At 38.7% G+C, this 57,671-nt stretch carries 70 protein-coding genes, 1 rRNA gene and 2 other annotated features (1 of these 73 running past the window's edge); of the genes, 69 read left to right on the top strand and 2 right to left on the bottom strand.

Annotated elements, in window-relative coordinates; translation table 11 throughout:
- The 66 genes from clpC to FCI53_RS16490 form a co-directional block, all read left to right on the top strand.
- On the top strand, window positions 1-1,167 hold the 3' end of the coding sequence (gene clpC, locus FCI53_RS16815; protein WP_138420204.1) for an ATP-dependent protease ATP-binding subunit ClpC. 1,269 nt of this gene lie to the left of the window's left edge; the window shows 1,167 of its 2,436 coding nt (coding positions 1,270-2,436); its start codon lies off the left edge, out of view; it ends in the stop codon at window positions 1,165-1,167.
- Window positions 1,168-1,471: 304 nt separating this feature from the next.
- Window positions 1,472-2,851, top strand: coding sequence for a DNA repair protein RadA (radA, locus tag FCI53_RS16810; RefSeq protein WP_138420203.1), 1,380 nt, complete (start codon window positions 1,472-1,474; stop codon window positions 2,849-2,851).
- Window positions 2,852-3,925, top strand: a complete 1,074-nt coding sequence (gene disA / locus FCI53_RS16805; protein ID WP_138420202.1) for a DNA integrity scanning diadenylate cyclase DisA — start codon at window positions 2,852-2,854, stop codon at window positions 3,923-3,925. It abuts the gene before it with no gap.
- A 165-nt stretch (window positions 3,926-4,090) separates the two neighbouring features.
- The gene (locus FCI53_RS16800) at window positions 4,091-5,185 is read left to right on the top strand and encodes a PIN/TRAM domain-containing protein (protein WP_138420201.1); all 1,095 of its coding nucleotides are present in this window, start codon (window positions 4,091-4,093) and stop codon (window positions 5,183-5,185) included.
- Between the two features lie 146 nt (window positions 5,186-5,331).
- Window positions 5,332-6,009, top strand: a complete 678-nt coding sequence (ispD, locus tag FCI53_RS16795) for a 2-C-methyl-D-erythritol 4-phosphate cytidylyltransferase (protein ID WP_138420211.1) — start codon at window positions 5,332-5,334, stop codon at window positions 6,007-6,009.
- Between the two features lie 610 nt (window positions 6,010-6,619).
- Entirely contained in the window at window positions 6,620-7,108 is a 489-nt protein-coding gene (ispF, locus tag FCI53_RS16790) for a 2-C-methyl-D-erythritol 2,4-cyclodiphosphate synthase (RefSeq protein ID WP_138420200.1), read from the top strand.
- Window positions 7,109-7,161: 53 nt separating this feature from the next.
- On the top strand, window positions 7,162-8,625 hold the full coding sequence (gene gltX, locus FCI53_RS16785) for a glutamate--tRNA ligase (RefSeq protein WP_138420199.1): 1,464 nt from the start codon (window positions 7,162-7,164) through the stop codon (window positions 8,623-8,625).
- Window positions 8,626-8,673: 48 nt separating this feature from the next.
- Window positions 8,674-8,889 (top strand) — a binding site (T-box leader).
- Between the two features lie 125 nt (window positions 8,890-9,014).
- Window positions 9,015-9,674: a serine O-acetyltransferase gene (gene cysE / locus FCI53_RS16780; RefSeq protein WP_138420198.1), complete on the top strand. Its 660-nt coding sequence runs from the start codon at window positions 9,015-9,017 to the stop codon at window positions 9,672-9,674.
- Window positions 9,664-11,064: a cysteine--tRNA ligase gene (cysS, locus tag FCI53_RS16775; RefSeq protein ID WP_138420197.1), complete on the top strand. Its 1,401-nt coding sequence runs from the start codon at window positions 9,664-9,666 to the stop codon at window positions 11,062-11,064. Before cysE ends, cysS begins: the two co-directional genes overlap by 11 nt.
- 3 nt (window positions 11,065-11,067) lie before the next feature.
- Window positions 11,068-11,478 carry a Mini-ribonuclease 3 gene (locus tag FCI53_RS16770; RefSeq protein ID WP_138420196.1) on the top strand — a complete coding sequence of 137 codons (411 nt, stop codon included), beginning with the start codon at window positions 11,068-11,070 and terminating at the stop codon, window positions 11,476-11,478.
- On the top strand, window positions 11,471-12,214 hold the full coding sequence (rlmB, locus tag FCI53_RS16765; RefSeq protein ID WP_138420195.1) for a 23S rRNA (guanosine(2251)-2'-O)-methyltransferase RlmB: 744 nt from the start codon (window positions 11,471-11,473) through the stop codon (window positions 12,212-12,214). The genes FCI53_RS16770 and rlmB overlap by 8 nt, the downstream gene beginning before the upstream one ends.
- A gap of 2 nt (window positions 12,215-12,216) precedes the next feature.
- A complete protein-coding gene (locus tag FCI53_RS16760; protein WP_138420194.1) occupies window positions 12,217-12,726 on the top strand; it encodes an NYN domain-containing protein in 510 nt (169 codons plus the stop codon).
- A gap of 91 nt (window positions 12,727-12,817) precedes the next feature.
- Window positions 12,818-13,465, top strand: a complete 648-nt coding sequence (sigH, locus tag FCI53_RS16755) for an RNA polymerase sporulation sigma factor SigH (protein WP_138420210.1) — start codon at window positions 12,818-12,820, stop codon at window positions 13,463-13,465.
- 91 nt (window positions 13,466-13,556) lie between these two features.
- Complete coding sequence (gene rpmG, locus FCI53_RS16750; protein ID WP_138420193.1) at window positions 13,557-13,706, top strand: 50S ribosomal protein L33; 150 nt, start codon at window positions 13,557-13,559, stop codon at window positions 13,704-13,706.
- A gap of 39 nt (window positions 13,707-13,745) precedes the next feature.
- Window positions 13,746-13,925 carry a preprotein translocase subunit SecE gene (gene secE, locus FCI53_RS16745; protein WP_138420192.1) on the top strand — a complete coding sequence of 60 codons (180 nt, stop codon included), beginning with the start codon at window positions 13,746-13,748 and terminating at the stop codon, window positions 13,923-13,925.
- A 203-nt stretch (window positions 13,926-14,128) separates the two neighbouring features.
- Entirely contained in the window at window positions 14,129-14,662 is a 534-nt protein-coding gene (gene nusG / locus FCI53_RS16740; protein ID WP_138420209.1) for a transcription termination/antitermination protein NusG, read from the top strand.
- Window positions 14,663-14,907: 245 nt separating this feature from the next.
- Window positions 14,908-15,333 carry a 50S ribosomal protein L11 gene (gene rplK / locus FCI53_RS16735; protein WP_138420191.1) on the top strand — a complete coding sequence of 142 codons (426 nt, stop codon included), beginning with the start codon at window positions 14,908-14,910 and terminating at the stop codon, window positions 15,331-15,333.
- Between the two features lie 165 nt (window positions 15,334-15,498).
- Entirely contained in the window at window positions 15,499-16,197 is a 699-nt protein-coding gene (gene rplA / locus FCI53_RS16730) for a 50S ribosomal protein L1 (protein ID WP_138420190.1), read from the top strand.
- 82 nt (window positions 16,198-16,279) lie between these two features.
- Window positions 16,280-16,431: a sequence feature (ribosomal protein L10 leader region), on the top strand.
- Window positions 16,432-16,471: 40 nt separating this feature from the next.
- Entirely contained in the window at window positions 16,472-16,972 is a 501-nt protein-coding gene (gene rplJ, locus FCI53_RS16725) for a 50S ribosomal protein L10 (RefSeq protein WP_138420189.1), read from the top strand.
- A 96-nt stretch (window positions 16,973-17,068) separates the two neighbouring features.
- Window positions 17,069-17,431 carry a 50S ribosomal protein L7/L12 gene (gene rplL / locus FCI53_RS16720; RefSeq protein ID WP_138420188.1) on the top strand — a complete coding sequence of 121 codons (363 nt, stop codon included), beginning with the start codon at window positions 17,069-17,071 and terminating at the stop codon, window positions 17,429-17,431.
- 99 nt (window positions 17,432-17,530) lie between these two features.
- Entirely contained in the window at window positions 17,531-18,133 is a 603-nt protein-coding gene (locus FCI53_RS16715; RefSeq protein WP_138420187.1) for a class I SAM-dependent methyltransferase, read from the top strand.
- 419 nt (window positions 18,134-18,552) lie between these two features.
- The gene (gene rpoB, locus FCI53_RS16710; protein ID WP_138420186.1) at window positions 18,553-22,089 is read left to right on the top strand and encodes a DNA-directed RNA polymerase subunit beta; all 3,537 of its coding nucleotides are present in this window, start codon (window positions 18,553-18,555) and stop codon (window positions 22,087-22,089) included.
- A gap of 62 nt (window positions 22,090-22,151) precedes the next feature.
- Complete coding sequence (gene rpoC, locus FCI53_RS16705; protein ID WP_138420185.1) at window positions 22,152-25,766, top strand: DNA-directed RNA polymerase subunit beta'; 3,615 nt, start codon at window positions 22,152-22,154, stop codon at window positions 25,764-25,766.
- 137 nt (window positions 25,767-25,903) lie between these two features.
- The gene (locus FCI53_RS16700) at window positions 25,904-26,155 is read left to right on the top strand and encodes a 50S ribosomal protein L7ae-like protein (protein WP_138420184.1); all 252 of its coding nucleotides are present in this window, start codon (window positions 25,904-25,906) and stop codon (window positions 26,153-26,155) included.
- Window positions 26,156-26,367: 212 nt separating this feature from the next.
- Complete coding sequence (gene rpsL / locus FCI53_RS16695; RefSeq protein ID WP_138420183.1) at window positions 26,368-26,784, top strand: 30S ribosomal protein S12; 417 nt, start codon at window positions 26,368-26,370, stop codon at window positions 26,782-26,784.
- A gap of 42 nt (window positions 26,785-26,826) precedes the next feature.
- The gene (gene rpsG / locus FCI53_RS16690) at window positions 26,827-27,297 is read left to right on the top strand and encodes a 30S ribosomal protein S7 (RefSeq protein WP_138420182.1); all 471 of its coding nucleotides are present in this window, start codon (window positions 26,827-26,829) and stop codon (window positions 27,295-27,297) included.
- Window positions 27,298-27,577: 280 nt separating this feature from the next.
- On the top strand, window positions 27,578-29,656 hold the full coding sequence (gene fusA / locus FCI53_RS16685; RefSeq protein WP_138420181.1) for an elongation factor G: 2,079 nt from the start codon (window positions 27,578-27,580) through the stop codon (window positions 29,654-29,656).
- Window positions 29,657-29,783: 127 nt separating this feature from the next.
- On the top strand, window positions 29,784-30,974 hold the full coding sequence (gene tuf, locus FCI53_RS16680) for an elongation factor Tu (protein WP_138420180.1): 1,191 nt from the start codon (window positions 29,784-29,786) through the stop codon (window positions 30,972-30,974).
- Between the two features lie 544 nt (window positions 30,975-31,518).
- Window positions 31,519-31,827 (top strand): 30S ribosomal protein S10, encoded by a 309-nt coding sequence (rpsJ, locus tag FCI53_RS16675; protein WP_138420179.1) that lies wholly within the window; start codon window positions 31,519-31,521, stop codon window positions 31,825-31,827.
- A gap of 28 nt (window positions 31,828-31,855) precedes the next feature.
- Window positions 31,856-32,485, top strand: coding sequence for a 50S ribosomal protein L3 (gene rplC, locus FCI53_RS16670; protein ID WP_138420178.1), 630 nt, complete (start codon window positions 31,856-31,858; stop codon window positions 32,483-32,485).
- Window positions 32,486-32,510: 25 nt separating this feature from the next.
- Window positions 32,511-33,134 carry a 50S ribosomal protein L4 gene (gene rplD, locus FCI53_RS16665; protein WP_138420177.1) on the top strand — a complete coding sequence of 208 codons (624 nt, stop codon included), beginning with the start codon at window positions 32,511-32,513 and terminating at the stop codon, window positions 33,132-33,134.
- Complete coding sequence (gene rplW, locus FCI53_RS16660) at window positions 33,134-33,424, top strand: 50S ribosomal protein L23 (RefSeq protein ID WP_138420176.1); 291 nt, start codon at window positions 33,134-33,136, stop codon at window positions 33,422-33,424. Before rplD ends, rplW begins: the two co-directional genes overlap by 1 nt.
- A gap of 29 nt (window positions 33,425-33,453) precedes the next feature.
- Complete coding sequence (rplB, locus tag FCI53_RS16655; RefSeq protein ID WP_138420175.1) at window positions 33,454-34,284, top strand: 50S ribosomal protein L2; 831 nt, start codon at window positions 33,454-33,456, stop codon at window positions 34,282-34,284.
- Between the two features lie 55 nt (window positions 34,285-34,339).
- Window positions 34,340-34,618, top strand: a complete 279-nt coding sequence (rpsS, locus tag FCI53_RS16650) for a 30S ribosomal protein S19 (protein WP_138420174.1) — start codon at window positions 34,340-34,342, stop codon at window positions 34,616-34,618.
- A 19-nt stretch (window positions 34,619-34,637) separates the two neighbouring features.
- Window positions 34,638-34,979, top strand: coding sequence for a 50S ribosomal protein L22 (rplV, locus tag FCI53_RS16645; RefSeq protein ID WP_138420173.1), 342 nt, complete (start codon window positions 34,638-34,640; stop codon window positions 34,977-34,979).
- Window positions 34,980-34,982: 3 nt separating this feature from the next.
- Window positions 34,983-35,624: a 30S ribosomal protein S3 gene (gene rpsC / locus FCI53_RS16640; RefSeq protein ID WP_138420172.1), complete on the top strand. Its 642-nt coding sequence runs from the start codon at window positions 34,983-34,985 to the stop codon at window positions 35,622-35,624.
- Between the two features lie 18 nt (window positions 35,625-35,642).
- Window positions 35,643-36,077 carry a 50S ribosomal protein L16 gene (rplP, locus tag FCI53_RS16635; protein ID WP_138420171.1) on the top strand — a complete coding sequence of 145 codons (435 nt, stop codon included), beginning with the start codon at window positions 35,643-35,645 and terminating at the stop codon, window positions 36,075-36,077.
- Complete coding sequence (gene rpmC, locus FCI53_RS16630; protein ID WP_138420170.1) at window positions 36,067-36,267, top strand: 50S ribosomal protein L29; 201 nt, start codon at window positions 36,067-36,069, stop codon at window positions 36,265-36,267. Before rplP ends, rpmC begins: the two co-directional genes overlap by 11 nt.
- Window positions 36,268-36,292: 25 nt before the next feature.
- Window positions 36,293-36,556: a 30S ribosomal protein S17 gene (gene rpsQ / locus FCI53_RS16625; RefSeq protein ID WP_138420169.1), complete on the top strand. Its 264-nt coding sequence runs from the start codon at window positions 36,293-36,295 to the stop codon at window positions 36,554-36,556.
- Between the two features lie 42 nt (window positions 36,557-36,598).
- A complete protein-coding gene (gene rplN / locus FCI53_RS16620; protein ID WP_138420168.1) occupies window positions 36,599-36,967 on the top strand; it encodes a 50S ribosomal protein L14 in 369 nt (122 codons plus the stop codon).
- A 40-nt stretch (window positions 36,968-37,007) separates the two neighbouring features.
- On the top strand, window positions 37,008-37,319 hold the full coding sequence (gene rplX, locus FCI53_RS16615; RefSeq protein WP_138420167.1) for a 50S ribosomal protein L24: 312 nt from the start codon (window positions 37,008-37,010) through the stop codon (window positions 37,317-37,319).
- Between the two features lie 27 nt (window positions 37,320-37,346).
- Entirely contained in the window at window positions 37,347-37,886 is a 540-nt protein-coding gene (gene rplE, locus FCI53_RS16610; RefSeq protein WP_138420166.1) for a 50S ribosomal protein L5, read from the top strand.
- Between the two features lie 30 nt (window positions 37,887-37,916).
- Entirely contained in the window at window positions 37,917-38,102 is a 186-nt protein-coding gene (locus tag FCI53_RS16605; protein ID WP_138420165.1) for a type Z 30S ribosomal protein S14, read from the top strand.
- Window positions 38,103-38,131: 29 nt separating this feature from the next.
- Complete coding sequence (rpsH, locus tag FCI53_RS16600) at window positions 38,132-38,530, top strand: 30S ribosomal protein S8 (RefSeq protein WP_138420164.1); 399 nt, start codon at window positions 38,132-38,134, stop codon at window positions 38,528-38,530.
- A gap of 28 nt (window positions 38,531-38,558) precedes the next feature.
- A complete protein-coding gene (gene rplF, locus FCI53_RS16595; RefSeq protein ID WP_138420163.1) occupies window positions 38,559-39,095 on the top strand; it encodes a 50S ribosomal protein L6 in 537 nt (178 codons plus the stop codon).
- Between the two features lie 53 nt (window positions 39,096-39,148).
- On the top strand, window positions 39,149-39,511 hold the full coding sequence (gene rplR, locus FCI53_RS16590; protein ID WP_138420162.1) for a 50S ribosomal protein L18: 363 nt from the start codon (window positions 39,149-39,151) through the stop codon (window positions 39,509-39,511).
- A 21-nt stretch (window positions 39,512-39,532) separates the two neighbouring features.
- On the top strand, window positions 39,533-40,036 hold the full coding sequence (gene rpsE, locus FCI53_RS16585) for a 30S ribosomal protein S5 (RefSeq protein WP_138420161.1): 504 nt from the start codon (window positions 39,533-39,535) through the stop codon (window positions 40,034-40,036).
- Window positions 40,037-40,048: 12 nt separating this feature from the next.
- On the top strand, window positions 40,049-40,231 hold the full coding sequence (rpmD, locus tag FCI53_RS16580) for a 50S ribosomal protein L30 (protein ID WP_138420160.1): 183 nt from the start codon (window positions 40,049-40,051) through the stop codon (window positions 40,229-40,231).
- 30 nt (window positions 40,232-40,261) lie between these two features.
- Window positions 40,262-40,699, top strand: a complete 438-nt coding sequence (gene rplO / locus FCI53_RS16575; protein ID WP_138420159.1) for a 50S ribosomal protein L15 — start codon at window positions 40,262-40,264, stop codon at window positions 40,697-40,699.
- Window positions 40,699-41,994 (top strand): preprotein translocase subunit SecY, encoded by a 1,296-nt coding sequence (gene secY / locus FCI53_RS16570; RefSeq protein ID WP_138420158.1) that lies wholly within the window; start codon window positions 40,699-40,701, stop codon window positions 41,992-41,994. The genes rplO and secY overlap by 1 nt, the downstream gene beginning before the upstream one ends.
- Before the next feature lie 29 nt (window positions 41,995-42,023).
- Window positions 42,024-42,674, top strand: a complete 651-nt coding sequence (locus FCI53_RS16565; RefSeq protein WP_138420157.1) for an adenylate kinase — start codon at window positions 42,024-42,026, stop codon at window positions 42,672-42,674.
- 489 nt (window positions 42,675-43,163) lie between these two features.
- Window positions 43,164-43,499: a KOW domain-containing RNA-binding protein gene (locus FCI53_RS16560; RefSeq protein ID WP_138420156.1), complete on the top strand. Its 336-nt coding sequence runs from the start codon at window positions 43,164-43,166 to the stop codon at window positions 43,497-43,499.
- Window positions 43,477-43,695 carry a translation initiation factor IF-1 gene (gene infA / locus FCI53_RS16555; protein WP_018934234.1) on the top strand — a complete coding sequence of 73 codons (219 nt, stop codon included), beginning with the start codon at window positions 43,477-43,479 and terminating at the stop codon, window positions 43,693-43,695. Before FCI53_RS16560 ends, infA begins: the two co-directional genes overlap by 23 nt.
- A gap of 32 nt (window positions 43,696-43,727) precedes the next feature.
- Window positions 43,728-43,841 (top strand): 50S ribosomal protein L36, encoded by a 114-nt coding sequence (gene rpmJ, locus FCI53_RS16550; RefSeq protein ID WP_003156543.1) that lies wholly within the window; start codon window positions 43,728-43,730, stop codon window positions 43,839-43,841.
- 24 nt (window positions 43,842-43,865) lie between these two features.
- A complete protein-coding gene (gene rpsM / locus FCI53_RS16545; RefSeq protein ID WP_138420155.1) occupies window positions 43,866-44,231 on the top strand; it encodes a 30S ribosomal protein S13 in 366 nt (121 codons plus the stop codon).
- A gap of 22 nt (window positions 44,232-44,253) precedes the next feature.
- The gene (rpsK, locus tag FCI53_RS16540; protein ID WP_138420154.1) at window positions 44,254-44,643 is read left to right on the top strand and encodes a 30S ribosomal protein S11; all 390 of its coding nucleotides are present in this window, start codon (window positions 44,254-44,256) and stop codon (window positions 44,641-44,643) included.
- A 226-nt stretch (window positions 44,644-44,869) separates the two neighbouring features.
- Complete coding sequence (locus FCI53_RS16535) at window positions 44,870-45,814, top strand: DNA-directed RNA polymerase subunit alpha (RefSeq protein ID WP_138420153.1); 945 nt, start codon at window positions 44,870-44,872, stop codon at window positions 45,812-45,814.
- A 41-nt stretch (window positions 45,815-45,855) separates the two neighbouring features.
- A complete protein-coding gene (gene rplQ, locus FCI53_RS16530) occupies window positions 45,856-46,209 on the top strand; it encodes a 50S ribosomal protein L17 (protein WP_138420152.1) in 354 nt (117 codons plus the stop codon).
- Between the two features lie 988 nt (window positions 46,210-47,197).
- Window positions 47,198-48,034 (top strand): energy-coupling factor ABC transporter ATP-binding protein, encoded by an 837-nt coding sequence (locus FCI53_RS16525; protein WP_138420151.1) that lies wholly within the window; start codon window positions 47,198-47,200, stop codon window positions 48,032-48,034.
- The gene (locus FCI53_RS16520) at window positions 48,010-48,879 is read left to right on the top strand and encodes an energy-coupling factor ABC transporter ATP-binding protein (RefSeq protein WP_138420150.1); all 870 of its coding nucleotides are present in this window, start codon (window positions 48,010-48,012) and stop codon (window positions 48,877-48,879) included. The genes FCI53_RS16525 and FCI53_RS16520 overlap by 25 nt, the downstream gene beginning before the upstream one ends.
- Complete coding sequence (locus FCI53_RS16515; RefSeq protein ID WP_138420149.1) at window positions 48,872-49,669, top strand: energy-coupling factor transporter transmembrane component T family protein; 798 nt, start codon at window positions 48,872-48,874, stop codon at window positions 49,667-49,669. Before FCI53_RS16520 ends, FCI53_RS16515 begins: the two co-directional genes overlap by 8 nt.
- A 16-nt stretch (window positions 49,670-49,685) precedes the next feature.
- The gene (truA, locus tag FCI53_RS16510) at window positions 49,686-50,438 is read left to right on the top strand and encodes a tRNA pseudouridine(38-40) synthase TruA (protein WP_138420148.1); all 753 of its coding nucleotides are present in this window, start codon (window positions 49,686-49,688) and stop codon (window positions 50,436-50,438) included.
- Between the two features lie 244 nt (window positions 50,439-50,682).
- Entirely contained in the window at window positions 50,683-51,120 is a 438-nt protein-coding gene (gene rplM / locus FCI53_RS16505; protein WP_138420147.1) for a 50S ribosomal protein L13, read from the top strand.
- Between the two features lie 20 nt (window positions 51,121-51,140).
- Window positions 51,141-51,533 (top strand): 30S ribosomal protein S9, encoded by a 393-nt coding sequence (rpsI, locus tag FCI53_RS16500; protein WP_138420146.1) that lies wholly within the window; start codon window positions 51,141-51,143, stop codon window positions 51,531-51,533.
- 651 nt (window positions 51,534-52,184) lie between these two features.
- Entirely contained in the window at window positions 52,185-52,904 is a 720-nt protein-coding gene (cwlD, locus tag FCI53_RS16495) for an N-acetylmuramoyl-L-alanine amidase CwlD (protein WP_138420145.1), read from the top strand.
- Between the two features lie 219 nt (window positions 52,905-53,123).
- Window positions 53,124-54,176: an Mrp/NBP35 family ATP-binding protein gene (locus FCI53_RS16490; RefSeq protein WP_138420144.1), complete on the top strand. Its 1,053-nt coding sequence runs from the start codon at window positions 53,124-53,126 to the stop codon at window positions 54,174-54,176.
- Window positions 54,177-54,385: 209 nt separating this feature from the next.
- Here the strand turns inward: FCI53_RS16490 and gerD are convergent, their stop codons facing one another.
- Entirely contained in the window at window positions 54,386-55,048 is a 663-nt protein-coding gene (gene gerD, locus FCI53_RS16485; protein ID WP_138420143.1) for a spore germination lipoprotein GerD, read from the bottom strand.
- Between the two features lie 159 nt (window positions 55,049-55,207).
- Between gerD and FCI53_RS16480 the strand changes: the two genes are divergently transcribed.
- Window positions 55,208-55,798 carry a KinB-signaling pathway activation protein gene (locus FCI53_RS16480; protein WP_138420142.1) on the top strand — a complete coding sequence of 197 codons (591 nt, stop codon included), beginning with the start codon at window positions 55,208-55,210 and terminating at the stop codon, window positions 55,796-55,798.
- A gap of 61 nt (window positions 55,799-55,859) precedes the next feature.
- Here FCI53_RS16480 and pdaB read toward each other — a convergent pair whose 3' ends face one another.
- Window positions 55,860-56,621, bottom strand: a complete 762-nt coding sequence (pdaB, locus tag FCI53_RS16475) for a polysaccharide deacetylase family sporulation protein PdaB (RefSeq protein ID WP_138420141.1) — start codon at window positions 56,619-56,621, stop codon at window positions 55,860-55,862.
- A gap of 136 nt (window positions 56,622-56,757) precedes the next feature.
- On the opposite strand from pdaB, the gene FCI53_RS16470 reads away from it, so the two are divergent.
- Both FCI53_RS16470 and FCI53_RS16465 read left to right on the top strand, forming a co-directional pair.
- Entirely contained in the window at window positions 56,758-56,979 is a 222-nt protein-coding gene (locus FCI53_RS16470) for a hypothetical protein (protein WP_138420140.1), read from the top strand.
- Between the two features lie 330 nt (window positions 56,980-57,309).
- Window positions 57,310-57,671, top strand: a 16S ribosomal RNA gene (locus FCI53_RS16465); the annotation flags it as partial.

The raw sequence follows: 57,671 nt of genomic DNA, 5'->3' as shown, positions 1-57,671 counted from the left end.
CTGGAAGAAGTAAGAAAAGAAAAAGATGCAGCTGTTCAAAGTCAAGAATTTGAAAAGGCAGCATCGTTAAGAGATAGTGAACAACGTCTTCGTGAAGAATTAGAAAAAACAAAAGATGAGTGGAAAGAAAAGCAAGGGCAAGAGAGTTCTGAGGTAACGGTTGAAGACATAGCTAGTATTGTCTCAACTTGGACCGGTGTACCAGTTTCTAAATTGACCAAAGACGAAAGTGATCGACTATTAAACATGGAATCTGTTTTACATGATCGAGTTATTGGTCAAGATGAAGCAGTTAAAGCTGTTTCGAAAGCGATCCGTCGTGCAAGAGCTGGGTTAAAAGACCCTAAACGTCCAATTGGTTCCTTTATTTTCTTAGGACCTACAGGTGTAGGGAAAACAGAACTTGCTCGTGCACTGGCTGATGCAATGTTTGGTGACGAGGATGCGATGATTCGAATTGATATGTCAGAGTACATGGAAAAACACGCCACGTCCCGTCTAGTTGGTTCACCTCCAGGGTATGTCGGATATGAAGAAGGTGGGCAGCTTACAGAGAAGGTTCGTAGAAAACCATATTCTGTTGTGTTACTTGATGAGGTTGAAAAGGCCCATCCAGAAGTATTTAATATTCTACTTCAAGTACTAGAAGATGGCCGATTAACCGATTCGAAAGGTCGTGTAGTCGACTTTAGAAACACGGTATTGATTATGACTTCCAACGTCGGTGCTAGCGAATTAAAACGTAATAAGTATGTTGGATTTAATTTAGATGATGAAGAAAGTGATCACAAAGAAATGCGATCCAAAGTACTTAATGAATTGAAAAAAGCATTCCGACCAGAATTTTTAAACCGAATTGATGAGACAATTGTATTCCATTCACTAGAGAAAAGACACATGAAAGAAATTGTTACACTCATGGTGAAACAATTACAAAAACGTTTAATTGAACAAGAAATTGATGTCGACTTGTCAGATAAAGCAATTGAGAAAATTGCGAATGAAGGGTTTGATCCGGAGTATGGTGCTAGACCATTACGCCGTTCAATCCAAAAAAATGTTGAAGATCTATTGTCTGAAGAGTTGTTGAAAGAGACCATTCAAAAAGGACAAAAGGTCAATATCGATATTGACAAAGACGAAAACTTCACAGTATCCACTAAGTAAGGTTCTTAAAAATCGGAAGGTCTCGCCTTCCGATTTTTTTTTATGCTATTGGAAAATAGTTTATACAAAATTTTTCACATGATGAAGTGGAAACCTATAGTGAGTTTTCCCTCACCTGATGATAATGTTTGTTTTATCATTAACCAGTTGTTTGTACTTTTGTTTTAATTTCCTATATGATAAAAACAAACCATCTGTTATGAATCTTGTATATAGATGGATTAAACTTTATTTAATTTTTTTGATAGAAAATTGTAACTTGTACGTTATCTGTTTCGTATAAAATATAGTTAGGAGCATGGTAGTGGCTAAACGAAAAACAAAGTATGTTTGTCAAGAATGTGGATATGAATCACCAAAGTGGATGGGGAAATGTCCGGGTTGTGGTAGTTGGAATTCATTAGTTGAAGAAATTGTTGCATCACAACAGTCTTCAAGGCATACAATAGTATCACCTGTACATAATACCAAATCGAAACCTGAAAGTATCAAATCAATTGAATCCCAAGAAGAACCAAGAATAACAACAAAGATGACTGAGTTTGATCGAGTGTTAGGTGGAGGAGTTGTGCCAGGATCATTAGTACTGATCGGTGGCGACCCTGGAATTGGAAAATCAACACTTTTGTTACAAGTATCAAATCAATTGGCTGAGAAAAAGCTAAAAGTTTTATATATATCTGGTGAAGAATCAACAAGGCAAACAAAACTCCGAGCTGATCGCCTCGGTGTTACATCGAATAACTTATATGTATTAGCTGAAACGAATTTATTAGATATAGCGAATCAAATTGAACAATTAAATCCATCATTTGTTGTGATTGATTCGATCCAAACAATTTTTAGGGAAGAAGTATCTAGTGCTCCTGGTAGTGTCTCACAAGTGCGCGAATGTACAAGTGAACTGATGCGTATCGCCAAACAAAACAATATCCCTATCTTTATTGTTGGTCATGTAACGAAGGAAGGAGCAATTGCAGGACCACGTTTACTGGAACATATGGTGGATGCTGTATTATATTTTGAAGGAGAGAGGCACCATACATTTCGAATAGTACGTGGAGTCAAGAATAGATTCGGCAGCACCAATGAGATGGGTATTTTTGAGATGAAAGAAGAAGGGCTACGTGAAGTATTTAATCCCTCGGAAATATTTTTAGAAGAGCGGTCACAAGGAGCAGCGGGATCGACAGTTGTAGCTTCAATGGAGGGAAGCAGACCGGTATTAGTAGAAATACAGTCTTTAATTTCCCCAACAAGTTATGGAAACCCACGGAGAATGGCAACGGGTATTGACCATAATCGAGTTCCTCTGTTAATGGCGGTTTTAGAGAAAAGAGTAGGTTTGCTCTTGCAAAACCAGGATGCTTATGTAAAGGTTGCAGGAGGTGTGAAGCTAGACGAACCTGCGATTGACTTGGCAATTGCGATTAGTATTGCATCTAGTTTTAGGGACCAGCCTTCAAAACCTGAAGATGTGTTAATTGGGGAAGTTGGACTTACTGGTGAAATAAGAAGAGTATCTAGAATAGATCAAAGAGTGCAAGAAGCGGCCAAATTAGGCTTTAAGAGAGCGATCATTCCAAACAAAAACCTGGATGGTTGGACAGTGCCAGATAATATTGAAATTGTTGGTGTGGACACCGTTCATGAGGCTTTAAAGACTACATTAGGAGGAAGTTAAATGGAATGGCAGGACAAGAAAAAAGCTGTCATTGGTGAGATGTTAAAGTTTGTAGCACCGGGGACACCAATACGAGCAGGAATTGATAACGTACTTCGTGCTAAAACAGGCGGACTAATTGTTGTGGGGAACAATGAGAAAATGAAGGATATTGTAGATGGTGGGTTTGCCATTCATTCCCCCTTTTCCCCTGCTAGTTTATACGAGCTGGCTAAAATGGATGGAGCTATTATACTAAACAAAGAAGGTACTAATATATTATTTGCTAATGTTCAGTTGATGCCAGAGCCAGAAATTATGTCGAAAGAAACTGGCATGCGTCACCGTACAGCAGAACGAGTGGCAAAGCAAACCGGTAATTTGGTCATTGCAATTTCGGAAAGACGAAACGTTATAACGCTTTATAAAGGTAATATTCGCTATGCACTGAAAGAAATTGGAGTTATTTTAACGAAGGCAAATCAAGCCATGCAAACACTAGAAAAGTATAAAATTGTTTTAGATCAAGGATTAACCAATTTAGGTGCGTTAGAATTTGAGGAGTTAGTAACGCTTCAAGAAGTGATACAGGTCATTCATCGAATCGAGATGGTATTAAGAATTAAGGCAGAGATCCTTAGTTATGTGAATGAATTAGGGACAGAGGGGCGTTTAATTCAACTCCAATTAAATGAGTTGGTAGCAAACATTGAAGAGGAGGCAATCCTTTTAATTAGAGATTATCAAGTAGATGAACGACAGGATGAGAAAGCGATATTAAAGAGAATACAAGATGCTTCACGTGATGAATTAATGGATGATCTAAAGATTATGAAGTTACTCGGTTATTCCATTAATGCCAAAATGGATGAAGCAATTTGCCCTAGAGGCTATCGTTTATTGAATAAAATTCCTCGTCTTCCAATTGTCATTATTGATTACCTTGTGGAGGAATTTGAAATATTAAACGAAATTGTCAAAGCCTCTACACAGGAACTTGTAAAGGTGAATGGAGTGGGGGAAGTAAGAGCAGAAAAGATTAAAGATGGGCTTAATCGAATTCAGGAACTCGTTTTAATAGATCGCCATATTTAATTTAAATCATAATATTAATTGACTATGTATTTTAACTGTGATAGAATTTATTGTTTATATTATTGACTGTTCATATTGCCTGTGTTATTTTATATTAATAAGATTTTATAATAAAGGATTAATATTTGTAAAATTGGAAATACTGACGAATAGGAGGTGAACGTGGTGCTAAAAAGAATTGTGCAATTATTTATTGTTATTGCAGGTGGTACCGCAGGGTATTTATATATACCTGATTTAGTAGGATTAATGAATATTTCTAGCTCAGCATGGTTGAAGTCACCGTATATAGGTTTAATATTAGGGGCAATTATTTTATTTCTAATTACATTTTGGTTTGTTGACTATGTCGTTCATTTTATTCAGTGGTTGGAAGAGGTATTGATTAAAGCACCAGTTGCTGACCTTTTATTTGGCAGTTTGGGGATTATTGTTGGATTGGTGATCGCCTATATTATTAATCAGCCAATCCAAGAGGTCGATATTCAAGTTGTGTCACAGGTGGTTCCGATTTTCCTTACTGTCCTTCTAGGTTATTTAGGTTTTCAAGTTGGATTTAAACGGCGAGATGAATTTCTAGGCTTACTTACCCTAGCTAGAAAGGAAAAGAAAAAGTCGATGGAGCCTGAAGAAGAAAAGAATGTTGACACTCCGAAAGTAAAAATATTAGATACAAGTGTTATTATTGATGGTAGAATTGCAGATATATGTCAAACGAACTTTTTAGAAGGAACAATCATCATCCCTCAATTTGTATTAGAAGAGTTGCAACATATTGCGGATTCATCAGATGTTTTAAAACGTAATCGAGGTCGACGTGGGCTTGATGTTTTAAATCGGATGCAAAAAGACTTGCCTGTCAATGTAGAAATATATGAAGGTGACTTTGAAGAAATCGCAGAAGTAGATAGTAAGTTAGTCAAGCTAGCAAAAGTGATTAATGGTATTGTTGTGACAAATGATTTTAACTTGAATAAAGTGTGTGAATTTCAAAATGTGCAGGTTTTGAATATTAACGACTTGGCTAACGCAGTAAAACCTGTTGTATTACCGGGTGAGGAATTAACTGTTCATGTCATTAAGGATGGTAAAGAGCAAAACCAAGGTGTGGCTTATCTGGATGATGGTACCATGATTGTTGTCGAAGAAGGTAAAGACTATATTGGTAAAACGATTGAAGTCCTCATAACTAGTGTATTACAAACGTCAGCGGGTCGAATGATCTTTGCAAAACCAAAATTACTTGAAAAAGCATTGTAAAAAAGGTATAACATATATGGTGACAAAAGTGATAACGTACTGTTATCGCTTTTGTTTTATCTAATTATAATAAGGTAAGTTTAAATAGGGATTATGATGGACAAGCCCTATTTAATATAACATACTCATAGGATTGATAAATTATGATAACTTATAATGCAATCGTATTGGCAGCGGGGTTAGGTAAGCGGATGGGGGCAGGGGAAAATAAGCAGTTTATTACGATTAAGAATAAAGCCTTGATCTTACATACACTTGATGTTTTTGATCGTGATAGCTGGTGCCATTCAATAGTTCTTGTAGTTAACCCTAAAGAAAGACAAAAGATGAAGGATTTAGTTGAAAGATATTCTTATAACACACCTGTCCAAATGGTTAATGGTGGTAAGGAAAGACAGGAAAGTGTGTATGCCGGTCTGAAATACTTACATGGATTAGATGAGCGTATCGTTTTTATTCATGATGGTGCCCGTCCGTTTGTAAGTGAAGCAAACTTACATGAACTGGCTGAAGTGACTAATCGTAAACATGCAGCATTGCTAGCGGTTCCGGTGACCGACACAATTAAACAAAAGCACGGTACACAATTAACTACGTTAGACCGAAAAACACTATGGGCTGCACAAACTCCGCAAGCATTTCGCTTTGACGCTATTTTAGAAGCACATCGACTAGCGGTGGAAGAGCAATTCATAGGAACGGATGATGCATCACTGATAGAGCGAACAGGAGCGGAGGTCGATATTGTACCAGGTAGTTATCAAAATATCAAATTAACAACACCAGAAGACCTAGAACGAGCCCAAGCTTTTTTACAGGATTGAATTAGATAGAATACCTTTTGTGAGTTTTGTTACCTATAAACCTTCGTAGTTGAAGGAAAATCCGACGTAACTGACTTCCTTACATCCTTAATAAAGTGAGTGCTAAATTACCGCTCCGGAAATACACTACGCTTTCCTGTGGGGGGCTGGTGAGCCTCCTCATTCGTACCTCACTGCGGGGTCTCACCGATGCCACTAGTCCCACGGGAGTCTCCGTGTATTTCCTTCGTTCTGGTCTGTGTATCGTAATTTTATAGCTTTTTGCCTTATATACGTACATAAAATTCCTTTTCTCTAGATAACAATGCACTCAGATTCAGCTATTGGTATAGGTATTTTATCTGACGTGAATCAGAACACCACCAACAGCGTAGGTAGAATACGGAGACTCCTATGGGAATAGCGCGAGCTGAAGATCCACTTGGTAAAGTGGGTTTCTTTACCAAGTTAGCTGAAGCCGTGCCCATGGAAAGCGGAGTATTCTACCGAAGCGATGGTATATTGTCAATTTAAATCAGGAAAAGGTTAATTTCACATATAAGTTACGTCGGATTATATGTTTTTTATGTCAAAAAACAATTTTATAGAAGTATGATAAAGGAGTAGTACTATGTTTCGAATAGGACAGGGGTTTGATGTTCATCAATTTGCAGACAATCGTCCGTGTATCATCGGTGGGATAGAAATACCGTATGAAAAAGGGCTTTTAGGTCATTCGGATGCAGATGTGTTATTACATACAATAGCAGATGCGTGCCTTGGGGCTGTTGCTGAAGGGGATATTGGCAAGCACTTTCCTGATACAGATCCTAATTTTAAAGATGCAGATTCCCAGCAACTTCTTGCTCATGTATGGAAACTAGTAAGGGATAAAGGATACACCATGGGAAATCTTGATTGTACAGTTATTGCCCAACAACCTAAAATGGCTCCATATATTGAAAAAATCAGAGTGAATATTGCTCGCATATTGGACGTTGACATAGAGCAAGTTAATGTTAAGGCAACAACAACAGAAAAGTTAGGTTTCACTGGACGAAAAGAAGGAATTGCAGCGCAAGCAATTGTTTTATTAGAAAAAAATCAACAATTTACTTAAAAAGTGGTAGAATAGAGAAAAAATAGTACGGACGTTGAAAGGAGAAATATATTATGACTGATTCAGTGCGTGTGCGTTATGCGCCAAGTCCAACAGGAAATTTACATATTGGAAACGCGAGAACAGCGTTATTTAATTATTTATATGCTCGTCACCTTGGTGGTAAGTTTATTATTCGAATTGAGGATACAGATGAGAAACGAAATGTAGAAGGTGGAGAGCAAAGCCAGCTTAACTATTTAAAATGGTTAGGTATCGATTGGGATGAAGGAGCAGATGTTGGTGGTGATTTCGGTCCTTATCGTCAAACAGAACGGTTAGATATCTACCAAAAATATATCGATGAACTTCTTGAAAGAGGCCTTGCATATAAATGCTATATGACAGAGGAAGAATTAGATCAAGAACGTGAAGAACAACGTGCCAAAGGACAAGTGCCAAAATACTCAGGTGCGCATCGTGATTTGACTGATGAGCAAATTGAACAATTTGAACAAGAAGGACGTCAGCCAAGCATTCGTTTTCGTGTGCCAGAAAATAAAACCTATACATTTAAAGATATTGTTCGTGATAATATTACATTTGAATCTAGTGACTTTGGGGACTGGGTTATTGTTAAGAAAAATGGTGTGCCAACCTATAATTTTGCGGTTGCAATTGATGACCATCTAATGCAAATCTCTCATGTTCTACGTGGGGAAGAACATATCTCTAATACACCAAAACAAATGATGGTTTATGATGCGTTTGGATGGGAAGCACCACAATTTGGACATATGACATTAATTTTAAATGAAGACCGTAAGAAATTGAGTAAGCGAGATGAGCATATTATACAGTTTATTGAACAGTACAAAAACCTGGGTTACCTGCCAGAAGCACTGTTTAATTTCATCTCACTACTTGGTTGGTCTCCAGTTGGAGAAGAAGAGCTATTTACCAAAGAGCAATTTATTGAAATGTTTGATCCTGAACGTTTATCTACTTCTGCAGCAGTCTTTGATCCGGCTAAATTAAAGTGGATGAATAACCAATATATAAAAGCAGCTGACTTTGAAGACGTGGTGAACTTAAGTCTACCGCATTTGGTTGATGCAGGGAAATTACCAGAACAGATGGAAGAATCACAACAACAGTGGGCGCAAGAATTGATTGGATTATATAAAGATCAATTAAGTTATGGTGCAGAAATTGTTGAACTAACGGAATTGTTCTTTAAAGAGCAAATTGACTATTCAGAAGAAGCGATGGAAGTATTGCGCGGTGAACAAGTTCCGGAAGTGTTGCGTACTTTTGCAACGAAACTGGACGAAATGGAAGAATTCACACCAGAAGGAATTAAAGCCGAAATCAAAGCGACACAAAAGGAAACGAAACAAAAAGGGAAAAAGTTGTTTATGCCAATACGAGTTGCAACAACAGGACAAGTTCATGGACCAGAACTTCCGAATGCGATTCATCTATTAGGGAAGCAAGTGGTTAAAACGAGACTGGAATCCCTTCTTGAAAAACTTTAATCATAACATTTCACATTTCGTATTAAATATAATATAGTGATACTACAAATATGAACGTTGATGAGGAGAAGTAAAAGGCAGAGGCTTAATTAGAGAGAATCACCATCGGCTGAAAGTGATTTTAAGACCGAGCTTTTGAAATGCACCTCGGAGTCCCTTGTTGAACTGTAGTAAATAAGGGCGGTACTCTACCGTTACCAAGAGTCACGAGTTGGGGAAAGCATTTCTCAAACAGAGTGGGACCGCGCTAAAAGCGTCTCTGTGTTTAATCAAACATAGGGATGCTTTTTTCTATTTTTGTCGGAATCTAGGCTTTATAAGTATTTGTTTATAAAGGGCCTACTAGGGTTGTTGTGCAAGAAAGCTAAATTATTAAAGGGGAGATTGGTGTGGGTTTATTTAAGTTGTTAAAGCAAGATATTGATGTTGTTTTTGATCAGGATCCGGCGGCTCGCACCTATTTAGAAGTAACACTCACTTATTCTGGTCTTCATGCTATTTGGGCACATCGATTAGCGCATGCTTTTTTCAAGAGGAAGTTTTTCTTTATTGCTCGATTCATCTCACAGGTAAGTCGATTCATAACTGGTATTGAGATTCATCCTGGTGCCAAAATAGGGCGAAGGTTTTTTATTGATCATGGTATGGGTGTTGTGATAGGGGAAACGTGTGAAATAGGAGATAATGTAACAATCTTTCAAGGTGTAACATTAGGTGGAACTGGAAAAGAAAAGGGGAAAAGACATCCTACAATTAAAGATAATGCATTAGTTGCAACCGGTGCAAAGGTATTAGGATCCATTACTATTGGGGAAAGTTCAAAAGTTGGAGCGGGTTCAGTCGTATTACATGATGTGCCAGATCACTCCACTGTTGTTGGAATTCCGGGACGTATTGTTATTCAAAATGGGGAAAGGGTGCGGAAGGATTTAGATCATCATAAACTTCCTGATCCAGTTTCCGAAAAATTAAAGGCGATGCAAACCGAAATTGAGAGATTACAAACTGAATTAGATGAACTAAAAGGAGTGCATAAGGGTGACGATTAAAATCTATAACACCTTAACTAGACAAAAGGAACCGTTTCAAACAATCGAAGAAGGTAAGGTAAGAATGTATGTTTGTGGCCCGACTGTTTATAACTATATTCATATAGGGAACGCTAGACCTGCCATTGTGTTTGATACGGTAAGAAGGTATTTAGAGTATAGAGGCTATGACGTTCAATATGTGTTAAATTTTACCGATGTTGACGATAAAATTATAAAAGCGGCTAATGAGTTAGGTGAAGAGGTTCAAGATGTGGCGGATCGGTATATTGATGCATATATGGATGATGTTCAGGCTCTCGGAGTTAAAAAGGCTGTTCACCACCCACGTGTGACGGAGACGATGGACGATATTATTGTCTTTATCAAACAATTAATTGAAAAAGGGTATGCATATGCGGCGGACGGTGACGTTTACTTTAAAACTAGGTCGTTTGAAGACTATGGCAATCTGTCTCATCAATCGATAGACGAACTGCGATCAGGCGCTCGTATACAAGTTGGAGAGAAGAAAGATGATCCATTAGATTTCACTTTGTGGAAACAAGCGAAACCGGGTGAAATTGCTTGGGATTCACCATGGGGAAGAGGGAGACCTGGCTGGCATATTGAATGCTCGGCAATGGCGAAGAAATATTTAGGAGAGACGATTGATATTCATGCCGGTGGGCAAGATTTAGCATTTCCGCACCATGAAAATGAAATTGCCCAATCTGAAGCTTGTAACAATGCAACATTTGCTAATTACTGGATGCATAATGGGTATATTAATATTGACAATGAAAAGATGTCGAAATCATTAGGGAACTTTGTATTAGCGCATGACTTAATTCAAAAACACGATCCGCAAGTTGTGCGATTCTTTATGCTAAGTGTCCATTATCGAAACCCAATTAATTTTAGTGAGAAGTTATTAGAAGGTGCAAAAAATAGCTTGGAACGTATTAAAAATGCCTATCAAAATTTAGAACATCGGAAACAAGCTAGCACTAATTTAGAACAAGATAAAAATGAATGGTTAGAAAAAATAGACACATATAAACAACGTTTTATTCAGGAAATGGATGACGACTTTAACACGGCTAACGCTATTGCTGTTCTTTTTGATGTTACAAAGGATGCCAATGTCTACCTCGAATCAAAACAGACGTCTACACAAGTAATTGAAGCATTTCAAGGGCTTTTGGAAACATTAGCAAATGTGCTAGGGATTCAATTGGTAGAGGAAACAGAGTTACTTGATGAAGAAATAGAAGCTTTAATTCAACAAAGAGTAGAAGCGAGAAAACAACGCGACTTTGCCTTAGCGGATAAGATTAGAGATGACCTAAAGGGAAAAAATATAATTTTAGAAGATACACCACAAGGTACGCGTTGGAAAAGAGGGTAATGTATGGCGACGATGGACGTAAAACAAATAAAAAGTTTAACACTTGCCTATATGGGGGATGTCATCTATGAAAAAGATGTCAGGCACCATTTGATTCTTAAAGGGAATGTTAAACCAAACCAACTACACCAATCAGCTGTTCGGTTTGTATCAGCTAAGTCACAAGCGAGAGTGATCTTGTATTGGCTGGAGCAAGAGATATTGAGTGAAGAGGAAGAAGCGGTTGTTCGAAGGGGCAGAAACGCGAAGTCTGGTTCTGTCCCTAAAAATACCGATGTACAAACTTATCGTTATAGCACAGCGTTTGAGGCGTTATTAGGTTATTTATATTTAGCTGAAGAAAAAGACAGGTTGGCAGAACTAATTAATTTGGCTATCCAATTTGTGGAGAAAGGGGCTGAAAAAAGTGGCTGAAGAATGGATCATTGGTAAAAACCCGGTTACAGAAGCACTTAAATCAGGAAGAACCATGAACAAGTTATTTGTATCTGAACAATTACAGCATCAATCCTTTCAAAAGATACAAAAACTAGCAAAGCAAAATGGACTAACGGTACAACGAGTCCCTAAGAAAAAGTTGGATCAATTAGTAGATGGCAATCATCAAGGTGTTGCAGCATCGGTATCTGCTTATGATTACAGCCATCTGGATGATTTGTTTGCTGTTGCTGAATCAAGAGGGGAAGCACCGTTCTTTATGATCCTTGATGAAATTGAAGATCCACATAATTTAGGTTCTATCCTTCGAACAGCGGATGCGACAGGTGTACATGGCGTGATTATCCCAAAACGAAGATCGGTAGGGTTAACAGCAACTGTGGCGAAAACATCTGCGGGAGCGATTGAGTATATACCTGTGGCGCGGGTGACGAATATTGCGAAAACTATCGATGAATTAAAAGAGCGAAATGTATGGGTTGTTGGGACTGCGGCCGATGGTTCAGAGGACTATAGGCAATTGGATGGTACTATCCCAATTGCTTTAGTGATTGGTAATGAGGGTAAAGGAATGAGTCGATTAGTGAAAGAAAAGTGTGATTGGTCTGTTCGTCTTGCGATGAAGGGGAAAGTTTCTTCCTTAAATGCCTCTGTTGCTGCAAGTCTTTTAATGTATGAAGTATATCGAAAAAGATCCCCTCTTGGTGAATAGTAATGGATGTCTTATTAGTCGATGGATATAACATCATTGGTGCTTGGGATGAACTGAACAGGCTGAAAGATTCGGATTTGGAACAGGCTAGAAGTTTGTTAGTTGAAAGAATGGCGGAGTATAAAGCGTACAAAGGAATGCGTGTCATCATAATTTTTGATGCGTACGGCGTTCGAGGGTTAGAAACAAAACAAAAGAACTATAATGTAGAAGTTATCTATACAAAGGAAAATGAAACGGCAGACGAGTGTATTGAGCGGTTGATTAAAGAGTTTAAAAATGTACGAACCCAAGTTTATGTGGCAACATCCGATTATACGGAACAACGTACTATTTTTGCGCAAGGAGCGTTACGAAAATCAGCTCGAGAGTTACATATTGAAATGGAAGATATAGAGGGTGAAATTGAGGAAGAGCTTCAAGACCATCAACATACACAACATTCTACGAAAATTCCAATCAATAAAGATGTGCTTGAAGTTTTTGAAAAATGGCGGCGCGGTGACAAATAGCGCCTTATGTTGACGATGGTAAAGCGTTTACTGTATAATGATTTCTATATATCATCACGGCATATAGTCGGGGGGAGTCCAGGTGTGCACCATAGATAAGAATAATTCGGTTAAGGAATTAGATTTAGAAACTCTTGAAGATGATAAGCTTATTGAATTAGTTCATCGGGGACATAGTCAAGCGTTGGACTGTTTAATAAACAAGTATAAGAATTTTGTGCGTGCAAAAGCAAGGACCTATTTTTTAATCGGTGCCGACCGTGAAGACATTGTGCAAGAAGGTATGATTGGTTTATATAAAGCGATACGGGACTATAAAGGAGATAAGCTCTCATCTTTCAAGGCGTTTGCTGAATTATGTGTTACTAGACAAATCATAACGGCTATTAAAACAGCTACTAGACAAAAGCATATTCCGCTTAATTCATATGTATCACTGGACAAGCCTATCTATGATGAAGAGTCTGATCGAACACTTTTAGATGTGATTGCAGGGTCGAAGATGATTGATCCGCAGGAAATGATTATAAACCGAGAAAAATTTGGTGATATGGAAGATAAAATGTCCGAGTTGTTGAGTGAACTGGAGAGGGAAGTTCTATCTCTTTACTTGGACGGGCGTACCTATCAAGAAATATCAGTAGAATTGAAACGACATGTGAAGTCTATTGATAATGCATTGCAGCGCGTAAAACGTAAGTTAGAACGTTACCTTGAAATTAGTGAAATAAGTTTATAATGTAGTTTATACTTGTCAAACTGGATTGACAGGTATATCGAACCATGCTACATTATAAAAGGTGTAAACCCGTTAATTAGGGGTGTAAACAATGGAGAAAAAAGTCGTTTTAGCATGTACAACTTGTTTAAGTAGAAATTATACGACGCATAAAAATGAATCAAATCAATCTGAACGTTTGCAAGTACGAAAGTATTGTAAAAGATGTGGTACGCATACTCTACATCGTGAGACGAAATAGGAACAAGCCAGGCACAGGCGAAAGTTTGGAGGTACAAGTATGAATCTTGTTACATTCTTCAAAAATGTATCCAGAGAAATGAAAAAAGTTTCTTGGCCAAAAGGGCAAGAACTCACTCGTTATACAATTACAGTTGTTAGTACAGTTGCATTTGTTGCCGTTTTCTTTGCTGTAGTTGATTTAGGGATTTCTGGAATTCTTAACTTATTTTTTGAATAATAATTTTTAAATTATGCTATAATGAATATTAATAGATTATTTTGTTAAAAACCCGTTTATATTTTCGGGTTTTTTAAATTGTCTAAAAATAATAGTAGTGTAAAAATGGTAAAACTGTTTTCTTAACGGTACCTTAAGCCTGCGAAGAATATGAGTTTGACTTTATGTTTAAGGGAGGGAAGGACAAAAGTTTGTCCTCAATTATGGAAAAAAATTGGTATGTTGTTCATACGTATTCAGGGTATGAAAACAAAGTGAAAACGAATTTAGAAAAGCGTCTAGAATCGATGGGTATGGAAGATAAGATCTTTCGGGTTTTAGTACCTGAAGATGAAGAAACGGAAATAAAAAATGGTAAAAAGAAAACAGCGAAAAAAAAGGTTTTTCCTGGATATGTTTTAGCGGAGATGGTCATGACGGATGATTCATGGTACGTTGTTCGTAATACGCCAGGTGTAACTGGGTTTGTTGGGTCAACTGGTTCAGGTTCTAAACCTATCCCTCTCTTACCAGAAGAAGTAGAAACGATTCTGAAGCGCATGGGAATGGATGAACAAGTAACAGAAATAGATTTAGAGGAGAAAGAAACGGTTAAAGTAACGGATGGACCATTCGCTGACTTTACTGGCACGGTAGAGCATATTGATTTGGATAAACAAAAAGTGAAAGTTCACGTGAATATGTTTGGTAGAGAAACACCTGTTGAACTAGATTTTTGGCAAGTGGAAAAGTTGTAAATTCCTAACAATATTTGATAATGGGTGGCAATTTGGTTGTTTATTTTGTATAATGAAAAATGTTGTTTTGATGGTTAATCTTTAGTAATAAAAAAAACAACTTATAACATATACTTGCATTTTTATCTTATAAATGCTAAAATTCTTATGTTCTTTATGCCTCGAGTATAAGGTTTAATTGTATATTCATTGAGTGGGAGGGCAGAGCCCTATTACCACATCACGGACTTAAGGAGGTGTGTCTCGTGGCTAAAAAAGTAATTAAAGTAGTTAAACTTCAGATCCCAGCAGGGAAGGCAAATCCAGCACCACCAGTTGGGCCAGCACTAGGTCAAGCAGGTGTTAACATCATGGGTTTCTGTAAGGAATTTAATGCACGTACCCAAGAACAAGCGGGTATGATTATTCCGGTTGAAATTACGGTTTTTGAAGACCGTTCATTTACATTTATTACGAAAACTCCGCCTGCTGCCGTTCTACTTAAGAAAGCAGCTGGAATTGAATCTGCATCAGGTGAACCAAACCGTAATAAAGTTGCGACCATTAAACGCGACCAAGTGAAAGAAATTGCGGAAACAAAAATGCCTGACTTAAATGCTGCTGACGTTGAAGCTGCTATGCGTATGGTTGAAGGTACTGCGCGTAGTATGGGTATCGTTGTTGAAGACTAATCCCCACAGCGGTAATGGAATGTAGCAAAGGGTTGCGATGGTGGAGGATGATACCCATCTCGCAACCTTTATTATTGAGAAGTTAATTACGTAAGCTTATCGGCTTACGCCGCTTGATAAAGTGGGAGGTATAACCGTTAAAACCACATTCTAGGAGGAATTAAAATGGCTAAATTAACGAAAAGACAACAAGAAACAGCAAAACTTGTTGATCGTTCAAAAGCATATGACACGAAAGAAGCAATTGAGTTAGTACAAAAAACTGCAAAAGCAAATTTTGATGAAACAGTAGAAGCTGCATTTCGTTTAGGAGTTGACCCTAAGAAAGCAGACCAACAAATCCGTGGTGCGATGGTATTGCCACACGGAACTGGTAAAACGCAAACTGTTCTTGTATTTGCAAAAGGTGATAAAGCGAAAGAAGCGGAAGCGGCTGGAGCAGATTATGTAGGAGATCAAGAACTAATCAACAAAATCAACCAAGGTTGGTTTGAGTTCGATGTCGTTGTTGCTACTCCAGACATGATGGCTGAAGTTGGTAAACTAGGTCGTGTATTAGGACCTAAAGGTTTAATGCCAAACCCTAAAACTGGTACAGTTACTTTCGAAGTAGAAAAAGCTGTTAATGAAATTAAAGCAGGTAAAGTGGAGTACCGTGTTGATAAATCATCAAACATCCACGTACCTATCGGTAAGGTATCCTTTGACCTTGACAAGCTTGTTGAAAACTTCGAAGCGATCGCAGATCAGCTAATGAAAGTTAAGCCGCAAGCGGCAAAAGGTATCTATATGCGTAATGCAGCTGTTACTTCTACAATGGGTCCTGGTGTTAAAGTGGATACAGCTTCTTTTCTTAAAAAATAAAAACAACTATTGACTTTATCATAGGAATTAACTATAATAAGTTTTGTTGTTAAAGCGAAGGTGTTCAGTCACCCTTCGAATTATAAAATTATACGTTATACCGTAGACAGTAGGTGCCTTTATTGGCTTAATTTCCTACCGAGGTGTGTGAATAAAAAGGATAATTGTGTTCGTAAATTATCTCACTCATTCAACAAGCCTCTATGTCTACATGGAGGCTTGTTTTTATACACAGATACAACGGTATGATGATCTGTAAATGGGAGGTGGAACAATGTCAAAAGTTATTGAGCACAAAAAACAGGTTGTAACAGAAATTGCTGACAAGTTCCGCGAAAGTCAATCTACAATCCTTGTAGATTATCGTGGATTAGATGTTGCAGAAGTTACAGAACTTCGTAATCAATTACGTGAAGCTGGTGTTGACTTCAAAGTATACAAAAATACAATGACACGTCGTGCAACGGAAGCTGCTGAACTTACTGAACTTAATGATGTTCTTGTAGGCCCTACAGCAATTGCTTTCAGTAAAGACGATGTCGTAGCACCCGCTAAAATCCTTAACAATTTTGCTAAAGAACACGACGCATTAGAAATTAAGGGTGGCGTAATCGAAGGAAAAGTTGCTAGTCTTGAGCAAATCAAAGAACTTGCAGACCTACCAAACTACGAAGGGCTACTATCAATGGTACTCAGCGTACTTCAAGCGCCAGTTCGAAACTTTGCTTATGCAACAAAAGCGGTTGCCGAGCAAAAAGAAGAGCAAGGAGCTTAATTGCATAAACATTATTGCACAAGCAATAGATAGTCCGAAATTTGCCTGATAGAAACGGTTATTATAAAATTTAAAAACAATTAGGAGGAACTAATAATGTCTAAAGAACAAATTATCGAAGCGATTAAAGAAATGTCAGTTCTTGAACTTAACGATCTTGTAAAAGCAATTGAAGAAGAATTTGGTGTAACTGCTGCAGCACCAGTTGCTGTTGCTGGCGGTGGCGCTGCTGAGGCTGCTGAAGAGCAAACTGAATTTGATGTAGTACTTTCAGATGCTGGATCTTCAAAAATTAAAGTTGTTAAAGCAGTACGTGAAATCACTGGTCTTGGACTTAAAGATGCTAAAGACCTTGTAGATAACGCTCCAGGAGCTGTTAAAGAAGGCGCATCTAAAGAAGAAGCTGAAGAAATCAAAGGTAAACTTGAAGAAGCTGGTGCTTCAATCGAATTGAAGTAATTTTATAGTAAAGCTCGTCTACTAGGTAGGCGAGCTTTATTGTAATATATAGAAAGGTACTTGATGTAATCAACAATAATAGATAAAGTAGGTGCTTAGATGTCAGAGCAATACTTTTCAACAAATCCTCAATCTATAAGCGATCCGAAAACATGGAATTTTGTCTTGAAAGGCATACCATTTACTTTCACGAGTGACCATGGTGTGTTTTCTAGAAATGAAGTGGATTTTGGGTCAAGATTACTAATAGAGACTTTTACTGAACCAGAAATTGATGGTGGGTTATTGGATCTTGGCTGTGGCTATGGGCCGATCGGTCTAGCGCTAGCGAAAGCTTTCCCAAATCGCGAGGTAACGCTGAGCGATGTGAATGAACGGGCGCTTGCCTTAGCTAAGTATAATGCAAACCAAAATAATATTGATAATGTTGAGTTTAAGATTAGTGATCGTTTACAATCCTTCCAAAATCAATGTTTTTCCGCAATAGTGACAAATCCTCCTATTCGTGCTGGGAAAAATGTGATTTTTCAAATGTTTGAAGAAAGTTATGAGGCGTTAACTTCCCGAGGGGAGCTATGGGTAGTCATCCAAAAAAAACAAGGGGCGCCATCAACAAAAGAGAAGTTAGAAACGATGTTCGATGCTGTTGAAGTTGTGAAAAAAGATAAGGGTTATTTTATAATAAAGTCAATAAAAAAGTAACAATTTTTTGCTAAAAAATTGACTCTAAAATCCTATTGTGATATTATAAAAAAATGCCAATAGGCGACTTTGTTTGTCAAGGAAAAATTTCAATTTTATTACATGTATAGTTTTCGAAGTTTAGGGAAATACTGTTAAAATCAAGGAGTTCCAATGTTTCGATCGATGACAATACAGAAGATATTTTAGAAAAGTTAATACCATTCGCTTTTATGCGAGTGTAATTTATAAAAAAGCTTGTGATAGATAATGCTCTCACAAGTTTGTTCAGTATGTTTGCTGAACTTTTTATACTATTTTTAGTATACCTTCATTGTTCTGGAAGTCAATATACGATATTTGGTAACAAGAGAAGGTGTGCTGTGACCATCATGACGATGGATCTAAGTTTCTTATTATTGATTTGAGGGGTGAATCAGTTGACAGGTCAACTAGTTCAGTATGGACGACACCGCCAGCGCAGAAGCTATGCACGCATTAGTGAAGTACTAGAATTACCGAATCTTATTGAAATTCAAACCGCTTCCTATGATTGGTTTCTAGAAGAAGGTTTGAGAGAAATGTTTAAAGATATTTCTCCGATTGAAGACTTTACAGGGAATTTATCACTAGAGTTTGTTGATTATAGTCTTGGTGAACCTAAATATCCTGTAGATGAATCAAAAGAGCGAGATGTAACGTATAATGCTCCTCTTCGTGTAAAAGTTCGTCTTTTAAATAATGATACTGGTGAGGTTAAAGAGCAGGAAGTATTCATGGGTGATTTTCCATTAATGACAGACACGGGTACATTCATCATTAATGGTGCGGAACGTGTTATTGTATCACAGCTTGTTCGGTCGCCAAGTGTTTACTTTAGTGAAAAGTACGATAAAAACGGAAAAAAAGGTCATACAGCTACTGTTATTCCAAACCGTGGTGCATGGCTAGAATTTGAAACAGACGCCAAAGATGTCGTTCATGTTCGTATCGACCGTACAAGGAAGTTGCCAATCACTGTGTTACTTAGAGCACTTGGGTTTGGTAATGACCAAGAAATTATTGATTTAATTGGTGAAAATGAATACTTAAAAAATACGCTTGAAAAAGATAATACGGAAACAAGTGAAAAAGCATTGCTTGAGATCTATGAGCGTTTACGCCCTGGTGAACCACCAACAGTAGAAAATGCTAAGAGCTTACTTGTGTCACGTTTCTTTGATCCGAAGCGTTACGATTTAGCACATGTAGGTCGTTATAAGATGAACAAAAAGCTTCATTTAAAAAATCGACTGTTTAACCAAGTGCTTGCAGAACCGCTTGTTGATGAGGAAACAGGTGAGGTAATTGCACAACGAGGCGATAAGCTAGATCGTCGTTTATTAGATAAAATCATTCCATACTTAGATGCAGAAGAAAATGGCTTTGGTGAGCAAGAGTTAGAACCACATGCAGGGGTACTTGAAGAACCTATTAAAATTCAATCCATCAAAATTTTCGATCCAACAGACCCTGAAGGTGAGAGAACATTAAATGTGATTGGTAATGGGAATGTAGAGGATAGTGTGAAAAATATCGTTCCTGCAGATATTCTTTCTTCTATAAGCTATTTCTTTAATATTTTACATCAAGTCGGCGACACAGACGATATTGACCATTTAGGTAATCGTAGACTACGTTCAGTTGGTGAATTGTTACAAAACCAATTCCGTATTGGGTTATCACGTATGGAACGTGTCGTTCGTGAACGTATGTCGATTCAAGATACGTCTTCGATCACACCGCAACAATTAATTAATATACGACCAGTAATTGCGTCGATTAAAGAGTTCTTTGGTAGTTCTCAGTTATCTCAGTTTATGGATCAAACGAATCCGTTGGGTGAGTTAACACATAAGCGACGTCTTTCAGCGCTTGGACCAGGTGGTTTAACTCGTGAACGTGCAGGTTTCGAAGTGCGAGATGTTCACTATTCTCACTATGGTCGTATGTGTCCAATCGAGACACCAGAGGGACCAAATATTGGTTTGATCAACTCGCTTTCTTCATTTGCTAAGGTGAATAAGTTTGGTTTCATCGAAACACCATATCGTCGTATTGATCATGAAACAGGTAAAGTAACCGATTTTTATGATTATTTAACGGCAGACGAAGAAGATAATTATGTCGTTGCGCAAGCCAATGCTCGATTAAATGAAGATGGAACTTTCGCAGATGATGAAGTTATTGCTCGTTTCCGTGGTGAAAACACGATTGTAAGCAGAGATCGTATAGATTATATGGATGTTTCACCAAAGCAGGTCGTATCGGCAGCGACAGCATGTATTCCGTTCTTAGAAAATGATGACTCAAACCGTGCTTTAATGGGAGCAAACATGCAACGTCAAGCGGTGCCGTTATTACAACCGAAATCTCCGGTTGTTGGTACCGGAATGGAGTATGTATCAGGTAAAGACTCCGGTGCAGCTGTTATCAATCGACACGAGGGTGTTGTTGAACAGGTAGAAGCGAAAGAAGTACGTGTTCGCCGTATTTCTGAAGTGGATGGTAAAGAGGTTGAAGGAGACCTTGATCGTTATAAATTGCAGAAGTTTATCCGTTCTAACCAAGGTACTTGTTATAACCAACGTCCGATTGTTAGTGTCGGAGATCGTGTAACAAAAGGTGAAATTTTAGCAGATGGTCCATCGATGCAAGATGGTGAACTTGCCTTAGGTCAAAATGTTCTTGTAGGCTTTATGACTTGGGAAGGTTATAACTACGAGGATGCCGTTATCATGAGTGAACGTCTAGTGAAAGATGATGTTTATACTTCAATTCATATTGAAGAGTATGAGTCAGAAGCTCGTGATACGAAGCTTGGACCTGAAGAAATCACAAGAGACATCCCTAATGTTGGGGAAGATGCGTTAAGAGACCTTGATGAAAGAGGAATCATCCGCGTAGGTGCTGAAGTTGAAGATGGTGATTTGCTCGTAGGTAAAGTGACACCTAAAGGGGTAACAGAACTATCAGCTGAAGAACGCTTGTTACATGCGATCTTTGGTGAAAAGGCTCGTGAGGTTAGAGATACTTCACTTAGAGTTCCGCACGGTGCAGGTGGTATTGTCTTGGACGTGAAGATTTTCAATCGTGATGATGGTGATGAATTGCCACCAGGAGTCAACCAGCTAGTACGTGTCTATATTGTTCAAAAGCGTAAGATACACGAAGGTGATAAAATGGCCGGTAGACACGGAAACAAGGGTGTTATTTCGAAAATCTTACCTGAAGAGGATATGCCATTTTTACCAGATGGTACACCGATTGATATCATGCTTAACCCATTAGGGGTTCCTTCTCGTATGAATATCGGACAGGTGTTGGAGCTTCATTTAGGTATGGCTGCAAGACAGCTAGGTATTCATGTTGCTACACCTGTATTTGATGGTGCTAGAGAAGAAGATGTATGGGAAACCTTGCAAGAAGCAGGGATGCCAAGGGATGCCAAAACAGTCCTGTATGATGGACGTACAGGAGAACCGTTTGATAACCGTATATCTGTCGGGGTTATGTACATGATCAAACTAGCCCACATGGTAGACGATAAATTACATGCGCGTTCTACTGGACCATACTCACTTGTTACACAACAGCCATTAGGTGGTAAGGCACAATTTGGTGGACAGCGTTTCGGTGAAATGGAAGTTTGGGCATTAGAGGCATATGGTGCCGCCTATACGTTACAGGAAATCTTAACTGTTAAATCTGATGACGTTGTTGGACGTGTGAAAACATATGAAGCAATTGTTAAAGGTGACAATGTTCCAGAACCAGGTATTCCTGAGTCCTTTAAAGTATTAATTAAGGAATTACAGAGTCTTGGTATGGATGTAAAAATGCTTTCAAGTGATGAACAGGAAATTGACCTACGTGATGTTGAGGAAGAGGAAAATCAGTCAGCAGATAAATTTAATTTAGAAGTTGAAAATAAATAAGAATTCCGCAAGCATGCGTGTTGTTTAAATAAGATTCTGGAAATTAAAGGGAGGTTGACCCCTTGATAGATGTAAATAATTTTGAATTCATGAAAATCGGATTGGCTTCACCAGATAAAATTCGTTCATGGTCTTTTGGTGAAGTGAAAAAACCAGAAACAATTAACTACCGTACATTGAAACCTGAAAAGGATGGACTGTTTTGTGAACGGATCTTTGGACCGCAGAAAGACTGGGAATGTCATTGTGGAAAATACAAACGAGTTCGTTATAAAGGTGTCGTTTGTGACCGCTGTGGTGTAGAAGTAACAAAAGCAAAGGTTCGTCGTGAGCGTATGGGGCATATTGAGTTAGCTGCCCCTGTCTCTCACATTTGGTATTTCAAAGGAATTCCAAGCAGAATGGGTCTTGTGCTGGATATGTCACCGAGGGCGCTGGAAGAAGTAATTTATTTTGCAGCATATATCGTGACCGATGCTGGTGACACCGCATTAGAAAAGAAACAATTATTATCAGAGAAAGAGTATCGTTCTTATCGCGATAAGTATGGCAACTCGTTCCAAGCTGCAATGGGTGCAGAAGCGATTCGAAAACTGTTACAAGATATAGAACTAGAAAAAGAAGTAGATCAGTTACGTGAAGAATTAAAAACTGCGCAAGGTCAGAGAAGAACCCGCGCAATTAAACGATTAGAAGTGCTTGAAGCATTCCGTAACTCTGGAAATGAGCCATCTTGGATGATCTTGGATGTACTACCGATCATTCCGCCTGAGCTACGTCCAATGGTGCAATTAGATGGGGGACGTTTTGCTACTTCTGATTTAAATGATTTGTACCGTCGTGTGATCAACCGTAATAATCGTTTAAAACGACTATTAGACTTAGGTGCACCAAGTATTATTGTTCAAAACGAAAAACGTATGCTACAAGAAGCTGTGGATGCACTTATTGATAATGGTCGTCGTGGACGCCCTGTTACTGGTCCTGGTAATCGCCCACTTAAGTCTCTTTCCCACATGCTTAAAGGGAAACAAGGGCGCTTCCGTCAAAACTTACTAGGTAAACGTGTAGACTACTCGGGACGTTCTGTTATTGTGGTAGGGCCGTCTTTACAAATGTATCAGTGTGGACTACCGAAGGAAATGGCAGTAGAGCTATTTAAACCATTCATTATGAAAGAGTTAGTGGAGAGAGGATTAGCTCATAATATTAAATCTGCTAAACGTAAAATTGAGCGACTACAGCCAGAGGTTTGGGACGTTCTTGAAGAGGTTATTAAGGAGCACCCAGTATTATTAAACCGTGCACCAACACTTCACCGATTAGGTATTCAAGCATTTGAACCTACTTTAGTGGAAGGTCGTGCAATCCGGTTACACCCTCTTGTTTGTACAGCATATAACGCTGACTTTGATGGTGACCAAATGGCTGTTCACGTACCATTATCAGCAGAAGCACAAGCAGAAGCGCGTATTCTAATGTTAGCTGCACAAAACATCTTAAATCCTAAAGATGGTAAACCAGTTGTTACGCCATCACAGGATATGGTACTAGGTAACTACTATCTTACATTAGAACGTGTAGGAGCCGTTGGTGAAGGGATGGCATTTAAAGATTTAAATGAAGCGATGGTTGCCTATCAGAATGGCTATGTGCACTTGCATACTAGAATTGCTGTTCAAGCATCATCACTGAATAATGAAACATTTAATGATGAACAAAGACAAAAATTATTAATCACAACAGTCGGTAAGTTAATCTTTAACGATATACTACCAAATTCATTCCCGTATATGAATGAACCAACGCAACAAAACTTAGAAATTGCTACACCTGAAAAGTATTTTATTGAAAAAGGAACGGATGTTAAAGCAGAGATTGCGAATCGCGAACAAATACTTCCGTTTAAGAAAGGCATTTTAGGAGACATCATTGCTGAAGTGTTTAAACGATTCAAAATTAGTGAAACATCTAAAATGTTAGATAGAATGAAGGACCTAGGATTTAAATACTCTACCAAGGCAGGCATCACAGTAGGTGTTGCTGATATCGTTGTGCTAGCAGAGAAGGAAGAAATCCTAGAGGAAGCACAAGCAAAAGTAGATAAAGTTCTAAAACAATTCCGTCGAGGTTTAATTACGGAAGAAGAACGATATGACCGAGTTATTTCGATATGGTCACAAGCAAAAGATGATATTCAAGATCGTCTAATGCAAAGTCTAAACCCACGAAACCCAATCTTTATGATGAGTGACTCCGGTGCGCGTGGTAATGCATCAAACTTCACTCAGCTTGCTGGTATGCGTGGATTAATGGCAAACCCATCTGGGCGTATCATCGAATTACCGATTAAATCAAGTTTCCGTGAAGGTTTAACAGTATTGGAATACTTTATTTCTACTCACGGTGCTCGTAAAGGTCTAGCAGATACTGCGCTTAAGACGGCAGACTCTGGTTACCTAACCCGTCGATTAGTCGATGTGGCACAAGATGTTATTATCCGTGAAGATGACTGTGGAACAGATCGAGGTTTAACTGTTGCGTCGATTAAAGAAGGAACAGAAATGATCGAGCCTCTTATCGACCGGTTAATTGGTAGAACTGCCTTCCAAAATGTTCGTCATCCTGAATCAGGAGAAATTCTTGTAACTAAGAATGAAGTGATTCACGAAGATGTTGCGAAACAAATCGTCGATGCAGGTATTGAAGAAGTGGTTATTCGCTCTGTATTTACATGTAACACGAAGCATGGTGCATGTAAGAAATGTTATGGACGTAACTTAGCTACAGGTCAAGAAGTAGAAGTTGGAGAAGCTGTTGGTATTATTGCAGCTCAATCTATTGGTGAGCCAGGTACCCAGCTTACTATGCGTACATTCCACACTGGTGGTGTAGCAGGAAGCGATATTACACAGGGTCTTCCGCGTATTCAAGAGATCTTTGAAGCACGTAATCCAAAAGGGCAGGCAATTATTTCACAAGTATACGGTACTGTCCAAGATATAAGTGAAGTGAAGGATAAACAAGAAATAGTTATTCAAGGTGAAGTAGAAAATCACACTTATACTGTTCCGTATGGCGCGCGATTGAAAGTAAGTATTGGGGATAAAATTGAAGCCGGTCAAGAATTGAATGAAGGTTCGATTGATCCGAAAGAATTACTGAAGATTAGAGGAATCGACGGTGTTCAACAATACTTACTAAAAGAAGTGCAAAAAGTTTATCGGATGCAAGGGGTTGAAATTGGCGATAAACACGTAGAGGTGATGGTTCGTCAAATGATGCGTAAAATACGTGTTTCCGATGCTGGAGATACGGAAGTATTACCAGGTTCTCTACTAGAAATTCACCAGTTTAGAGACGCAAACAAGAAGGTATTACACGAAGGAAACAATCCGGCAACAGGTAAGCCTGTTCTATTGGGTATTACCAAGGCATCACTTGAGACAGATTCATTCTTATCTGCGGCGTCATTCCAAGAAACAACACGTGTGTTAACTGATGCAGCAATTAAAGGTAAACGTGATGAATTACTAGGTCTAAAAGAGAATGTAATTATTGGTAAACTCGTGCCTGCTGGTACTGGTATGCAAAGGTATCGAAAAATCAGTGCGGAAACAGAAGAAGTGATGGAGGAGCCAACAGAGGATTCGATCACTGAAGAGGTTACGCAATAAAAAGTTGCTGTTTTGATTAAACAAGAAATCATAGCGGGAGCACCTTAAAACATTTAAATACTAGTTGACATTCATAAATTTGAATGATACTATATTCAAGGTGCTTCCGTTATTACTTGTTGCTTTGGAGGATATCAATGTCTTATGAAAAAGTAGCACAAGCAACCACAGGCTTAATAATTGGCACAAAACAGTCGATCAAAGCCATGAAAACTGGCAAAGTTACTGAAGTTGTTATTGCTGATGATGCTGATCAGCATATAACGAATAAAGTCTCACGTCTAGCAGAGGAATTAAACATTCCATGTAACCATGTTGACTCAATGAAGAAGTTGGGTAAAACATGCGGAATAGATGTAGGCACAGCGACAGTTGCGATAAAAAAATAAAAGTTTTGGCGAGAACGAATACTAAACTTTTCGCGAAAGCTTTGTTTTTTGCCCAGTAATGAACCACCTGGATATGTGGAATTACAAACCTATCCATATCAATTGTTCCTAAAGGATTAAATTGATTGATAGTCAGGATTTATTAGTTACTTTCAGTAGAAAATAGACTACATGAAAGACAAAATAGTTAACAGAGGAAAGGAGGAAAACAAATGCCTACTATTAACCAACTAGTACGAAAAGGTCGTGTGAGTAAAGGAAAAAAATCTGACTCACCGGCATTGAACAAAGGTTATAATAGTTTCAAAAAGACTTTAACAAACGAATCTTCACCACAAAAACGCGGGGTTTGTACACGTGTTGGTACCCTTACTCCAAAGAAACCGAACTCTGCTTTACGTAAATATGCACGTGTTCGTTTAACAAATGGAATTGAGGTAACAGCGTACATTCCTGGTATTGGCCACAACCTACAAGAACACAGTGTTGTGCTTATCCGTGGTGGACGTGTTAAAGACTTACCTGGTGTTCGTTACCATATTGTACGTGGAGCGTTAGACACTGCTGGAGTAGAAGGTCGTGCACAAGGTCGTTCAAAATATGGAACGAAAAGACCTAAAAAGAAATAAATAATTTGATTCTATCAACGAAAAAGGAAGGAGGGGAGACATATGCCACGTAAAGGACCAGTACCAAAGCGTGATGTCTTACCAGATCCGTTACACAACTCAAAGCTTGTAACTCGTTTAATCAACCAAATCATGATGGACGGTAAGAGAGGTAAAGCGCAAAAAATTCTTTATAAAGCATTCGACCTAGTTCAAGAACGTAGTGGTCAAGACCCTATGGAAGTATTTGAACAGGCAATGAAAAACGTAATGCCAGTTCTTGAAGTACGTGCGCGTCGTGTTGGTGGTTCAAACTACCAGGTGCCAGTTGAAGTGCGCCCTGAACGTCGTCAAGCACTAGGACTACGATACATTGTAAACTATTCTCGTCTACGCGGTGAGAAAACAATGGAAGAACGTCTTGCGAATGAAATTCTTGATGCTTCAAACAACACTGGTGCATCTGTTAAGAAACGAGAAGACATGCACAAAATGGCTGAAGCAAACAAAGCATTTGCTCACTATCGTTGGTAAGTTTCTATCTAGTAAAAGAGAAGATTGGCTACGTTTGCTAAATAGGCAAACCAAGCCTTTTAATCTTCTATATTTCCCCTGTTGATAGCTGATTTTTGTTCGATCGTTTCTATTGAAACGTCGAACAAACCTACATATATGAGATATACGTTTATTTTTTTACAAACCTGCAAAGACTATTCTTTGTGAGGAAAATGTAGGTAATAGGGAACTAGTTCAAAGGAGACCAAAAGACCAACAATTATCAATCTAATATTACGAACAGGAAGGAGAAATACGTATGCCTAGAGAGTTCTCCTTGGAAAAGACACGTAATATCGGTATCATGGCACACATTGATGCTGGTAAGACAACAGCTACCGAGCGTATTCTTTTCTATACAGGACGTATCCATAAAATTGGAGAAACACACGAAGGTGCTTCTCAAATGGACTGGATGGAGCAGGAGCAAGAGCGTGGTATTACAATCACATCTGCTGCAACAACTGCTCAATGGAAAGGTCATCGTATCAACATCATTGATACCCCGGGACACGTTGACTTCACAGTAGAGGTTGAACGTTCCTTACGTGTACTTGATGGTTCTGTTGCAGTGCTTGACGCACAGTCTGGTGTTGAACCACAAACTGAAACAGTTTGGCGCCAAGCAACAACTTACGGTGTACCACGTATTGTTTTTGTTAATAAAATGGATAAGGTCGGAGCAGATTTCTTATATTCTGTTGGAACATTATCGGACCGTTTGGGTGCGAATGCTCATCCTGTACAATTACCTATTGGTGCAGAGGATGACTTCGAAGGAATTATCGACCTGATTAATATGGAAGCACATTTCTACTTGGATGATTTAGGAACTCGTTCAGAAGCAAGACCGATTCCTGATGAATACAAGGAGCAAGCTGAAGAGTACCGTACAAGCCTACTTGAAGCAGTTTCTGAGTTAGATGAAGATCTAATGATGAAATACCTAGAAGGGGAAGAGATTTCAAACGAGGAGCTAAAAGTAGCTGTTCGTAAAGCAACGTTAGGTGTCGAATTCTACCCTGTATTCTGTGGTTCTGCTTTCAAAAACAAAGGTGTGCAACTATTAATTGATGGTGTGCTTGATTACCTACCATCACCTTTAGATGTACCTCCAATTGAAGGTCATGCAGTAGGTTCTGAAGAAGCGATTGTCAGAAAACCTGATGATAAAGAACCATTCTCTGCTTTAGCATTTAAAGTTGCAACAGACCCTTATGTTGGTAAATTGACATTCTTCCGTGTCTATTCAGGGACGTTAAATTCAGGATCCTATATTAAGAACTCTACGAAAGATAAGCGTGAACGTGTAGGACGTATTCTGCAAATGCACGCAAACTCTCGTGAAGAGATCTCTACTGTATATGCTGGGGATATTGCTGGTGCAGTAGGTCTAAAAGATACTGGTACTGGTGACACACTATGTGATGAGAAGAGTTTAGTAATTCTTGAGTCAATGGAATTCCCTGAGCCAGTTATATCTGTTGCGATTGAGCCTAAGTCAAAAGCAGACCAAGATAAAATGTCTGTTGCATTAGGTAAATTAGCAGAGGAAGACCCAACATTCAAAGCTGAAACAGACAATGAAACAGGACAAACGATTATCTCTGGTATGGGTGAGCTTCACCTAGATATCATTGTTGACCGTTTGAAACGTGAATTTAAAGTAGAAGCAAATGTAGGTGCTCCTCAAGTATCTTACCGTGAAACGTTCCGTGGTTCTGCGGAAGTTGAAGGTAAATTCGTTCGTCAATCCGGTGGTCGTGGACAATTCGGTCACGTATGGGTTAAATTTGAACCTAACGACGAAGGTGCTGGATTTGAGTTCGTAAACAAAATCGTTGGTGGTGCTGTTCCACGTGAATACATCCCATCTGTTGAAGCTGGTATTAAAGAAGCAATGGAAACCGGTGTTGTTGCGGGTTATCCATTAATCGATGTAAAAGCTACATTATTTGACGGTAGTTACCATGACGTCGATTCCAACGAAATGGCGTTTAAAGTAGCTGCATCAATGGCACTTAAAGCTGCCAAAAATAAATGTCAACCAGTTCTACTTGAACCAATGATGAAAGTAGAAGTTGTTATTCCTGAAGAATACATGGGTGACATCATGGGTGACGTAACATCCCGTCGTGGACGCGTAGAAGGCATGGAAGCACGTGGACCAGCACAAGTTGTTAAAGCCTTCGTTCCACTTTCTGAAATGTTTGGTTACGCAACTGCACTACGTTCGAACACACAAGGACGCGGGACTTATACAATGCACTTCAGCCATTATGAAGAAACACCAAAGAGCATTACAGAAGAAATTGCTAAGAAAAATGCAGGAGAATAATTGATTTTTTTGCAATTGTGAAGTATAAATTGTATTGTAGGCATAGAAATGGTGAAATACATTATTTCTATGCTAAACATAAAACAAGTTTAAAAATACTTTTACTTACTTAAAGGAGGAACTATAAATGGGTAAAGAAAAATTTGATCGCTCCAAAGATCACGTAAATATTGGTACAATTGGTCACGTTGACCACGGTAAAACTACATTAACAGCTGCAATCACTACTTGCCTACACAACCGTTCAGGCTCTGGTGAAGCAATGGCATATGACCAAATTGATGGTGCGCCAGAAGAAAGAGAACGTGGAATCACAATCTCAACTGCACACGTTGAGTATGAAACTGACAACCGACACTATGCACACGTTGACTGCCCAGGTCACGCTGACTACGTTAAAAACATGATCACTGGTGCAGCACAAATGGACGGAGCTATTCTTGTAGTATCTGCTGCAGATGGTCCAATGCCACAAACTCGTGAGCACATCCTACTTTCACGTCAGGTTGGTGTACCTGCGATCGTAGTATTCCTAAACAAATGTGACATGGTAGACGATGAAGAGCTACTTGAACTAGTTGAAATGGAAGTACGTGACCTACTATCTGAGTACGACTTCCCTGGTGATGACGTACCAGTAATTAAAGGTTCTGCTCTTAAAGCACTTGAAGGTGACGAAGAGTATGTAAATGCAATCTTCGAACTAATGGATGCTGTTGATGAGTACATCCCAAGACCTGACCGTGACACTGAAAAACCATTCATGATGCCAGTTGAGGACGTATTCTCAATCACTGGTCGTGGTACTGTTGCAACAGGACGTGTTGAACGTGGTGTTGTAAAAGTTGGTGACGAAGTTGATATCATCGGTCTTGCTGAAGAGTCTGCAAAAACTACTGTAACTGGTGTTGAAATGTTCCGTAAGCTTCTAGACTATGCTGAAGCTGGTGACAACATTGGTGCACTACTACGTGGTGTTGCACGTGAAGATATCGGTCGTGGACAAGTACTGGCTAAGCCTGGTTCTATTACTCCACACACTAATTTCAAAGCAGAAGTTTATGTACTATCAAAAGAAGAAGGTGGCCGTCACACGCCATTCTTTGGCAACTATCGTCCACAGTTCTACTTCCGTACAACTGACGTAACTGGTGTTATCAACCTTCCAGAAGGTGTTGAAATGGTAATGCCTGGTGACAACGTTGAAATGACAGTTGAACTTATCTCTCCAATTGCGATTGAAGAAGGAACTAAGTTCTCTATCCGTGAAGGTGGCCGTACAGTAGGCGCTGGCGTTGTTGCTTCAATCCAACAATAATTAAACTTATTGCAAACAGGTAGTGATCCATTCACTACCTGTTTTTTATCGTTTAGAAGGTAATGGGGTTTAGTATCTAACTTATGCGTTTTGTTATGATGTCAATATATCTACAAGATCAACGTTGTAGAGTAGGTAGCAATCCGATTAAAAAATAGTATTGAGAAGATTTATGAAAAATAGATTATTATTATTACATTGGTAAATTTAGATAAATACATATTAGACTTGAAACGATAGTAGTGCTCGTGTATAATACAAAAAGTGTGAGGATGTTGTAACGACTTCAAACAGTTAAATCAGTTTAGTACATGTATATGTACTGATATGATCGTTATGCAAGGAGAGTTTCATAACTTTTGAACTTTATGCGCTATCCTCTTGCATTAACCAACATTTTTCGATATAATGAATAATGTTGGTCATAAATAAGGCGATGATGCGGAAGGTTGTTGACACACCCGGCCCCTTTGCCATGGCGGGTTGTTAAGGAATTTTCGCGGAGAATGTCTGTTAAAAAAATGGGCGAAAAGGAGGGAAAGTAATGGCAAATGAAAAAATTAGAATTCGTTTAAAAGCGTATGATCACCGTATTTTAGATCAGTCTGCTGAAAAGATTGTAGATACTGCAAAGCGTTCTGGTGCAGGTGTTTCTGGGCCAATTCCATTGCCAACAGAAAGATCTGTTTACACAGTATTGCGTGCGGTACACAAGTACAAAGATGCTCGTGAACAATTTGAAATGCGTACACATAAACGTTTGATTGATATTGTTAGTCCTACACCTAAAACAGTAGACTCGCTAATGCGTTTAGACTTACCATCTGGTGTGGATATTGAAATTAAATTATAAAAGATATTATTAATAGGAGGTGTGACGGATGACGAAAGGAATCTTAGGACGTAAAATCGGCATGACTCAACTTTTCTCTGAAAACGGAGAGTTGACACCAGTTACTGTTATTCAAGCTGATCCTAATGTTGTTCTTCAAAAGAAAACAGAAGAAAACGACGGTTATGAAGCAATACAAATCGGTTTTGCTGATCAAAAAGAAAATCGAGTTAACAAACCAGAAAAAGGTCATGCAGACAAAGCAAACACAACCCCTAAGCGCTTCATTCGTGAAATCCGTAACGCGAATCTTGATGACTATGAAGTTGGTCAAGAACTTAGCGTAGAGATTTTCCAAACTGGAGACGTTGTTGATGTAACAGGTACTTCTAAAGGTAAAGGATTCCAAGGTTCTATTAAGAGACACAACCAATCTCGTGGACCTATGACACACGGATCTCGTTACCATAGAGGACCAGGTGCAATGGGTGTCATTGACCCTATGCGCGTTTTTAAAGGTAAAAATCTACCTGGACAAATGGGTGGAGAGCAAGTTACAATGCAAAACCTAGAAATCGTAAAAGTAGATCCAGAGCGTAACCTATTATTGGTTAAAGGTAACGTGCCTGGCGCAAAGAAATCATTCGTTAAAATTACGAGTGCAGTAAAGGCTAACTAATCACAAATTGAAGGGAGGATATGTCATGCCTAAAGTAGCACTATATAACCAAAGCGGATCGCAAGTAGGCGATGTAGAATTAAACGATGCGGTTTTCGGAATTGAACCAAACACACATGTACTACATGATGCAGTAGTTATGCAGCAGGCTTCTTTACGCCAAGGAACACACGCTGTAAAAAATCGCTCAAAAGTAAGTGGCGGTGGACGTAAGCCATGGCGCCAAAAGGGAACTGGACGTGCGCGTCAAGGTTCTATTCGTTCCCCACAATGGGTTGGCGGTGGAACAGTTTTCGGTCCAACACCAAGAAGTTATAGCTATAAACTACCTAAAAAGGTTCGTAGATTAGCTCTGAAATCAGCTTATTCTTCTAAAATTAAGGAAGACAATTTAGTTGTTCTCGATTCTCTAGCTTTTGATGCTCCAAAAACTAAAGAAGTTGTTAATCTTCTTTCAGCATTAAATGTAAATGAGAAAGCACTAATTGTGACAGCTGGAAATGACGAAGTTGTAGCTCGTTCAGCTAACAACTTGCAAAATGTAAAAGCCTTGACTGTAAGTGAAGTTAATGTAATTGACTTGCTTACGCATGACAAGCTGATCTTGACTAAAGAGGCAGCTGATAAAGTAGGGGAGGTGCTTGCATAATGAAAGACGTACGTGATATCATTAAGCGCCCTGTCATTACTGAACACTCTGCAGATTTAATGGCAGAGAAGAAGTATACATTCGAAGTTGACACAAAAGCAAACAAAACCCAAATCAAAGATGCAGTTGAATCAATCTTTGGTGTTAAAGTGGAGCAAGTGAACACAATTAATAAAAAAGGTAAATACAAGCGTATGGGAAGATATGGTGGATATCGCCCGGATCGCAAAAAAGCCATTGTTCAACTTTCAGAAGATAGTAAAGAACTTGAATTCTTTGAAGGTGTATAAAAATTTAACTGAGAAGGAGGGAAATAAAGATGGCGATTAAGAAGTATAAACCAACTTCAAATGGTCGACGTGGTATGTCAGGGTCAGATTTTGCTGAAATCACTACTGATCAACCTGAAAAATCCCTACTAAGTCCATTACACAAACGTGGTGGTCGTAACAACAAAGGGAGATTAACAGTTCGTCATCAAGGTGGCGGTCATAAGCGTCAGTATCGTATCATTGACTTCAAACGTGATAAAGATGGAATACCAGGACGCGTTGCTACTATTGAGTACGATCCAAACCGTACTGCAAACATTGCACTAATTAACTATGTAGATGGTGAAAAACGCTACATTCTAGCACCAAAAGGTCTTAAAGTAGGTACTGAAATTATTTCTGGTGAAGAAGCAGATATCAAACTAGGAAATGCATTACCACTTAAAAACATTCCTGTAGGTACAATCGTTCATAACATTGAACTTAAACCAGGACGTGGCGGTCAACTAGCTCGTTCAGCTGGTTCACAAGCACAAATCCTAGGTCGTGAAGACAAATATGTACTAGTTCGCTTATCTTCTGGTGAAGTTCGACTAGTGTTAGGTACTTGCCGTGCTACAGTAGGTCAAGTAGGTAACTTAGAACACGAACTTATCAGCGTTGGTAAAGCTGGACGTTCTCGTTGGCAAGGTAAGCGCCCAACTGTTCGTGGTTCTGTAATGAACCCTAACGATCACCCACACGGTGGTGGTGAAGGACGCGCACCAATCGGACGTAAATCACCAATGTCTCCGTGGGGCAAACCAACACTTGGTTACAAGACACGTCAGCGTAATAAACCATCAGATAAGTACATTGTACGTAAACGTAAAAAATAACGGGGTTGCATGACGGGAAAAAACCCGTCTGTCAATCGCGAAGGGAGGTTTATGTATGGGTCGCAGTTTGAAAAAAGGACCTTTCGCAGATGACCATTTAATGAAAAAGGTAGAAAAATTGAACGAAGATAATAAGAAGCAAGTTGTGAAGACTTGGTCACGTCGTTCTACTATATTCCCTAATTTTGTCGGACATACCATCGCAGTTTATGACGGACGTAAACACGTACCTGTTTATGTAACTGAAGACATGGTAGGACATAAACTAGGTGAATTCGCGCCAACCCGCACTTTCAAAGGGCATTCTGGCGATGATAAGAAAACAAAACGCTAAATGAGAGGAGGCACTCTTGATGCAAGCTAAAGCTGTTGCAAAAACTGTTCGTATAGCTCCTCGTAAAGTTCGTTTGGTTATTGATTTAATCCGAGGAAAAAGTGTAGGAGAAGCAGTTGCAATCTTAAAACACACACAACGTGGTGCATCACCAGTTGTTGAGAAAGTATTACTTTCTGCTGTTGCGAACGCAGAACATAACTATGAAATGAACCCGGATAACTTAGTAGTATCCGAAGCGTATGTAGATGAAGGAGTTACCTTGAAACGTTTCCGCCCTCGTGCGATGGGACGTGCAAGCCAAATCAATAAAAGAACGAGCCACATTACAGTTGTGGTATCAGAAAAGAAGGAGGGATAATCAGTGGGTCAAAAAGTTAATCCGGTAGGTCTTCGTGTCGGCGTTATCCGTGATTGGGAATCCAAATGGTATGCTGGTAAAGACTATGCAGACTTATTACATGAAGATATAAAAGTTCGTGAATATATTGAACAAAGACTAAAGGACGCAGCTGTTTCAGGCATCGAAATCGAACGTGCTGCTAACCGTGTAAATATATCTATTTCAACTGCCAAACCTGGAATGGTAATTGGTAAAGGTGGATCAGAAGTTGAAGCACTACGTAAGTCACTTAATGCACTAACAGGCAAAAGAGTTCATATCAACATTGTTGAAGTGAAGAAGGCTGACGTTGATGCAAAATTAGTAGCTGAAAACATTGCACGTCAATTAGAAAACCGTGTTTCTTTCCGTCGTGCACAAAAGCAAACGATCCAACGCGCTATGCGTGCAGGAGCTAAAGGTATTCGTACAATGGTTTCTGGTCGTCTAGGTGGAGCAGATATGGCTCGTGCAGAACACTATAGTGAAGGAACTGTACCACTACACACTTTACGTGCTGATATCGATTATGGTACTGCTGAAGCAGATACAACATACGGTAAAATCGGTGTAAAAGTGTGGATCTATCGTGGAGAAGTCCTTCCAACAAAAAATAATCAGTAAGGAAGGGGGCTGGGCTCTATGTTAATGCCTAAACGTGTAAAATATCGTAAGCAACATCGTGGAAAAATGAAGGGCCGTGCAAAAGGCGGTACATCAGTCGCTTTTGGTGAATATGGTTTACAAGCAGTTGATGCATCTTGGATCACAAGTAGACAAATTGAGGCAGCGCGTATTGCGATGACTCGTTATATGAAACGTGGCGGTAAAGTTTGGATTAAAATTTTCCCTGATAAGCCGTACACTGCAAAACCTCTTGAAGTTCGTATGGGTTCCGGTAAAGGTGCTCCTGAAGGATGGGTAGCTGTAGTAAAACCAGGAAAAATTATGTTTGAAATTGCTGGAGTTTCTGAAGAGGTGGCACGTGAAGCATTACGTCTTGCTTCTCACAAACTACCGGTTAGAACTAAGTTTGTAAAACGTGAAGAAATTGGTGGTGAAATCAATGAAGGCTAATGAAATTAGAGAACTAACCACTGCCGAAATTGAACAAAAAGTCAAATCTTTAAAAGAAGAACTTTTTAATTTACGTTTTCAATTAGCCACAGGTCAATTGGAAAACACAGCTCGTCTTCGTGAAGTTCGTAAAGCGATCGCGCGCATGAAAACTGTCGTTCGTGAAAGAGAGCTAAGCGTAAATAACTAGTATACACGAGAGGAGGTTAACCTCAATGACTGAACGTAATAATCGTAAAGTATATACTGGACGTGTTGTATCTGACAAGATGGATAAAACAATCACAGTATTAGTTGAAACTTATAAATTCCACAAACTTTATGGCAAACGTGTTAAGTATTCTAAGAAATTCAAAACACATGATGAAAATAACCAAGCTAAAACTGGCGATATCGTAAAAATTATGGAAACTCGCCCACTTTCAGCAACCAAACGATTCCGTCTGGTTGAAGTTGTAGAAGAAGCGGTTATTATTTAATAAAGTTCGCTCGGAAGGATTCCGAAGGGAGGTAACAGCGGTATGATTCAACAAGAATCTCGTTTAAAAGTTGCAGATAACTCTGGTGCTCGTGAAGTTCTTGCGATTAAAGTTCTTGGCGGCTCAGGACGTAAAACAGCTAACATTGGCGATGTAATCGTCTGTACGGTAAAACAGGCAACACCAGGTGGCGTTGTCAAAAAAGGTGAAGTTGTTAGAGCGGTTATCGTACGTTCTAAAAGCGGAGTAAGAAGAAAAGACGGTTCATATATTCGATTCGATGAAAATGCAGCTGTAATTGTACGTGATGATAAAAGTCCACGAGGAACTCGTATCTTTGGACCTGTTGCACGTGAATTACGTGATGCGAAGTTTATGAAAATCGTATCTCTAGCTCCAGAAGTACTATAATGGCAAGTAATGAAAAGCCTTGTAAGGAGGTGCGTTGAGCATGCATGTAAAAAAAGGTGATAAAGTACAGGTGATCACTGGTAAAGATAAAGGCAAACAAGGAGAAATTCTTGAAGCTTATCCTAAGAAAGAACGTGTTCTTGTTGAAGGTGTGAATGTTGTTAAAAAACACGCTAAACCTTCACAAGAAAACCCACAAGGTGGGATTCTTAATCAAGAAGCACCAATTCATGTTTCTAATGTATTACCAATTGATCCTAAGTCTGGCGAACCAACTCGTGTTGGATATGAAGTACGTGACGGAAAGAAAGTTCGTATCGCTAAAAAATCAGGTGAAGCATTAGATAAGTAAAATTAGCGACGAAAGGAGGGCTACTCGATGAACGAACTGAAACAAAGATATAATAGTGAAATCGTTCCATCTTTGGTTGAGAAATTCAACTATGAATCAGTAATGCAAGTACCAAAAGTTGAAAAAATCGTAATTAACATGGGTGTTGGGGATGCAGTACAAAATTCAAAAGCACTTGATAATGCTGTTGAGGAGTTAGCATTAATCTCTGGTCAACAACCTATGATTACAAAAGCTAAAAAATCAATTGCAGGTTTTCGACTACGTGAGGGAATGCCTATCGGGGCTAAAGTAACTCTACGTGGAGAGCGCATGTATGAATTCCTTCAAAAACTTATCGATGTATCACTACCACGTGTACGTGACTTCCGTGGTATTTCGAAAAAGGCTTTTGACGGACGCGGTAATTACACATTAGGTGTGAAAGAACAATTGATTTTCCCAGAAATAAACTATGATAAAGTAAACAAAGTTCGTGGCATGGACATTGTTGTTGTTACAACATCAAACACTGACGAAGAAGCACGTGAACTTTTAACTCAGCTTGGCATGCCTTTCCAAAAATAAGCGTTCGAGCTAAATGAAGGAGGGAAAGTTGTGGCTAAAAAATCAATGGTAGCGAAGCAAAAACGTAAGCAAAAGTTTAAAGTACAAGAATACACTCGTTGCGAACGTTGTGGTCGTCCACATTCTGTAATTCGTAAATTTAAACTTTGCCGTATTTGTTTCCGTGAACTTGCCTACAAAGGTCAAATTCCTGGTGTTAAAAAAGCAAGCTGGTAAACCCCGACTAGGGAAGGAGGTAATATGTAATGGTTATGACAGATCCAATCGCAGATATGCTTACTCGTATTCGTAACGCAAACATGGTACGTCATGAGAAGCTTGAAATTCCTGCATCAAACCTAAAGAAGGAAGTTGCTGACATTCTAAAACGTGAAGGTTTTGTACGTGATTATGAGTTTGTAGAAGATAACAAACAAGGTGTACTTCGTATTTTCCTTAAGTATGGTGCAAGTGAAGAACGAGTAATCACTGGATTAAAACGTATCAGTAAGCCAGGTTTGCGCGTTTATGCAAAAGCCGATGAAGTTCCAAAAGTATTGAACGGCCTTGGAATAGCAATCGTCTCAACATCTAAAGGTGTACTATCTGACAAAGAAGCACGTGAACAAGCTGTTGGTGGCGAAATTTTAGCTTACGTTTGGTAATTATATTGATAAGTTAGGAGGTGTCTGAATGTCTCGTATAGGACTTAAAACGTTAGAAATCCCTGAAGGCGTTGAAGTTAAACTTGATGGTAACGTGGTTACTGTTAAAGGACCAAAAGGTGAACTTAAACGTACTTTCAACGAGGATATGAAAATTGTAATTGAAGATAATGTTCTTTCAGTAGAACGTCCAAGTGATAAAAAAGAACATCGCTCCTTACATGGAACTACTCGTAGTTTAATTGCAAACATGGTTGAAGGAGTTCACAAAGGATTTGAGAAAAGTCTTGAAATCCAAGGTGTTGGGTATCGTGCTCAAAAACAAGGTGATAAAGTTGTGATTAATGCAGGATATTCCCACCCTGTAGAACTAGAAAATCGTGATGGTATTGAAATCGATGTTCCTTCAAACACAAAAGTGGTTGTTAAAGGAATCGATAAGGAATTAGTTGGTGCAGTTGCCGCTAACATCAGAGCCATTCGTCCACCTGAACCTTATAAAGGAAAAGGGATTCGCTATGAAGGCGAATATGTACGTCGTAAAGAAGGTAAAACTGCTAAGTAATGCATGCACAAACCTAAGAAAGGTTAGTTAGGGAACAGAAAGGAGTGACCTAGATGATCACAAAACCTGATAAAAATGCTGTGCGTAAAAAAAGACATCAACGTGTTCGTAAAAACCTTTTTGGAACAGCTGAACGTCCACGTCTAAACGTATACCGTTCAAATAAACACATTTATGCTCAACTTATTGATGACTTAAATGGCAAAACCGTTGCAAGTGCGTCTACTGTAGATAATGAGCTTAAACTTGAATCTACTGGCAATGTGGAAGCAGCAGCAAAAGTTGGCGAATTAGTAGCTAAACGTGCCAAAGAAAATGGATATCAAAACGTGGTGTTTGACCGTGGAGGTTACTTATACCATGGACGTATAAAAGCATTAGCAGATGCTGCCCGCGAGGCAGGTCTTGAATTTTAATTGTAAAAGGAGGGACATATATTGCGTACAAACATTGACCCGAACAAATTAGATTTAGAAGAACGTGTTGTAACGATCAACCGTGTTGCAAAAGTAGTAAAAGGTGGACGTCGTTTCCGCTTTGCTGCACTAGTAGTAGTCGGTGATAAAAATGGCCATGTTGGATTTGGTACTGGTAAAGCACAAGAGGTACCTGATGCAATTAAAAAGGCAATTGATGATGCGAAGAAAAATCTTATTCAAGTACCAATCGTTGGTACTACGATTCCACACGAAATTATTGGTGAATTCGGCGCAGGAAATATCCTAATGAAACCTGCTATAGAAGGTACAGGGGTTATTGCAGGTGGACCTGTTCGTGCTGTGGTTGAACTAGCAGGTATTGGTGATATCGTATCTAAATCCTTAGGTTCAAACACACCTATTAACATGGTACGTGCTACAGTTAACGGTCTAAACGATTTAAAACGTGCCGAAGAAGTTGCAAAACTTCGTGGGAAATCCGTAGAAGAATTGAAAGGATAGGAGGGAAATCAAATGGCTAAACAGTTAGAAATTACCCTCACGCGCAGTGTGATTGGCAGATCAGAATCTCAAAAAGCTACTGTCAAAACACTTGGCTTAAAGAAAATTCGCCAGTCGGTTGTCCGTGAAGATACACCAGCCCTTCGTGGTATGATAGATAAAGTGTCACATTTAGTATCGGTGAAAGAGGTTTAATATAAATAAATTGTAAGAGGAGGTGCTCGCATGAAACTTCATGAATTGAAGCCATCACAAGCTCGTAAAGAACGCAATCGTGTAGGTCGTGGAATGTCTTCAGGTAACGGTAAAACTTCCGGACGTGGCCACAAAGGACAAAAAGCACGTTCTGGCGGGGGTACTCGTCCTGGATTCGAAGGTGGACAAATGCCTCTATTCCAACGACTACCTAAACGTGGATTTACAAACATTCACCGTAAAGAGCTAGCGATTGTGAATCTAGACGCTTTAAATCGTTTTGAAGATGGAACAGAAGTAACACCTGAGCTACTTTTAGAATCAGGCGTTGTAAGCAAGCTTAAAGCAGGTATCAAAGTGCTTGGTAATGGCAATGTTGATAAAAAACTAACCGTAAAAGCTCATAAGTTCTCTGCTTCAGCAAAAGAAGCTATAGAAGCAGCGGGCGGTAAAACTGAGGTGATTTAATGTTTCGTTCCATCTCCAACTTTATGCGCGTGGGTGATATCCGACGAAAGATTATTTTTACCTTATTAATGCTAATTGTATTTAGATTAGGAACATTTATCCCTGTACCTTTTTCATCTAGAGATGCAATTAACTTCATGGATGAACAAAGTGTATTTGGGTTCCTAAATACATTTGGAGGCGGCGCACTGCAGAATTTCTCTATTTTTGCGATGGGGATTATGCCTTACATTACCGCCTCTATTATCATGCAATTATTGCAGATGGATGTTGTGGCAAAGTTTGCTGAATGGAAGAAACAAGGCGAAGTTGGACGTAAGAAATTAGCTCAGTTTACCCGTTATGGGACGATCGTATTAGCTTTTATTCAAGCTATTGGGATGTCCATTGGTTTCAACGCAATGACAAATGGCATGTTAATACAAAACCCTAATGTTGGGAAGTTTCTTATCATTGCTATCGTCTTGACGAGTGGAACTGCATTCTTGATGTGGCTTGGTGAGCAGATTACAGCTAATGGTGTTGGTAATGGTATCTCAATCCTGATCTTTGCTGGTATCGTTGCTGCAGTACCGAATGGTGTGAATCAACTTTACGAACAGTATTTCGGTGGCAATGTCGGTGATGAACTATTTTTAAACATTGTGATCGTCGCATTGATTGTTCTAGTTGTTCTTGCTGTTGTTGTTGGTGTAATCTTTATTCAACAAGCATTGCGTAAGATTCCTATTCAATATGCAAAAAGACTCGAAAACCGTTCACCAGTAGGTGGTCATTCTACACATTTACCATTGAAAGTAAATGCGGCAGGGGTTATTCCAGTAATCTTTGCGATTTCCTTCATCATTGCACCAAGAACTGTTGCAAGTTTCTTTGAAGGTAATGAAGTAGCTGGGGTAATTGCCAATGTTTTTGATTACACAACGCCTATCGGAATGGTAATCTATGTAGCATTAATTATTGCTTTCACTTACTTCTATACATTTGTTCAAGTGAATCCAGAGCAAATGGCTGAAAACTTGAAAAAACAAGGTGGATATATACCAGGGATTCGACCTGGTAACAATACGGAAACCTATCTTACTAGAGTGATGTATCGATTGACTTTCGTAGGATCCATCTTCTTAGCAGCGGTATCTGTACTACCATTAATTTTAGGTAATTTAGCAAATTTACCGCAAGCAGTACAAATTGGTGGAACTAGTTTATTAATTGTTGTCGGGGTTGCTCTTCAAACAATGAAACAACTAGAAAGCCAACTAGTAAAACGACACTACAAAGGGTTCATTAAGTAGTAGTTGAAACGAGAGCGAGGAGAATTTCTGTGAATTTAATCCTTATGGGGCTACCTGGTGCAGGTAAAGGTACACAAGCAGAAAAGATAGTTGAAAAATATCAGATCCCTCATATCTCAACAGGAGATATGTTCCGTTCAGCCATTAAAGAAGGAACGGATCTCGGAAAAAAGGCTAAAGAATTTATGGATCAAGGGGAACTTGTTCCAGACGAAGTTACCATTGGTATTGTGAGAGAACGATTGAGTAAGGATGATTGTGTTAAAGGTTTCCTTTTAGACGGTTTTCCTCGAACCATTGCCCAAGCAGACGCGTTAGAAAATTTATTAGCTGATATGGATCGCAAACTCGATTATGTTCTTCATGTTAACGTACCAAAGGAACAACTCATTGACAGATTAACTGGACGCCGTATCTGTCCGACATGTGGTGCAACTTATCATGTTGAGTATAACCCACCTAAGCAAGAGGGGTTATGTGATAAGGATGGTGCTTCACTTATCCAACGCGAAGATGATCAACCTGAAACTGTAAAGAAACGCCTTGAAGTTAATATAGAGCAAGCACAACCATTGATTGATTTCTATCAAGACAAAGGTTATCTTGCTACTATAGATGGCGCACAAGATATAAACGATGTCTTTGAAAATATTGATGAAAAACTAAAAGATTTAGCATAAGGAATGTTCCTTCTAAAAAATGATTTGATTCTATACTACATTTGGGATTGGATAACATTACTATTAATTTCCTTCCCAGTTTAGATGCAATTCGTTTCAATAAAGGTTATAATGATTTTCGTGATATTTTATCGCGAAGAAGAATTTACAAGTTTCTTAACGCTTTTTCATTACGTAAAACAAGGTGTCCACCTTTCAACTATTTTGTTAAGCATATAATGTCGGAGTCAGTTCATATTCTATTTAAGGTAGAAGGGTCCATCAGTGAGTCTATTTGTCTCATGAAGACCCACTTACTCCACATGTTTATATGCCAGGGGCTTGACAATAACATTGACCTGTTACTCTGTAGTTGGTTAATGGAAGAATAAAGGTGAACGACTCTTATAAAATAATTGGAATGGTTGTCACCCATAATGGCTAGAGGATTGCTCTTTCCATTATATTATAAGGTTATGAGTGTCATAACCTAAGTGAAGGTGATCGTGGTTGAGTGAAACGGAGTCGAGTCCGCGAATAGGTCAAGTAGTTCAAATCTTACAAGGACGCGAAGCAGGTCAATTTGCAATTGTCATACAAATTGTAGACGATCGTTTTGTTTTGCTTGCTGATGGGGAAAAAAGAAAATATGACCGACCAAAGAAAAAGAATTTCAATCATATTTCGTTGCAAGATTACATCTCTCCAGAAGTACGAAACAGCCTTCTAGAAACTGGTCGCGTAACAAATGGTAAGCTACGATTTGCTATATCAAAATTTGTCAATGAAAAAGTGACTGATTTGAAGAAGGGAGATCAACTCGATGGCAAAAGACGATGCAATTGAAGTAGAAGGTACTGTCATTGACACGTTACCTAATGCTATGTTTAAAGTTGAGTTAGAGAATGGTCATACCGTACTAGCTCATGTTTCTGGTAAAATCCGTATGCATTTCATCCGAATCTTACCTGGGGACAAAGTTACGGTTGAACTTTCTCCATATGATTTAACAAGAGGGCGTATCACGTACCGTTATAAATAATTGATGACTTCCGTCAAAAGGAGGTATGGATGATGAAGGTAAGACCATCTGTAAAACCAATATGTGAAAAATGTAAAGTTATTCGCCGTAAAGGTAAAGTTATGGTAATTTGTGAAAATCCAAAACACAAACAGAAACAAGGATAATCGAAAAGGAGGTGCAGGCTTAATATGGCACGTATAGCAGGTATTGATATTCCTCGTGAGAAGCGCGTAGTTATCTCTCTAACATATATCTACGGAGTTGGAAAAACTACAGCACAAAAAATATTGAAAGAGGCTGGGGTTTCTGAAGATACACGAGTTCGTGATCTTACAGAAGACGAGTTAGCTAAAATTCGTACTGCTGTTGAACAGTTTACTGTTGAAGGTGACCTTCGTCGTGAGCTTTCTCTTAACATCAAGCGTCTAATCGAAATCGGTTCTTATCGTGGTGTCCGTCACCGTAGAGGGTTACCATTACGAGGTCAAAAAACGAAGAATAACTCTCGTACTCGTAAAGGCCCACGTAAAACAATGGCTAACAAGAAAAAATAAAGTAAAGGAGGTTGTTTCATAAATGGCTCGTAGACAAAACACACGTAAAAAACGCGTGAAAAAGAATATTGACACTGGTGTAGCACACATCCGTTCAACATTTAACAATACGATTGTAACAATTACTGATGTTCAAGGTAATGCAGTTGCATGGAGCAGTGCTGGTGCGCTTGGATTCAAAGGATCACGTAAATCCACGCCATTTGCTGCACAAATGGCAGCTGAAGCAGCAGCAAAATCAGCTCAAGAACATGGCTTAAAAACTCTAGAAGTAACTGTTAAGGGTCCTGGTGCTGGACGTGAAGCAGCGATTCGTTCACTTCAAGCAGCAGGTTTAGAAGTTACAGCCATTGTTGATGTAACACCAGTTCCTCACAATGGTTGCCGCCCACCAAAACGTCGTCGTGTTTAATTTATCTGTATATAATTTGTCAGGCTGTCTATAATGGGTTATGATAGCTTAAAGTATAATGGGACCAATAACTAATGTATATTTTTGGTTGAACTTTAAACTAGACAGCAATGATAGAACAGAAAATACGAATTGGCATTGAGCAGAAACGGGAACTGCCACCTGAGGAATTTCGGTTAGACGATGTCTAACCGGGGTTTCGACGTTTTGAAGGAGGGTTTTAATAATGATCGAAATTGAAAAACCAAAGATTGAAACGGTTGAGGTTAGCGATGACGCTACTTTTGGAAAGTTTGTTATCGAACCACTTGAACGTGGTTATGGTACAACACTAGGAAACTCCTTGCGTCGTATCCTTCTATCCTCACTTCCTGGTGCAGCTGTAACATCTGTACAAATTGACGGTGCACTTCATGAGTTTTCAACTGTTGATGGTGTTGTGGAAGATGTTACAACAATCATCCTAAACCTTAAGAAGTTAGCTCTAAAAATCTACTCTGATGATGAAAAGACATTAGAGATTGATGTACAGGGAGAAGGAAAAGTTACGGCTGCAGACATTACATTTGATAGTGATGTTGAAATTTTGAATCCTGATCTTCATATAGCGACATTAGGGACCAATGCACACTTACACATGAAGATTACGGCAGAACGTGGTCGTGGGTACCGTCCAGCCGAAGCAAATAACCATGATGATCAGCCTATCGGTGTGATTCCAGTTGATTCTATCTTTACACCTATTTCCCGTGTTACTTATCAAGTAGAAAACACTCGTGTAGGTCAAATTACAAATTTTGACAAACTTACACTTGATGTATCAACAGATGGAAGCATTCGACCAGAAGAGGCTATCTCACTTGGTGCTAAAATTTATATGGAACACTTAAATATCTTTGTTGGTCTAACTGATGAAGCGAAGAACGCTGAAATCATGATTGAAAAAGAAGAGGACCAAAAAGAAAAAGTGTTAGAAATGACGATTGAAGAATTAGACTTATCCGTTCGTTCTTACAATTGTTTGAAACGCGCTGGCATTAATACAGTGCAAGAACTTGCGCATAAATCTGAAGAAGATATGATGAAAGTACGTAACTTAGGTCGAAAATCACTAGAAGAAGTAAAACATAAACTAGAAGATCTTGGTTTAGGTTTACGTAAAGACGATTAATCGACACCTTTAGATATTTCCGAAAAAGGGAGGGATAATCCATGGCTAGAAAACTAGGTCGTACTACTGATAAACGTATGGCGCTACTTCGCAACCTTGCCACAGATTTGATTATTCATGAACGACTTGAAACAACAGAAGCTAAGGCAAAAGAGCTTCGTTCAGTTGTTGATAAAATGATTACTCTTGGTAAGCGTGGCGATCTTCATGCCCGTCGTCAAGCTGCGGCGTTTCTTTATAATGCTGAAGCAAACGAAAATGAGGATGCTGTACAAAAACTATTTTCTGATATTGCTACACGTTATGACGAGCGTCAAGGTGGTTACACACGTGTTCTTAAGTTAGGACAGCGTCGTGGTGATGGAGCAGAAATGGCGATTATTGAACTAGTTTAATTAAAGTGTAATAGCTTGAAGGGCAGGAGAATCTCTTCCACGAGGTGAATCCCAGCCCTTTTTTGTTATGAACTTGTTTTGTTTGCTTGGAAGAACCTTAACCAAGCTTCTTTTTTTATAATATTTTTCTCTCCGTGGCAACACTTCCCTATGACTATGATAAAATAATATGATGAAATAGGAATGTAGATGGTGGCGCGAAATTTAAGTCTTATGATTATAGTGTTCAAAATTTTTTGTAGTTCATAAACAACATAGACTCCGAAGTAATTTTGATAAAATTTCTTTATGACATTGAATTTGATTGCGTGTTATACCATCGCTTCGGCAGAATACTCCGCTTTCCGGGCACGGCCTCAGCCTCCTCGTGAAGACCACACTGCGGGGACTTCGGACTCGTGCTGTTCCCGCAAGACAAGGAACGCTACGGCAGCGATGCATCGCACGAAGAAAATTGAACTTTATTTTCGAGGTGTCTCCGTATTCTGCCTACGCTATTAGTAATTTTCTGATCTAAGCTAGATAAAACACTTGAACCTAATAACTGAGTCTGAGTGCACTATTATCTACGGGATAGGAAGCTTTTGTTGTACGTATACTCTAGTAATTTTCCTTAAAGAATTCGATAACACAGAAAGAGTGGAGAAAATACACCAGATACTCCTGTGGGAGGAATGGCCTCGATGAGATCCCGCAAGTGAGGGACGAACGAGGACAAGGAACGCTACGGCAGCGATGCATCGCACGAAGAAAATTGAACTTTATTTTCAAGGAGGCTCATCAGCCACCTTAGGATGCGCGTAGGTGTATTTTCGCAGCGCTAGACTAGCACTCAATTTATAAAGAACGAGCGAGAAAATAAGTTAATTCGGAGTTTCCATCAACTACGAATGTTAAAAGCAAAAGGCATATAAAATGCGTCCATTTTTAATAAATAAACATACTAAGGAAATCAACTGTGTTTGTGCCAAAGGGAGGGAAGAGTAAGGTGAGCTCTTTTATTGAATTTAAACATGTATCATTCCGCTATAGTGAGGAACAACCTTGGGTATTAAAAGACGTCAATTTTAAGATAAACGTGGACGAGTGGGTTGCTATAATAGGTCACAATGGTTCAGGTAAATCGACGATTGCGAAACTAATTAATGGTTTATTATTTCCACAAGAAGGTCAAATTATCGTTGATGGAATTGAAGTTAAGCAAGATACTGTATGGGAAATTCGTCAACGTGTTGGTATGGTTTTTCAAAATCCTGATAACCAATTTGTCGGAACTACCGTGAGAGACGATGTGGCCTTTGGACTAGAAAACCGAGGTATAGCAAGAGAAGAAATGGTAACCAGGATTAACAGTAGTTTGGCTTCTGTTTCAATGAATGATTTTTTATTACATGAGCCACATCGATTGTCTGGAGGTCAAAAGCAAAGAGTGGCGATCGCGAGTGTGTTAGCTATTTCTCCAACTGTTATCATCTTGGATGAGGCAACTGCAATGTTAGACCCAAGAGGGCGTGCTGAAATCATGGAAACGATTAATGCCGTGAAACACGAACGTAACTTAGCATTGGTTACCATCACCCATGATTTAACAGAAATTGTCCAAGCTGATCGTGTAATTGTGATGAATAATGGAAAGGTTTGGTTAGAATCCACACCAAGAAACTTGTTCCGTCAAAAGGATGAATTACAGTCGATTGGGTTAGATATTCCGTTTGTTGCAAAGTTTGCTGATGAGTTAAAGCAATTAGATGTACCATTAAACCATCAACCATTAAATCATGAAGAATTATTGGAGGAACTATGGACATATCATTCAAAAATGTAAGCTATATTTACCAACCCAATACACCTTTTGAACATCGTGCACTACAAAACCTATCGTTTGATATCAAGTCAGGTTCGTATGTAGCGATTGTAGGGCATACTGGTTCTGGGAAGTCAACCTTACTGCAGCATTTAAATGGTTTATTACGACCAACAGATGGGCAAGTACAAATAGGTAATTTCACCCTTTCTCCTGATGAAAAATTAAAAAATGTGATGGACCTACGGAAAAAGGTAGGGGTCGTCTTTCAATATCCTGAACATCAGTTATTTGAAGAGACGGTTGCCAAAGATATTGGATTTGGACCTAAAAATTTTGGGGAAGCCGAGCAGGAAATAAATAAACGGTTGTATGAGGTTATTGAAGCTGTTCAACTTCCTGAATCCTTATTAGAACGGTCTCCTTTTGATCTTAGTGGTGGTCAGATGAGAAGGGTTGCTATTGCAGGTGTATTAGCAATGGCCCCAGAAGTATTAGTACTAGACGAACCAACAGCTGGTTTAGATCCTCGAGGACAAAAAGATATGATGGATATGTTTTACCAGTTGCACAAACAAAAAGGGTTAACAACGATCCTTGTTACCCATAGTATGGAAGATGCACTTCGCTATGCAGATCATGTTATTATTTTAAATAAGGGGACAAAATATATGGAAGGTACCCCTCTAGATGTGTTTACAAGAAAACAAGAATTAAATGAAGTCCAACTAGATATCCCAGAGATTATTGAGTTTCTCAATAAAGTTGAAAAGCGGTTTGCGATCAACCTTTCTTATCAAGGACAAAGCCTTGCGGAAGTAGCGCAACAAGTAGTAGAAAAGCTTAAGGGGAAAAATTATGAGTAATTCATTTATTATTGGTCAATATGTCCCAGGTGATTCTTTCATACATCGTTTAGATCCACGTACTAAAATAGCAATTATATTTACCTTTGTTATTGTTGTATTTTTAGCAAACTCTGTTGCAAGCTATGGGTTATTAACAGCATTTTCTATTGGTAGTGCCCTGTTGACTCGTATAAAGTTATCTTATATTGCCAAAGGCCTCACACCAGTCTGGTTTCTAATTGTGTTCACTTTTATTCTTCATTTAATTGTGACAAAAGACGGAGAGGTATTATTCCAAATTGCATCATACCCCATATATTCAGGGGCTATTATTCAGGGAGCTGCAATTTCCTTGCGCTTTTTTCTATTGATTTTAGTGACGTCGTTATTAACATTGACGACAACCCCGATTGAGATTACCGATGCGATTGAAACGTTATTAGGCCCACTTAAAAAAATCAAATTCCCTGTCCATGAACTCGCACTTATGATGTCAATTTCGTTAAGGTTCATTCCAACATTGATGCAAGAGACAGAGAAGATATCGAAAGCCCAAGCTTCTCGAGGAGTTGATTTTAAAACTGGACCAATAAGAGATAGAGTGCAAGCTGTTGTTCCTTTACTAGTGCCATTGTTCGTAAGTGCATTTAAGCGCGCAGAGGAACTTGCAATGGCAATGGAGGCCCGAGGATATCAAGGGGGAGAAGGCCGTACCAAATTAAGAGAATTAAAGATTGAGGGGCGAGATCTATTCGTTATCAGTTTATTTCTATTGATTATTATTGGTCTGGTAATGACTAGAGCTTAAAAAGGATGGACAAAACATGGTCGAGCGATTAATGTGTACAATTAGTTATGATGGAACGAATTACTCTGGCTATCAAATTCAGCCTAATGGTCGAACAGTGCAGGAAGAATTAGAATCAGCACTCACGAAGATGCATAAGGGCCAACATGTGCGTGTGACGGCTTCCGGTAGAACGGATGCAGGTGTCCATGCATGGGGGCAGGTTATTCACTTTGATTCACCACTAACCATACCAACTGAAAATTGGAAAAAGGCTTTAAATACGTTATTACCTAACGATGTATATGTCTGCAACGTTAAAAAAGTAGCGGATTCTTTTCATGCTAGGTTTGATGTTAAAGAAAAAGAGTATCGTTATTTCATAATGAATAGAAAAGAGATTGACATCTTTAATAGGGACCATACTTTGCATGTCAAACAGCCATTAGACATAGAAGTGATGAACGAAGCATGTAGCTTGTTGGAAGGGGAACATGACTTTAGTTCCTTCTGTGCTGCTAACACAGGTGTTAAAGGTGATAAAATACGTACAATCTATCATGCGTCATGTTATCAAGAAGAAGATCAAATTGTGTTCGTATGCAAAGGTAGTGGTTTTTTATATAATATGGTCCGTATAATAGTCGGTACGTTAATAGAAATTGGAACAGGTAGTTTAACCCCTTCGCATATGAAACAAGTGCTCGATGCAAAAGATCGAGTAGCAGCAGGAAAAACAGCTCCACCACAAGGTTTGTTTTTATGGAGAGTTGTCTATAATGAGTTTTAGATCATCTAATTATTTGAATGGAAAATATTAATTATTAAAAACAACACATCCAGGTGTCACATTATATTGACAAAACCCCTTGAATGTTATAATATGATCTATGGCATTTTATTTTCTATACCACGATTAGCCCCGGAAAGTTAACTCGTGTAGAATATAAGATATATGCACTTTAACATTGAATAATAAGTCATAATCAAGTAATTTAAAAAAGAAAATGATTGATATATAGGAGGTACGGATCATGCGCACAACTTTCATGGCCAATGAAAATAATATCGAACGCAAATGGTATGTTGTGGATGCTGAAGGTCAAACGTTAGGTCGTCTAGCAAGTGAAGTTGCTACTATCTTACGTGGTAAGCACAAACCAACATACACGCCACATGTCGACACAGGTGACCATGTCATCATCATCAATGCAGAAAAAATTGAACTATCAGGTAACAAACTTAATGACAAAATGTACTACCGTCACTCAGGCTGGCAAGGTGGCTTGAAGGAACGTAATGCATATGAAATGCGTACAAAATATCCTGAACAAATGCTAGAACTTACTGTCAAAGGTATGCTTCCAAAAGGAACTCTTGGACGTAAAATGGGTAAGAAATTGCATGTGTATAGAGGATCAGAACATAATCACCAAGCACAAAAACCAGAAGTTTACGAACTTCGCGGATAATTAAAAGGAGGTAACAAATCGTGGCACAAGTACAATACTACGGTACCGGACGTCGTAAAAGTTCAACTGCACGTGTTCGTTTAGTTCCTGGAACAGGTAAAATTACTGTTAACAAGCGCGATGCAGAAAGCTATTTCCCATATGAAACACTACGTACAATCATTAAACAACCTTTAGCACTTACAGAAACTGAAGGAAGCTATGATGTACTAGTAAATGTTGATGGTGGAGGATTCACTGGTCAAGCTGGTGCAATTCGTCACGGAGTTGCTCGTGCATTATTAGAAGCAGATCCTGAATATCGTACAGCTTTAAAACGTGAAGGATTCCTAACTCGTGATGCTCGTATGAAAGAACGTAAGAAATACGGTCTTAAAGGCGCTCGTCGTTCACCACAGTTCTCAAAACGTTAATATATCTACGTTGGAAGGCTCTCAATCGATTTGGTTGGGGGTCTTTTTTGTGCTTATCTTTAATAGAGTGTATTTATTACACATAAGCTGTATTATGCGTATTTCTCTCTTATGTCCTTTATAAAGTGAGAGATAATAGCCGCTGCGGAAATACACTCCGCTTTCCTGTGGGGGGGCTGGTGAGCCTCCTCGCTCGTCCCTCACTGCGGGGTCTCACCGAGGCCACTAGTCCCACGGGAGTCTTCGTGTATTTCCTCCGCTTTTTCAAGTACTCTGAAGTTTTATGGTGTATTGCTTATTAAATGCCATGTTGATTTTATAGTTTTTGAGTTTATAAAGTATTACATCTATCAATAATCAGCCAACTTATACCAGCGAAGGCAGAATACGGAGACTCCTGCAGGAACAGCGCGAGCCGAAGATCCACTTGGTAAAGTGGTTTTCTTTACCAAGTTAGCTGAGGCCGTGCCCGCGGAAAGCGGAGTATTCTGCCGTAGCGACAGTATTACACTTATTTCAATCAGAATGCAAAAAGGCAAAGTTACTGCACATAATACAGCTTATGTGAAGTTGTTTGGTAATAAATCAGTCATAAATAAACACCTTGTCCCATATAGTGAGAAACAGGAATATGTATGGGGGGAAATGCAGATGACAAAGTCTGTGAAAGTAGCAGGTTGGATTATTGGAGCAATCCTTTTAGTGATGTTAGTACAATACCCAATACAAAAATCAACAAGTACTTGGAATACCTGGTCCTTACCATTGGCCGGAAAAACAATTGTATTGGATCCTGGACATGGTGGTGTTGATGGTGGTGCCGTAGGGGCAGATGAAACCTTAGAAAAGGATATCGCACTCGATGTTTCAAAATATTTACGTAACTATCTACAACAGGCTGGAGCACTCGTTTATATGACTAGGGAGACTGATCGTGACCTTGCAGCTGAAGATACGGATGGTTATTCGCGAAGAAAAGCAGAAGATTTAAGAAATCGAGTCGACTTAATTAAAGAAAAAGAAGCCGATTTTGTCGTTAGTGTTCATCTAAATGCTCTTCCTTCCGATAAGTGGAGTGGCGCACAAACATTCTTTTACCCTTCTTTAGAAAAAAGTGAACAATTGGCCGAATTAATTCAAGCTGAAATTAAAAGAAACTTGGACAATACGAATCGGGATGCGCGAGCTGTTAATATGTATTTATTGAAACATGCGCAAACTCCTGGTGCTTTAGTGGAAATCGGTTTTTTATCTAATGTTCAAGAACGTGAACAATTAAAAACAGAAGATTATCAACGAAAGATGGCGGCCAGTATTTATGAAGGAATTTTACGTTATGTAACTGAGGGTTCTGAAGAAAAGGAAGAGTAGTAACAAGTCTTACACCATCCTATAATTTTTACCACAGTAATAAAAGTATGTATGTTGGACTAGTTCTAGCCTATTATAGGAACAACCTCTCCCAGCTTAAGAGCCCAGCAACTAATGAGACTTCTATCAGCTCTGTACGTTGCTAACCGGGCGCTTATGCTTTTATTATGTTATACTAATTTTGATAAGGTAAATAGTATGAAGGATGGTGAAGTTAGAATGTTGACAAAGGAACAGGTATTAAATCTATTAAATCCTATTAAGGATCCATTTTTACATAAAACCTTCGAAGAAACTGGCGGGGTTGAAGAAATTACAATTAAAGAAGAAAAGAAACATGTAAGCGTTAAGCTTGCAATAGGCAAAACAAATACCGCAGAACAGATGCAGCTCCAACAAGAAGTTGTAAATGTGTTAAAGCGAGAAGGTGCCGTAACGGTTGGACTTCGTTTCAGTCAATTACCAGATGAAATTATCCAAAAATTTCAACCAGCTTCTGAAAAAGATACTTCTCTGTTAAGTGGCGATTCTGGTACAAACTTTATCGCTGTAGCTAGTGGTAAAGGTGGCGTTGGTAAATCAACAGTTACAGTTAATTTAGCTGTTGCACTTGCTCGATTGGGTAAAAAAGTAGGTATCATCGATGCTGATATTTATGGTTTTAGTGTTCCAGATATGATGGGAGTGGAGAAACGCCCATCTTTAAAAGGAAACAGGATTGTTCCTGTTGAGAGATTTGGGGTAAAAGTCATTTCGATGGGTTTCTTTGTTGAGGATAATTCTCCAGTCATATGGCGTGGCCCTCGATTAGGTAAAATGCTGACCAGCTTTTTTAAAGAAGTTGAATGGGGCGATCTTGACTATTTATTGCTAGATTTACCACCCGGAACTGGTGATGTAGCTCTTGATGTTCATAACATGATTCCTTCTTCTAAAGAAATTATTGTTACAACACCACATCCAACTGCAGCATTTGTTGCAGCAAGAGCAGGACAAATGGCACTAACGACAGACCATGAAATCTTAGGTGTGGTCGAAAACATGTCTTATTTTGAAAGCAAAGTAACAGGAGAAAAGGAATATGTCTTTGGAAAAGGTGGAGGCAATAAATTAGCCGAGGCACTGCAAACAAAAGTATTAGGTCATTTGTCTCTCCAACAACCATATGAAGAAGAGGATGTATTTGCACCATCTGTTTATCAAGAAGATCATCCAAACGGTAAAGAATATAGAAAATTGGCTGCTAAAGTAGTTGAAAAATTTGAAGAGTAAAAAAAGGGGCTGAATCAGATCAGCCCCTTTTTTCTAGAAAGATAAAAGTGTATAGCTAAGTTCAGCTCCATTGCCTCTCCCTTGAGGTCTTAAATCAATCCCCTTTGGAGACTAAAGTGACCAAGTCGAGGTCTGTCTTTAACTTTGGGGGGAACAAGACACCTCGACCTTTGTTAGAATGGTGGTGGGAGTGTTAAGTATTTTAACTTTTACTGTCCACCGCCACCTCCGTCTTGTTCATCACCGGATCCACTCTGTTCTCCACCGCCGGACTCTCCAGATTGTTCTCCTCCAGATTCACCACCAGATTCTTCGGTTGGTTTCATTTCTTCAGCAGCTTTCAAGATCACATCAGCCATTTTTGCTTGAAACATTGGCGAGTCTAAGGTTTCCTGAATCGTTTTTTCTAAGTGTTCACGAAATTCTTGTCCCTTTAGTACACTGACCAGTTGCTTTTCCATATCAGGGTTCTGTAAAATTTCGATCATTTTTTTTTGATATTCAGAGTCACTCATTAATCCAGTTATAACATCTTCTTGTTGTTCCTTCATCGCTTTTGCATAAGATTCAACGAACTTCGGGTCTTCAAACATTTTATTCCAAAATTCTTTTCCTTTGTCTGAAGTGAGTGCACTTGTAACAGAATCTTCTACAACTTTAGATTCAATAACAAACGTTTTCTGCATTTCCTCATCGGTTAACACTTCTGTGATTGCCTTATTACCTTCATCCGTTTTTAATATATCTGTAACCATTTTTTTCACTTCTTCATAACTTGCTTCACTTCCATTTGATTGACCGCCACCACCGCCGCATGCACTTAATAGGAGAACGCATGAGCAGATAAGTACAAGATTTATTTGTTTCATCATAAAATTCAACTCCTTTCGGTGCGGTTATGTGCGATTTAACTTATTTATAATATGGGATTCACATTAAAAAATATGTATGACAAAGGAAAAAACATACCATTCATGATAAACTGTCAAGAGAGAAATATAACTGTTGTTCACATTTAGGGGGATAAAATTGTGAAAAGTCGAAATTTGGTTCGCTTGTTTTTTACAACATTATTGATAGGCGGAATATCAACACTACTTACAAGTTTTTTTGTGAAATCCGAAACATATGCAGCATTTCTAAATCCCATTGATGTTTTTGAGATATTTGGATTGCTTATCTTCTTTATTGGATTGGGATTTGTGTTTAGTTTAGTCAGTCAAATGGGCTTCTTTGCGTACTTGACTATTAACCAATTTGGTTTAGGAATGTTTAGAGGTCTTTGGGGGCCTATTCAAGTTATTTTGATAGGAGTTACATTATTTGATTTAGTATATTTTCGTTATAAAGGATCAGATGGGGAAACCTCCATTTATATCTATATATTAGTAGCAGTTGCTATATTTGTATATGGATGGATAATTTCAGGAATTAAAGCAAAAGAAACAAATAGGAAGGCATTTATACCAGCCCTTTTCTTTATGATTGTGATCACAACAATTGAGTGGGTACCAGGTTTGCGAGCTAGTGGTAATGATTATACGTGGCTTATGATCATCCCTTTATTAGTTTGTAATACATATCAATTACTGGTATTACACAGGATAACAGAAAGGAAATAAGTAAGAGGACAGGCTTTACTTCTAAATAAAGGCCTGTCCTCTTTAATGTTAAACAAGTTTATCACTCTACCTCTTTAGATTGTGAATCTGCTCTTGATATAAGTTCAGATATACTTACATATTCAAACCCCTTATTATTTAAGCCTGGAAGAATAGTGTCGAGAGCTTTTGGAGTTTGTTTCACTGAGTCAGAGGCGTGAAGTAATATAATATCCCCGTTCGATGTGGTTTTCATAACCTCATCTATAATCGTTTGTGTACCAGGGTTTTTCCAGTCCTTAGGATTAATGTTCCATTGAATCGCTTGGTATCCTTGTTGGCTTACTATTTCTAAAACTTCTTGATTGATGTGCCCGTTCGGAGTCCTTACTAATTCAATATCAGGGAACCCTAACTTATCAAATGTACTTTTGGCTTGATTTAAATCTTTTCTTACCTCATTTGGATCTAGTTTAACATAACTCTTATAATGATAGCCCATCATACCAATTTCATGGCCTTCTTCATCAATTTCCTTCACAATATCTGGGTGTCGCTCCGCCCATTCTCCATTAAGAAAAAATGTTGCTTGTACATCATGTTTCTTTAACTTTTCCAAAATTGGTTCTACCTTTTCATTCCCCCATGAAATATTAAACGTTAGTGCAATATTAGGATCATCTTCACTACCTTTACTTAGTGCCGTAGCCTCTTCTTTAGGTGAAAACACTGAGTAGGAACTTTCTACTTCAATCCACAGAAAAAAAGCCGTGAATAATGCACCAACAACTAGTAATCCCCACTTTTTCCAGTTTCCTATCTTTAATGTGTAAAAGTGTTGCATACTTCCTCCCCCTTATTGGACTTGCTATAAGTTTATGAGCAGATTTTTTTAATATGAATGAAGAATTTGTTTATTCATTATAAAAATGAGTCATATGGTAAAAATAAAAAAGAATATGTCTTTAGGAGTGACTTACGTGTTAGGAATGTTAATGAATGAAATGGAGAAAAAAGAAGTTGAATATTTAATAAAACGAGAACTAGAGGATTTACTATTAGATTTAAATGACAATCGAATTGATCATATGGTAAAGCGGGCGATGGATGAGAGGTATCGTCTGTTATTTCAATTATTTCGAAGAGTTGCAAGTGAAGATGAGTGTTTGAGATACATACCTAAAAAGATTAAATACGAATAGATAAGATTTAGCTAGTAGCATTTTTATATAATGTTTTAAAAAACTATTGCTAATGAATAATATATATGCTATATTATTTTTTGTTGTTAGGAAAAAGAAGTTGTCCTTAAAGAAACTTCATAAAAAATAATTCAAATAAATTATTGACACCAACAACAAACAATGATATTATATATATCGTCGCTGTTACAGACAGCGTTTGATCTTTGAAAACTGAACAAAACAACCAGTATGAAACAGATTAGGTAAGATGTTTCATTTATTTGAAACAGACTACCCTGAATCAATTTTTAAAAGCTAGTTTTTGTATGAGTGAAAGACACTCTTTCTATTATGGAGAGTTTGATCTTGGCTCAGGACGAACGCTGGCGGCGTGCCTAATACATGCAAGTCGAGCGCGGGAAGCAAGCAATCACCCTTCGGGGTGTGCGCTTGTGGAACGAGCGGCGGACGGGTGAGTAACACGTGGGCAACCTGCCTGTAAGATTGGGATAACTCGCGGAAACGTGAGCTAATACCGGATAATACTTTTATTCGCATGAATGAAAGTTGAAAGATGGCTTCTGCTATCACTTACAGATGGGCCCGCGGCGCATTAGCTAGTTGGTAGGGTAATGGCCTACCAAGGCAACGATGCGTAGCCGACCTGAGAGGGTGATCGGCCACACTGGGACTGAGACACGGCCCAGACT

Source organism: Aquibacillus sediminis (genome assembly GCF_005870085.1).
In the GTDB taxonomy this organism is placed as follows: Bacteria; Bacillota; Bacilli; order Bacillales; family Amphibacillaceae; genus Aquibacillus_E; species Aquibacillus_E sediminis.
The sequence above is the reverse complement of the archived record's forward strand: the minus strand, read 5'-3'. Positions and strand labels throughout refer to the sequence as shown.

Coding starts and splice junctions, on each gene's coding strand:
- disA (WP_138420202.1), top strand. CDS start 2,852: ATGGAATGGCAGGACAAGAAAAAAGCTGTCATTGGTGAGATGTTAAAG.
- ispF (WP_138420200.1), top strand. CDS start 6,620: ATGTTTCGAATAGGACAGGGGTTTGATGTTCATCAATTTGCAGACAAT.
- gltX (WP_138420199.1), top strand. CDS start 7,162: ATGACTGATTCAGTGCGTGTGCGTTATGCGCCAAGTCCAACAGGAAAT.
- FCI53_RS16770 (WP_138420196.1), top strand. CDS start 11,068: ATGGCGACGATGGACGTAAAACAAATAAAAAGTTTAACACTTGCCTAT.
- FCI53_RS16760 (WP_138420194.1), top strand. CDS start 12,217: ATGGATGTCTTATTAGTCGATGGATATAACATCATTGGTGCTTGGGAT.
- rpmG (WP_138420193.1), top strand. CDS start 13,557: ATGGAGAAAAAAGTCGTTTTAGCATGTACAACTTGTTTAAGTAGAAAT.
- secE (WP_138420192.1), top strand. CDS start 13,746: ATGAATCTTGTTACATTCTTCAAAAATGTATCCAGAGAAATGAAAAAA.
- nusG (WP_138420209.1), top strand. CDS start 14,129: ATGGAAAAAAATTGGTATGTTGTTCATACGTATTCAGGGTATGAAAAC.
- rplA (WP_138420190.1), top strand. CDS start 15,499: ATGGCTAAATTAACGAAAAGACAACAAGAAACAGCAAAACTTGTTGAT.
- rplJ (WP_138420189.1), top strand. CDS start 16,472: ATGTCAAAAGTTATTGAGCACAAAAAACAGGTTGTAACAGAAATTGCT.
- rplL (WP_138420188.1), top strand. CDS start 17,069: ATGTCTAAAGAACAAATTATCGAAGCGATTAAAGAAATGTCAGTTCTT.
- FCI53_RS16715 (WP_138420187.1), top strand. CDS start 17,531: ATGTCAGAGCAATACTTTTCAACAAATCCTCAATCTATAAGCGATCCG.
- FCI53_RS16700 (WP_138420184.1), top strand. CDS start 25,904: ATGTCTTATGAAAAAGTAGCACAAGCAACCACAGGCTTAATAATTGGC.
- rpsL (WP_138420183.1), top strand. CDS start 26,368: ATGCCTACTATTAACCAACTAGTACGAAAAGGTCGTGTGAGTAAAGGA.
- rpsG (WP_138420182.1), top strand. CDS start 26,827: ATGCCACGTAAAGGACCAGTACCAAAGCGTGATGTCTTACCAGATCCG.
- fusA (WP_138420181.1), top strand. CDS start 27,578: ATGCCTAGAGAGTTCTCCTTGGAAAAGACACGTAATATCGGTATCATG.
- tuf (WP_138420180.1), top strand. CDS start 29,784: ATGGGTAAAGAAAAATTTGATCGCTCCAAAGATCACGTAAATATTGGT.
- rpsJ (WP_138420179.1), top strand. CDS start 31,519: ATGGCAAATGAAAAAATTAGAATTCGTTTAAAAGCGTATGATCACCGT.
- rplC (WP_138420178.1), top strand. CDS start 31,856: ATGACGAAAGGAATCTTAGGACGTAAAATCGGCATGACTCAACTTTTC.
- rplD (WP_138420177.1), top strand. CDS start 32,511: ATGCCTAAAGTAGCACTATATAACCAAAGCGGATCGCAAGTAGGCGAT.
- rplW (WP_138420176.1), top strand. CDS start 33,134: ATGAAAGACGTACGTGATATCATTAAGCGCCCTGTCATTACTGAACAC.
- rplB (WP_138420175.1), top strand. CDS start 33,454: ATGGCGATTAAGAAGTATAAACCAACTTCAAATGGTCGACGTGGTATG.
- rpsS (WP_138420174.1), top strand. CDS start 34,340: ATGGGTCGCAGTTTGAAAAAAGGACCTTTCGCAGATGACCATTTAATG.
- rplV (WP_138420173.1), top strand. CDS start 34,638: ATGCAAGCTAAAGCTGTTGCAAAAACTGTTCGTATAGCTCCTCGTAAA.
- rplP (WP_138420171.1), top strand. CDS start 35,643: ATGTTAATGCCTAAACGTGTAAAATATCGTAAGCAACATCGTGGAAAA.
- rpmC (WP_138420170.1), top strand. CDS start 36,067: ATGAAGGCTAATGAAATTAGAGAACTAACCACTGCCGAAATTGAACAA.
- rpsQ (WP_138420169.1), top strand. CDS start 36,293: ATGACTGAACGTAATAATCGTAAAGTATATACTGGACGTGTTGTATCT.
- rplN (WP_138420168.1), top strand. CDS start 36,599: ATGATTCAACAAGAATCTCGTTTAAAAGTTGCAGATAACTCTGGTGCT.
- rplX (WP_138420167.1), top strand. CDS start 37,008: ATGCATGTAAAAAAAGGTGATAAAGTACAGGTGATCACTGGTAAAGAT.
- rplE (WP_138420166.1), top strand. CDS start 37,347: ATGAACGAACTGAAACAAAGATATAATAGTGAAATCGTTCCATCTTTG.
- rpsH (WP_138420164.1), top strand. CDS start 38,132: ATGGTTATGACAGATCCAATCGCAGATATGCTTACTCGTATTCGTAAC.
- rplF (WP_138420163.1), top strand. CDS start 38,559: ATGTCTCGTATAGGACTTAAAACGTTAGAAATCCCTGAAGGCGTTGAA.
- rplR (WP_138420162.1), top strand. CDS start 39,149: ATGATCACAAAACCTGATAAAAATGCTGTGCGTAAAAAAAGACATCAA.
- rpmD (WP_138420160.1), top strand. CDS start 40,049: ATGGCTAAACAGTTAGAAATTACCCTCACGCGCAGTGTGATTGGCAGA.
- rplO (WP_138420159.1), top strand. CDS start 40,262: ATGAAACTTCATGAATTGAAGCCATCACAAGCTCGTAAAGAACGCAAT.
- secY (WP_138420158.1), top strand. CDS start 40,699: ATGTTTCGTTCCATCTCCAACTTTATGCGCGTGGGTGATATCCGACGA.
- infA (WP_018934234.1), top strand. CDS start 43,477: ATGGCAAAAGACGATGCAATTGAAGTAGAAGGTACTGTCATTGACACG.
- rpmJ (WP_003156543.1), top strand. CDS start 43,728: ATGAAGGTAAGACCATCTGTAAAACCAATATGTGAAAAATGTAAAGTT.
- rpsM (WP_138420155.1), top strand. CDS start 43,866: ATGGCACGTATAGCAGGTATTGATATTCCTCGTGAGAAGCGCGTAGTT.
- rpsK (WP_138420154.1), top strand. CDS start 44,254: ATGGCTCGTAGACAAAACACACGTAAAAAACGCGTGAAAAAGAATATT.
- FCI53_RS16535 (WP_138420153.1), top strand. CDS start 44,870: ATGATCGAAATTGAAAAACCAAAGATTGAAACGGTTGAGGTTAGCGAT.
- rplQ (WP_138420152.1), top strand. CDS start 45,856: ATGGCTAGAAAACTAGGTCGTACTACTGATAAACGTATGGCGCTACTT.
- FCI53_RS16520 (WP_138420150.1), top strand. CDS start 48,010: ATGGACATATCATTCAAAAATGTAAGCTATATTTACCAACCCAATACA.
- FCI53_RS16515 (WP_138420149.1), top strand. CDS start 48,872: ATGAGTAATTCATTTATTATTGGTCAATATGTCCCAGGTGATTCTTTC.
- truA (WP_138420148.1), top strand. CDS start 49,686: ATGGTCGAGCGATTAATGTGTACAATTAGTTATGATGGAACGAATTAC.
- rplM (WP_138420147.1), top strand. CDS start 50,683: ATGCGCACAACTTTCATGGCCAATGAAAATAATATCGAACGCAAATGG.
- cwlD (WP_138420145.1), top strand. CDS start 52,185: ATGACAAAGTCTGTGAAAGTAGCAGGTTGGATTATTGGAGCAATCCTT.
- FCI53_RS16490 (WP_138420144.1), top strand. CDS start 53,124: ATGTTGACAAAGGAACAGGTATTAAATCTATTAAATCCTATTAAGGAT.
- gerD (WP_138420143.1), bottom strand. CDS start 55,048: ATGATGAAACAAATAAATCTTGTACTTATCTGCTCATGCGTTCTCCTA.
- pdaB (WP_138420141.1), bottom strand. CDS start 56,621: ATGCAACACTTTTACACATTAAAGATAGGAAACTGGAAAAAGTGGGGA.